The following is a 57,671-nucleotide window of genomic DNA, read 5'->3' as shown; positions in this document are numbered from 1 at the left end:
ACGTGCGCCAGCAGTTCGCGTTCATCGTGCGCATGCATCTGCGGCTGATGCTCGTGAATGGCACCGATCTGTGCGCGCTGGTGCTGTCCGAAGGGCGCGCGCGGCATCACGAACTGAGCGAAGCGCTGACCGAACTGCAGCGCCGCTACACCGCGCCGTTGATGCGCGTGCTCGCGCAAGGCCAGCAAAGCGGCGAGATTCGCTCCGACATGCCGCTGCGCCTGTTGCGCTCGATGGTGTTCGGCCCGATGGAGCATGTGCTGTGGGACGCGACGCTGACGAACCGGCAGATCGATATCGACGCCACCGCCGATCAGCTGATCGACGTGCTGTGGGTCGCGCTGACGCCGCCCGACCTCGCGCTCGGCGCGTTGCAGCGCTTTCGCGTGGAAGTGGCTGCAGCGAGCCGTCGTTTCGACGAAGCCAGCGTCGCGGCCGGCGAAGACAAGGCCGAGGCCCCCGGCCCGGCAAGCGCCGCGCGCCGCGAGAAAAGCGGCTAATCTACGAGCTTTCCCGCCGCAGCCCGAAGGAGAGCCCAAGTGCCCGCAGCGACAAGCGCGAAGGAAAGCAACAAGCGAAGCGAGAAGTCTGGCGAAGAACGCGGCGACAAACCGAAAGCCGCAAAGAAAGCGCCAACGAAAAAATCAACCGAAACGTCGTCCGGATCCACGTCCGCCGCACGCATTCGCATCGGCATCGGCGGCTGGACCTATGCGCCGTGGCGCGGGCCGTTTTATCCGGAAGACCTGACGCAAAGCCGCGAACTCGAATATGCGAGCCGGCATCTGACGTCGATCGAAATCAACGGCACTGATGTAGAATGGTGTTCAGTAATGTAAAGAGCAGTCTACTCTCTAGAATTTACAAAATAAAATCAGTAACTTGGTGTCTACATAGGTTCAGACATGACCGATAGCATCAAGCGTGATCCGGGTAGCTAATCGGGTAGCCTAAAGCACGGGTGGGTAGCTACAATGGGCATGTCCCTCCACAGGAGCTACCCTATGCCCAAACAGGTTCACGTTCTGGACGACATCCAGCTTCGCGCCTGGGTCGCGAAAGGCGAGCCGGTTGCCAGGTCGGACGGTGACGGCCTGACCTTTACGCTTTCCAAGGCCGGCACTGCGAGCTGGATTCTCCGCTACCGTCTCGGCGGCACTACCCGGCGCGAGATGACGCTTGGCAACTACCCGGACATGTCCCTCGCCGCGGCGCGCAAGCTGGCCCGGCAGCACCGGGTCGGAATCGATGGCGGCGGCGACCCTGCTCGCGAAAAACGCATCAAGAAGGCGCGGGCCGCGGCGGACTGGACCGTCACCCTCCTGATCGACGACTACAACGAAAAGATCATGCCCTCACTGGCCAAGGGGAGTGCCGGTGCTCGCAAGCGGCACTTCAAGAACGTGATCCGACCCACGCTTGGCCCTCTGTCCGTGTCCACCGTCACTGCTGCGGATATCGTGCTCATGGTCGAACGAGTCAGGAGCTGGTCGATGGCAGAACAGATCCTGTGCTCCGCGTCGCGCCTGTTTTATCACGCGGTCGGCCGACGTCTCATCAATGCGAACCCCTGTGCTGGCATCTCGCTTGACGCGATCAAGGGGGCCAAGCCTGCCCCGAGAAAACGGGTCATGCTTACACCCGGGGAGTTGCACGAGATCCTGTCGAAAGTGGATACCGCCGGTCGGAAATACGGTCTGATCCTTCGCTGCTTGTTCGGGACTTGCGTCCGGACCGCCGAGTTCGTCAAGTCACGAAAGGAGCACTTCGATCTCGATAACGGGACATGGTGGGTCGTGCCTGAGAACGTCAAGACACGCCACGGAATGCTCGTCCCCCTCAGTCCGGCCGTAACGGAATGGATTCAGGAGCTGATGGACATGTCCGGGGATTCGGAGTACCTGCTGCCGGGGATGTACACGCGCGACGGGAGTCATATGGGCGTGACCACCCTGTGGGATGTTTTGTCGGCGCTTCAAGAGGACAAGGCGTTCAACACCCGCTACTTCACGCCGCACGACACTCGCAGCACAGCGAAAGGCCATATGCGCAACCTCGGGGTGTCGAACGAGATTAGCGAACTGGCCCTGAACCATAAACGCAGGGGCATTGAAGGGATCTACGATGTGCGGGAAGAGGTTCCTGAATTGCGCGTCGCGCTCGAATTGTGGTCCGACTTTCTCATACGTTGCGAGCGAGGGATTACGAATGTTGTGCCGATCGCTGCCGCGAGAGCGTGAAACGAAGGTGCGATGCTTAACGTAATGGCCTCCTGCATGACTTTTCGCACTCACGTCGCTTTGAGGTATTCACGTCGAAGTAATGAAGAGGCCTTTCCTGACGAGCCTCCGCGCAGAAACCTACGCCAAAACCTACGCAGCGCTCTAGCAACTTCTTGGAAATTAGTGTCGCATTTAGGCAACAGAGGAATTGAAGGTGCTGGACTTGCCCGTGCGTGACCGGACAAGTGGTGACTGAGGAGCGCGTTCGATCAAGATCCAACACCCACTCGATCCTAAATCCGTCCGTTGAAGCCAATGCCAGCGGGCGGTTGGGACGATCCATGCGAACATGATACCGTAAAGCGTACCGTTGTACGCCTTCCTCTAGCGGCTTACAGTATGGAAGCCGTATACGCGCCGAAAAATTCTCTCGGCGCGGCCCATGTGTCCAAGACGGTCCGTCGGCGTCCAGGCATTGACCAATGAACCATGTGTCGAGCCAAACTGCACCAACAAAACCCCTGCCGCTATCGTGAATGACGGTATCGCGAACGGCAAAATGCCCCAAGACGTCGATACCGTCACCTGATACCGTCAGAATCGGCCTTAGGGTGCAACGATGTGGACTGCTTCATCGACGTTGTTGGAGTACATCGCGTGGTCCAACGAAACCGCCAACGAGACCAACGCAACCGTTTAGGCTGTAGGCCAGTCGTCGGGCACCAGCTTCAGGCCGTCTCACCACCGTTCACGCAAGGCCGCCTGGAATCGTGCATCGTCGCTAAAGTCCGGGTGATCAGTGATGATCACCTGGAACTTACCTTTAAGGCTCTCCACGACGTCAAAAACCTGGCCGTACAATCGCTTCACCGCCAGACGATCCGAGTCGATCTTTTCCTGCGTCAACCCATCGCCCGGCACCGGATCGGGCGAAAAATGCGCTTGCGACAATGATCCAGCCATATCCCGTACCTTATCGCTCGGCCACAACGCGGATATAAACGCGAATGTCCTCTGTAGCCCGCCATTGACTCTTTGGCATCGCTTTCACAGCGTCGTCGGGGTTGGGCAGCCAGCCAACGAGGCACGCACGCGTATTGAGAACCCGACACTGCGGTTAGAGTGCGTCATTTTGTGTCGAATGCTACAACTTCATGGTCCAACGATCACGGACAGGCGCCCCACTTACGATGGTTCAAGACGAGAGCTGTCAAAGATGTGCACACCGTGAAACTCAAGGCTGTAGTCCCCACACTCGATGAACAGATGGGGCACATGCCGAACCGCCGTGGCTTTCACACCAAAGATTTGTTCCGCCGTAAACATGCCTGTGTGGCGCGCGTTGTGCCAGTCCTTTTGCTTTTGCCAGAAGTGGTCTGCAAATGCGATCTGGCGACCCGGGCCCTCCAGAAAGCAGGCGAAAGCACCCAAGCCCTTCCGTGACGATAGTGCGCGAAATGTCGCTGACGGCACCTCGAAGAATTCTGCTGTCCTGGCTACCCGTGCGAGGTGTTTCTCGTCGATCTGCGCGTACCGGCGAAGAAGGCACCTGGGGTTACTCAGCCCCTCAAGGAACTCAGCTTTCGACAGACCGAAATCGAGATACGCCCAGTAAGTCAACAACAGCTCGATGCGGCTGACGAGCGTGCCTATCTGGTCAAGGTCACCATCTTCGAGCCGAATATCTTCTCCGTGAGCACCCTTGTCGCGAACTCTCTTGATCAACCGGAAGTCTCGCTCCCGAATATTGACTATCTTCACGATATCCCCGTCTGTAGCAGCAATTGCTGCCTGGTACTTCTCGGGAAACCGCGGCTCCCTGCTAAACGAAAATGTCCGGCTAATCACATCAAGTATCTTGTCGCGCGCCACTTGATCGAGCCTGGAACTCAAACGGCCAAGCTCGTCCCGAATCCTGCTCATTTTCTCCTGACTGGGCGGTGTCAGTGACCCGCCGCCCCGACCCGCGTGATGGCTAACATAGCTGTCGAGCAGGCTGATATAGCCGAGTACCTTGTACTCCCAGAAACCATCGTATCACTGCATCCCGGCCAGGCGGGTCCACCGTATCGCGCGATGTGGAGAACGATAGTAATTTTGAATGATTACCTGCCAATGCCCATCGAGTAAATGCTTCTGCGTAAAGCAGCTGTGCACGAATTCGCTGTCTGACGTATCTCGGGGGACCGGCTGGAACGTGGGGAAATACAGCCGATGGAATCGCTTCGTGTCAGCAATCTCTACGTGCATGTTCACGATCGACACCGGGTGGGCAATCAAGATTGAAAGCAGGCAGGCAATTTCCATTGCCTTGTTCCGCGCATCATCCAGCGTGAGGGCGCCACCTGTCTGCGTGAGCGCGAACTCGATGTGTTCGTGAATCACGTGATCTTCACCACTTGATGTAACATCGCCCTCGTATTCTGTGGTCAGGTTGAATTCCCGCCGACCCTCCATGAACATCACAGATATTTGCTGTGGCAAATCGGTCCAAGTCAGCTCTTCGCCGACGTTTCCCTTGATGCGGCGCCACTGCAGAAACCATTCGGATATGTCGCAGTAGCGGATGCTCACGCTCTGGAACTGGGGATCAGAGACCTTCCCGGCTATTAGGTAGTCGGCATAGATCGTAAGGCCGTACGCTTTGCACCCGTGAAGGGTATATGTTTTCCCGTTGTCCGCTATTGCGTGCACCACGCCAAGTGAATACGCGGTATCCGAATGAGGAATCGGACTCGTAAGCGGCAATTGACCGCTTACTTGCCGACCACCTCCAAACGACAACTTCCCCTCGCCTAAGCTGCCCAGTTCATCGTGATGAAACTCCACCGCGTGTTTGTGTTCTTCAGTGAACATCACGTGCTCTCCACTCTGTTTTAATACACCAAGGTACGCATCCGGCTTCGCGGCGTCAGGAATCAGGAAGCCTGCGCAGCTAAAGAGAGGAGGATGTAAGGCCACCCATTTCCGACTCGCCCTGAAAGCGATGAGTGCCCACATCGGACCACTGCGGAACGAATCTACCGCTGTCCGCCACTCAGCAACACTTCCAGCCGACTCGCCTCCGGCACGCCAAGGCTAATCATCTCTGCCACGATGCTCTCAATATCAGCATGAACTGCAGCATTGCCCGCGAAAGACTGGGCGTCCACGGCATAGATCCGCTCTGCAATCTGGCACCATCGTTTGCCGAAACCATGATCGTTCCAGAACGACCGGGAATCAGGATATGCACCAAGCCAAACTTTGGCCGCGCGAACAAGTAACCCGAGTTGGTCCGTTCGCGGCGAAACTCCCAGCAGATTCAGCAGTACAAGCGCAACAAACGGCGAGGGCGCAGACTGAACTAGCAGATCAAGTACCGGGAAATATGAAGCGACGCGATCGATACCCTTCTCATGGAGATAGCATTTTGTGCTCTGAACGAAGTGGTGATCGTTACAGAATAACGTGGCAATTGCCGGTCCGATATGGATCTCAATGGAAGCATCCATCTTTCCGCTCAGGCGCCTCCATCCACTACTTGCCATCATCCGATCTGCAAGCGCCGACCGGACACCTACAGCGACAGACTCCTGCAAATCGTCGCCACCGAAATAAACTGCGTCAAGGCTGCGCAGGAAGTCTGCAAGAACGTCGAAAAAATTTCTGTCTGGCAGACCTGTAATCGGCTTGACGATCAGATCATCCGCCTCGGCGAACGTCAATCCGACTACACATCGCGCGACCAGGTCGAAGAACACATTGTTCCAATCCGAAGGTTCATTCTCTGCTTCTTCGCCGCCATCCAGCTCGCCGCCATTAGCTTGAATCGTCCATGGCATATAGGCCCTGGCGATATCGCGCAGCCACCGATGTGAATTGGCATTGCCGATCCCGCGCACCTGCCGTAGCCAGAGCGCAGCTGCCTGATGATTCACGTGCTCTTCGTGCGAAATTTCATCCCTATCAGGTACCGCTTCATCGTCATCTTCTTCAAGATGTTCATCGCGCAATCGAATTCCGTACCTCGGACGCACCCGTTCGGGCGGAAAGGTAGGCCAGGCCGGTTCAGATTCAACTCCGGCCAGCCACTTCATTTCCGCGTCAACGGTGCTCTTGGCTGCTGCGTTGCGTCGCGCAGCAAGCGCAGCAATTTCTTCGTCAGACAGGTCCCAGCGGCGGTCGGGCACAACGCATGAATGGAGCGCGCATCGCAGCAGTGCGCGCAACAATCTTTCGTCAACCGACTCCAGTACCGTCACCGCCGCGCCCAACCCGTGAGCGGCGGCATGACGCGGGCAGGCAGCGACCTCCAGCAACGCACGGACATGATCCGGCGAATTGCTGTGCCGCAGCGCATGTATCAATCCGACGTAGGCTATGGCAATCGGATTGAAACGAAGGCCGCTCCGGATCTGAAGCACAGGGTCGTCATCGCCGGACTTGAACGCCTGTTCGAGCTGATCGCGTGCCCACGCGCCATACTCGGCCCGCAAACTGTCGTCCCCGTCGCGCATGACCATCATGGCTGCAACAAGTACCGCCTCCTGTCGCGCACGATGCGAGGCATCTTCGCTATCGTCTCCCGTTTGCTCTGATGCCTTCGGAACCACACGGCTCGCCCAAGCGACCGCAGTCAATCGCTGCTCCAGCGAGAGGCGCGAGGGATTGTCGATTGCCATGCTGATCGCGGTCTGCATGGCGAAGTCCGAGGACTCCTCCTCCGCAGCACCTCTCAACACCGCCAGGTGGCGCTGCTCTGCGTCCGGTGATACATACTGGCGTCCTCTCACCGTGGAGCCATCTGCTAGCGTCACCTCGCCTTCGTGCCAGTTAGATGGATCGGCAAGGTTCAGCGCATGCAGAACCATGAACTCCGGATCACCGAGGTTGGCTTGAGGGCCAGCGGGTCCAAGCCGCTGCGCCGCCCCCCGCAATAGCAACGTCAGTTTGGTCAATTGATCGGGTATGACCGTCAGAGCGTAATTCCCGATCAGACTGTCGAGACTGTTGCGCCTCGAGACCTTCTGCTGGAGTTCGGCCGCACTTGCCCTGCCGCGCGGCTCGGCGCCAGGCCCGCCCATGGCAAGAAAATCCGACGTCCCGATCTGGTCATGCACCAGTCGCGTGTTATCAAGGCACAACAACTCCGGGCATGAGAGAAACGCTGCGGCTACCCCGGCGGATTTCGGCCAGTGCGAAATTATGAGATCCGTTGCGACAAGCAGGTAGGCGGCACACGACCCCGGGGGGCCCAGCACGTCTGTAAGGACGGACTCGAAAGGCTCGCCAGCGTCAAGGCGAAGATGCGCCCAGGCTTCGAGCGCCATCAGCGCTGAGGTCACGCAATTGGAGCGGCCGTTCCGCGACCACAGGTAGCTCTGTGTCCACGGAAAGGTTCGTAGACCATCGGGAAGCGCAATGTTGATCACGTCTGTACCTGCGTCACGGCCCCTGCTTCCATGCGCCACTGCGTGGCTCACCAGATTGCGGACGAGCATAAGACCGTCTTGCGGTGAGTTCACCAGCAGTTCGAGAAACGGGCCTTGCGCAGGGGAAGCGGGCAAAAATTCGTGGTCGAGAAACGTAAACGGCTCTTCGCGTTCGCGACCCGAGTAACGATCACGGCGTCGCTGTTTGCTGATCAACGCCTGCGCGGTCAGTTTGGCCAAATCGGTTGGCGCGGCTTGCGCCAGAGAGCCATGGATCTTCAGGATGCTTCGCACAAGCCTTTCGTTATGTTCGGTCTGCGCCACCGCCTGCAGGTATTCGGCCGCGAGTTCCGGCGTTGTCCGTGCGAACATGACGAATCCCATGCGCAAATCGTCCGGCAGGGACTGCGCCTGCCATGGTTCAAATTGCCCACCGGATATGGAGCCAGCATCTGGGTTGGTCGGAGTGTTCAGCGGCTCCATCTGCCTGAGCCAGACATAGAGCTGTCGCGTGATTAGCGGCGTAATAGCCGTCGCACCAAGTGTACCGGCAGAGAAGCCTGTGTACAGGTCCACAACCTCGGGGATAGCTTCGCCGGGAATCGCATTGCCCACGCTCAGAAGCCATAGGACCAGATTAACCCACACGCGCCCGTGCGGTACGTTGAGGCCGGCCGGGATGAGAGCAGGATCGATACCAGCGGCAGCAAACACTTTTGACGCTGGAACGACTTCGACGGCCAGGACCGTTCGGACAAGCTCACGAAGTAGCCGGGCGTGATCGCCAAGCAACACTGTTTGAGCCCGCAGCAGTATCGCGCCGGCGGCTTCTGAACGCACGAGCGCGAGGAGCACTGCGCGCCGCCATGATTTGTGGGCGGATCCACGACTCAAGCGTTCAAGAAGAGCATGCCACGCAGTGCCATCCGTGTCCCGCTCAATCGCCATTCTGGCAGCGAGTTCGACTCCCCGTGCGAGCGTCGCTGATGCAGGCCGCTCGAGGTTCAATGTGTCGATTAGCGAAATATCCGCCTGGAGTGCATTTGCAATCGCCCATTCGCATAGCACGTCGTGACGGAAGGCTACCTGGTCGGCTCCGAGATTGCGCAGGGTACCACTATCGACCAATGCATCGATTGGCGAAGCGGCTAACGAACGGACATCAAGAGCATCGCGGTGTGATAAAGCCTGCCGGGCCATGTCATGGAGTAGCCGCGAACGGTCACGCCAACCACTGTCTCGCTTGCCATCTGCGGTGCTCCACCACTGCTCGGCCATGTCGATCTCGGTACGAGGCAGCGGTTCCGTCAAAGGCCGACTTGCGAGCCGCGCGAGCCGGAACAGGTTTCTGGTGACCTGTCGCGCGGGGTGATTGTCACTGAGGAGCGGAGCAAGCGCTGGTTCGCTGGCTGTGAGTTGCCCGATTTCGGCTTTGCTCAACTCGTCGATTGCCACCGGCTCAGCCCGCGTCAGTTGATCCAGAGCATCACTGGGTAGCCAGCTCGGCTCGTCGATGCCGAAATCGGGTCTTGCGGTTGCGAGAACCGCCACGCCTGGAACCCGTGCGGCTTCCCGGATGATATCGATGACCGTGCGACGTTCTTCTTCGTTGAAGGAATCGAGATTATCCAGGAAAACAACAACGCCCCCATCGTTTGCCAGTTCGACCAGCAAATCGCGAAGTGTGCCCTCAAAGTCAAGCTGTGCGCGCATCGCGGACCAGCCTCGCGGGACACATCGCCCCGGGCTGAGAACCATAATCTGCGCCTCATTCTGCAGCGACTCTGCAATCTGACGTAGAACACCTGACTTGCCGACGCCTGCGTCTCCGCGAATCTCCACATAGTGTCCACGGTCAAACGCCTCGTGCACCGCCGCAACCCGTTCATGCCTTGTTAGCACTACCTTGCCGACCTTGTTGCCAATGTCCGCAAGAGCCAGGCGTGCATCTTCCGCAAGGGCGACGCGGGCCTTTGCATGCCGACGGTCTCCGACAAATCGGAACCCGAGTGGCACTAACGATTCCAGCAGGGTACCCCTGGTTCTATCTCCACCGTTCTTGCCCACGTTGATGGCCAATTCGATGAGGTTGCCCCATAGAGCATCGGCGCGCGCTGCATCGTCTGCGTGCAACGTACGGACTACACGCTCGCGCGCCAGCTCCTCGGACACAGAACCTGGTGCCGCAAAGTCGAAAGTGAGAATTTGAAGGCGGCGCAAAAGCTGCCAGATTGTGACGTCATCATACGGCGCCCCTTCATCCTTCAAATGACTCTGGAACGTCTTGACGAGCGTGCGCATGTCATCGTTTGCGGCGCCTGCGAGTTTGATCTGCGCAGCGAATGTGTGTCCGTCACCTGTCTGCCGCGCGAGTGCAAGCACATCCTGATAAGGGCCATCGATCTTGCGTGATCCCCTACACGTCGCTATGGCCATCTCGACGCGCTGAGACCAAAAGGCCGGCCGGCGCGAAGTCTCGACGATTTGCGCAACGACCTTCCGGAATACGGCGTCGCTGGCAGCGAACGTAATTGTGCGCTTGACCTGAATTTCGAGCGTTGCTGCGCTCCCGGAGGCATCGAGTGCATGGATGATGACATCGTCGAGCGGAAAACCGGCATTGGCTTGCTGCAACGCGACGCGCTCAGTCGTGGTGCCGGGCAGACCCCGTGGCGGCGCGCCGCTGAGCATCGCAAGGAGGTAGAACGCCGCCACCTGACCTTCGAAGTGGGCACCGGCAGGCCCGCTGGAAGCCGTGCTGACTCCTGATACACCCCCTGAGAATGCGGATGAGTCGTCGGTCGATTTTGGGTCACCCATTTCTTATGCCCCGCATTTGTTTCACGTTGCCGGTTTCGCCAAAAGTCTGACTTAGCAGTGGTGCTAGCCATTGCTTTCCCTTGGGGTGGATAATGGCCGCACTACGCCATACAGTCGTTCGGATGTACCATCGCGACCGATAAATTATGAGGCTATCGTTCGGCAGCTGAAGCAATTTCGGCGCGTAAATGTTCGGCGATATGTTGGCCAACACCCGGCACTCGCAGGTGCACCCCGATCTCTCCCAAGTTGCTGCTATGAGTTTGGTCTGCCGAAAGCCAGTTTAATGACGTGATCACGGCGTTATCATCATCCCACACGAGTAGTTTTGCGTGAACTCTCGGCGAATGGACAGGCTTCAAGGACACACCCAACGAAGTCGCTTCCTGTGTCAACCGTCGCTCGTCAGAGCCTCGAACAGGTGCGGTCCTGCGGCAATAAAAAACCTCGACCGAAAGCTGTGCACTTTCGGCCGCGGCGCGCTGCAGAGGCGCTAGGATGCCAGGGCCTGCTGCTACGCCCAAACGATGGCTTGCGAGAATAATGAACTTCTTCGCGTCATCCCTAGCACGCAAAACTAACTCGTTGTGCTGTGCGCCTGCAATGATGCTGCCTTCTCCGGTCGGCGTAGCGGTCTGAGCCGATTGCAAGCGTTGCGAAATGAGCACGAAATCTCCAGCCAATTCCGACCAGAGTCCGTCGTGCATGCAAACCAGACGCCCAAAGCAGCGCACCACTTCGTCCACGATCTTGGGATCGCGCAAGACCACCGATGCCTCATAAGACGCGAATCCGCTTGTGAGCCAGTTGCAGGACCCCACGACGGCAACATATTCACCTGAGGGACCCGCGTCGGCCAAAAGCAGCTTGGAATGCGAGCCCGTGGAAGACGACTGGAAGGTTAAGCGCTCCGCCAAGGCCTGAATTTGAAGGTTTTTGCGCAACTCGGCAATCGCACTCCTGGTCGAGGCGAGGTCATCCGGATCTTCGTTCTGCCCCCAGAATATGCGGATATGAACGCCTCTTTCGACTGCCTTGTTGATCGCCGGAAGCAGATCCAGCACACGCGAGGCGCTTATGAAGGTTGAATGGATAAATACGTGAGTTTTTGCCGTTTCGAGCAAGCGAAGCAGAGCCTCCTGATGCGCTTTACCGCCCAACACCAGATCCTGAAGTTTGAAGTCGATGCTGTGCACTGCGGCTTTTGGCGGCTGCATCCGTTCAAGCTCGTACGCATAGTTCGGTTCGAATGTGAAATCCGATTTGCTGTCTGCTTCTTCGGCGGTGGCCAGCACGACTTGACGTAGCTTGTCCAACGATCGCGTCTCCGGCAAGCCAGAGACAATACGGCCTCCGCGGACCACTACTGTGACCCAACGCCGATAGATGCCTCCTGGTTGGCCGCTGACGAAGGTCTCATCGGGATCCAAAAGAACCTGAAGCGCTTCATTGACTTCCACTTGACTGTGCCAGGACAGTGGCTTCACCCAGACACTTGATTGCCCTTCCAAAGACTTACGAATTTCTTGTTCCGACTGCGTCATCAAATCCTTATTTCTAAAGATTTCCCCGCAAACCATATCAAGGACGTAATTGGTGGGACGTTTCTGAAGATCCGGGAGTTTAGGTAGTTCCGAGTGGGAAACGGCGACTTTTCCGATCTCGGTTGCTCGGAAATTGACTTCAACCGCGACGCTCAATTCGACCCAGCCGGCACGCATCAATCGAACGAGTGCTTCAATCACGACTCGGCGTGGCAGTCCGCCGTGCTCCGCGAGTCCATTGGTAGACCATTCGCGTTTGACTAATGCATCAAGTAGCAAGTGCTCCACTATGCTCCAATGACGCCCCTTGTCTACCACGAATGATATCTTTCCTTTGAGAACCGGAAGAAAGACCTTGGTCGACTTCATTACTTGACTCCCAACGCGTCTGCAGAAATAACTGAGATTCCTTCTCGTTGCCTTCTACCGTCGAAGAATTCCAACACACGGTCAATAAATCCGATATCTTCTTTGCCATCCTGGGCATTGCGAGCGATGCTTCCTAGGAAGTCGAGACTACCGATAATAACCATGCGATAGCGGGCCCTGCTCAGTAACACGTTCATTCTTCGCTCGTCTGCGAGAAAGCCGAGCGCGGCCCGAATTCCTCCGAATCCGTTGTTCCGCACCAGCGAAACGATCACGAAGTCGGCCTCACTGCCTTGAAAGGAGTCGACCGTGTTGCAGTAACTCTTGTGTCCAGGTGGCAAGTTGAATTTCGATAGAGGTGAGCGCGCGATACCCTGTTCCAAGGTATCCGCCAAAGCTCGCACCTGACGGCTGTACGGTGAAAGCACGGCAAGCGTCGGCAATGGGTCAGACCGGGGTTCCGAGAGTTCGAGGATCTTTTTGCTGACACGCAACTCAAGGTCATTTTTGAAACGGGGGAGTGCTTCCCCTTTCCTCATATGCCTCGTGTCCTGCACCCACGGGGTATCAATCCAAATAATTGGCGTCTCCGGTAGCGCATGCAACGCACCCCATCCGATTGTGTTGGGATGCAGCCTAAATCGATTGGCAGTGGCTTCGTCGGTGAGAAGTTTGTCGTCATAGAAAGCGTGGGACACAACCTCCGCAATGTCGGGATGCATGCGGTGCTGGTTAGTGAGTGCGGCGGCGATAGGTCGGCCTTTGGGATTCTTCTCTAGCCTGACGTATTCCTTCTGAACGTTTGAGCTGAATAACGAGAAAAGGCTAGCGGAATCCTCGCACAGTTTCACCAGTTCGTTATGGCCAGTCTCACCTCCTTCCGCTCTGAGCTCGTTAAAGACCTCATCGACGATGCTGCCGCGCAATGCGAGCCCTACCATTGGGTCTACCAATTCGAGCGCCCGCTTAACCGCTAAAGGTCTATTCAGGAGCGATAGTGTGCGCTCTTCACCAAACGGGGGGAGCTGCTTATGGTCCCCGATCATCAAGCGGCGTGGCGAGAGGATCATGGGTGCAATCAACTCACCACCGGTTGCCTTGCCCGCTTCTTCCACGACAGTCCAGTCGAATTGAGAACGGTCATCAATCAGCGTTTGGATGTCACCTGAGTTTGCGGTTGCGAAAAGTAAATTCGCCGACTGGAGCATCAGGTTCTCCAACGCGCGCCGGGCATTCGGTGGTGCTGCTTGCGATCCGGCGGTGCCGTCGAGTTCGAAAGTCGTGCAAAGGGCATCGACCTTCGTTTTCAGAACTGGAGACGCCTCACGGCATAGTCTGCTGCCACGGAGGTGGGTAAGAAGTTGCTTCGCTTGATTGGTAACGTGATATTTGCTTTGAGCGTCTTTACGATCGGGGGTTGCGCACCGGATTACAACGGAGTCTTCAAGCACATCCGCTCCCAAGGCGTTGACGATCTCGTGAAGAAGGTGGTCGACCGCATGGTTGCTCTGCGCCGATAACAGCATGCGAGTGGTCTTATCCGACGCCAGTCTCTGCCGGACAAGTTCGCGGATTAACCGCGTTTTACCAACACCTGGCGGCCCTTGCAGCATAAAAAGGGGCAACGTCTCCACGATCTTGGCGAGCGCGGCCTGTTTAGATGTGTCGAGATCCTCGTAGCCAGCGTCCTTGATCGGTGTTTCGTTGCTATCGAGCACCCTTCGACGAGGGTCGATAAGCATCCGAGTCAACTCTCTATGTTCACTTAACGCGGCCAAACTCTTGATTCGTCGCTCAAGTTGGGAATCTCTCCCCGCCGAGTCGCTTGGGATAAGAAATAGATTTTCGTTCAGCGCAGGAAGACTATCACCCGAAAAAATGTATTGAGGGGCACCATTTTGCGCGCCTTCTTCACGCAAGAATTGCCATTCGCTCGGTCGCGTATTGCGCTCTCCGATTGTGGGACTTGGGCTCAACCACCAGTTTGTTTGTCTATCATCCGCGGACCTATCGCCCATCAGCATTTCGCGCAAGCGCGTCGCCGGCGGATCCCTTAACTCAAGCGCGTCGGAAAGTCGAGTCTTATCTTCATCGGCGCGAGCTTCAACTTGAATCCTATACCGACCTTCATCGTTGTCGATTTCTGTATGATTTATCAGCTTAACTGGAAACACATCACTCGCGGCGAACGCGTAATCTACCATCTGCGCTAATGCCAAAGCCTTGTACAGCCGCGATTCCCGTCTATCGTTTTCTCGGATAGGTTTAAGTTGAGCTCGCAGAGTCTTCCAGGACGTTCCGCGAGGACGGCTTCGGAACATTGTTGAACTCTTGGAAAGCGCAGTTAGCTGAATGGCGTTTCCGACAACGGACAGCGAATTAACTGGGTTGGCACTGGAGTTTCTCGTTATACCCACAGAAGCACAGTAGGCGACTTCCCAGTCGGACGGAATCAAGTCGCGGGTTCTTTTAAAGTCTTCCAAGTAATAGGTTAACAATTCCCCCCGAATGGCCAGCCGGTCTTCGGACAACAAAAGAATCGTCGGATTAGCCAAATCACTCTCGACGAATTGATGCTGAGCGTTTTCGTCGTCGGCTTCTATTTCGTAATCCGACGCTTCACGGATTGCATCCACAACGGCAGAATTCCTAACCAAAGGAAGAACAAGATGATAAACCAGGTCTTCTTTCTGAATAGCCGCCTGCAGCGAAAGTAGAATTTTTTCGATACCGGTAATGACCGTGTTACCGTCCAAGCGTTCGCATGGCAAAATTTGCATGAGTTGTCGAATCAGCCTTGCTTCTGCGGCGGTTAAATTTTCAGCAACTTCATGACTTGCGATAGAAATATTCGCGAGACGTTTTGGATTGATCCCAAAGAGCTGGACTGCCAGCTCCCCGAGGCCGTACCAGTCACGAATAAATGAATAGAGATTGCTCTCCGCGCTACGCGTGAGATGCTTTGCCGACGAGTCCATGCCCACGATACGCATGGACCACTCAAACCCGGTCAGTTGAAAGTCAGGCTCAATGGAGTCCGCCGTCAGTACCGCCCAAGTGTTCAAATTTCTGTGCAATAACCCTTGTAAATGCAGCAGGTCCAAGGCCTTGGCCAAGCGCAGCAAGTTTCCCCATAGTAGATGTCGGCCATTGACGTTGTTTCGAATAGCATGCCTGAGGCTGCCGTTTCTTGCTAGCAGGGTCGCGAGGGGTTCGCGCTGTTCGGAGCGAATGGCCAAATGGTAGCCCTGCTCATCAACATGTGAGTCCTCCAACTCGGCGATGATGTCACCGACTCCTCTTGTTCCAAGTATGCGGTTGAGTTGGCGAATCTCGTGATGCCAGATTTCGCGAAGGTCCGAGTCTTCCGCACCGGCGATCCGAGGCCAGGTTTTGATGAGCAGCCGAGTGCCCTGTGCGTCGGTGCCTGCACGCAACGCGGGGGTTCCCCGTGCTCTGTCAGCCGTCTTCAATTGCTTACTTGCGAGGTTAAATCGGCCCAAAAATCCTTTATTGGCTTTCGGCTTCAACGTTAACTTCGAGCACATCCTCGGTCTCTCCAAGTCTTGATTTTCAGCATCTATACGAGACAATCGTTAGATCCATTCCTCTGGACCGCCTTGACCCGGCCGCCGAAGGCCGTACGCATGGGCGTGGGGCCGAGCGGCAGAGAGCGCGATGCTCACGCAACAACAGAACCAGTTGTTCCAACGATTTTAGCAATTCCGCTTATACGGACGTGTACGGTCAAGTTCAAATGTCCTCGATTGCGAGCGCGGTCGGAACGGTAGATCTCGCATGTTTGAGGAGCTCGAGTGCTTGCCTTCAATCGAAAGGCTGCGGCGCTTTTCCTATCGAGTTTTGTCAGTCACAGCAATCCGGCCGGGTCGCAACATCACGAGTCGCACGAGCCAGCGCCTCGACCACCGCCCGCACCGTTAGCTGCGCGATTTGCGCTGCGTGCGTGTCGAGTTCGCTTCGCTCCTGGATGTGCTTGGCAGGATGGATCAGATTGCGCGTACCGCGAAGGCCCTGAGCGTACCTTTCGATGCCGTTGCCGAGCAGGCCGAATTCGGCGGCGACGTCGATCAACTTCTCGGCTGACCATTTCCCAAGGGGCGGGACTATGCCAGTCTGCGGGTGCTTGGGCGCTCGCCTTGCCGACCTTGCCCTCGCCTCGTCACGGGACAACCAGTCGCCGAGGAGGAGTTCGAGCATTGAGCCGTACAGCACGGCTGACGCGAGCCACGCACATGCACGCATGCAGCGCTGCGCCTCCTCCCAGCGAAAGGCCAAATTCTCGGCGGCTAGCGACTCGAGCCCGAGCTCGTGAAACGGCAGGCCTTCCACGTGATCGCGCGACAGAAGAGTCGCCGGCGGACACAGACCGAGGCGCGGCACGACAGCGCGAGCGTACGCTTTGTCGCCCTCTCGCGTGCTGAAGAGAGCGCTTTCCCCCGGATTGTCCATGTCGGGGCCTCGCGCAACTAGGTCTGCGGCCAGAAGTGCGTCGACGGCCTGCTCCCGCAGCGCCGGGTTGATGTGGGCAAGATAGACGGCCAGAACGCGCTCGGGCAGTCGGAGCGTGCCGGTTAGCAATTCCGGTGGCTCGGCCGCTTCGCTGTGCAGGAGGGCGAGAATAAGGTCCTCGACGGTTGAACGGGCATCCCCCAAGGCGGGGTGCCGGCGTCCTAGCGCCTGCCAACGCTGCTCGCGTGCAATCTGGCCGATCTCTGTCGCATACCAATAGCCAATAGAGTTACAGTCGATCCACCTCAGCGACCGCATGCGGGCGAGCTCCTCCTCGAGTTCAGTCTGGGTGAAATCCCACGTCGCTTCATGTTGCCCGATAGCGTGCACGTGTACATGCGGGAGCTGAAGCGCGCCCGCAGTGAAAATCTCATGTTCAAAAAGTGCGTCGCGTAACGCCGTCGGCCCTGAATCCTGGCTCATGCTATTTCTTCCTGCTTTCGGCTACTTGAGGCTATGAAGCAAACAATCGGTGTTTTGCTCTATCGTGCCGTTGTCGCAAAGACAGGCCGCGATATTGCTGCAAGACTTCCGCGCCGTCGCGGGTTCACCGGCAAGTAACGAAATGCGGATCGCGCTGAGCTTCAAATTTCCTGTACTCACTGATGGTCTCCAACGTCTTCCGCGATCTTCAGTCTGGAATGTTGGGCTCTTTGCCCCAAACGGCGGACCCCGCTCGATGTGCCCTTGCTGAGCCTGCGCGGTGCGCGAACGTAGCGAAGTTTCCTCTCCGGCACATCGAGCCGAACGTCCAGGTGAGGGAGAACTGCATTCCAGTCGAATGGCTGATCAGCCTCTTCGCCCTCCGAAGCCTCCCATTGTTGCCCGAGCGCGTCGAGTTTGGCCCAATTTGATAGGGTGAAGTCATTGATCGAAAAATCAATGCGTCCAACGAGGAAATGGCGGAGCGCGACCATCGCGGACGTCTTTCCACTGTTGTTGGCGCCAACGAAGACGGTCGTGTTCTCCGCAAGATCGACCCTCACCTTCTGCAGCTTGCGGAAGTTCGCGATCTCGACGAAATTGATGTCCATGCTGTTTCCCCGTAGGTCTCTCTTCCCGCCGCGACCTGAGCCTTAAGATTCGAAATCGCCGGGCTGATTGATACACGGCAGCCAGCGGGATTCCATCGAATCCGCCGTCAGCAAGCTCACGGCATTCTGCTCACCCGCGATACTGGAGTGAAGTGCTGGCCCTGTGACGGAGTTGCCAGAGACCACGACCTCAGAATCAGGTCAACCGGCGCAGCCGCAAGCGTGCTCAAGGCGGATTATTGTAACCAAGAGTAACGGTGAGAGTCACTTTAGTTTTAGCCTCGGTGGCGAATCTTCACGTCGCCTCACGACACCTCATGATCGTTCTGACGAGTGTCCATTGAAGGCTGAAACGACGAGGGGATAATCAAAGCTGAACAAAAAGCAGGAGGATATGCGCCATGGATCAGGTAATGCGCATGAAGGATGTTGTAAAGAAAATTGGCCTCTGCCGCGCCACCATTTATGCAATGATCAGCCGTGGGGAGTTCCCGCGCCCCATACGCATCGGAGAACGTGCGACCGGCTGGCGCGAATCCGAACTGGAAGCGTGGCTCGCGAACCGCACAGCCGCGCGAGAGAGGTCGGCGTCAGCGCTACCATCGGGCCGCTGATTCTCCACTGGTACCATCACCGCACAGGCGCGGCCAGCATCGTACCCCGGCATCCCGTCGAACTGCACCGGCAGGCATAGCTGAGCTTGGCTTCTTCGTCCATCGGATCGTCGACGGCCAGTTGGTAATCCAGGAAGAGTTCCTCGCCGGGTGCAATTGCCGACGACGCATGAATGAAGACGCGGTCTTCGATCTCGACCGCCTCGCAGTTCGCGCTGCATGAGTGATTCAACCAGCGCGCGCTGTTTCCCCGACGCCCGCCGTCAATCACGCGTCCGTCAGACAGGCCGAAGTAATATGTGTGGCCCGAAGCACCGTTGTTCCGGTGCTGCCTGATGGCGGTCCTCCAGGTGATAACGTCGCCCTTATACTCCAGCAACCGTTCGCCGGCTTCGAGTGCCTGCAATGCAAACACCCCACGACCATGCACGGGCGACCGTCGAACAACCACACGTCGTTGGATGACTTTTCTTTCGTGCCTTTTCATGACCGAAGTATACGGCGACAAATTGTGATCTACGTGTACTTCTTGAAGTACTTCGCCATGTTCCATACCGCAATCACGATCATGACCGACACTGGCCAGAAAAGCAGCCAGACCGGTAGCCGTACTGGCGCAATGAGCCAGACGACCGCTGTCAACGGGATCAAGCCAAACGTCAGGAAGCGCTTCGCGTGATGGTAACGGGTCGCCGACTCGTGCCCGCCCTGCGCGCGCCTTACGTGTCGCGCGACCAGACCGTCGGCCACGGCAACTGCAATCGCGAGCACGAACTGCGGAACCGTCATCACGAGCATCGCGATGCGAACGCCGAAGAGCTTGACACCGTACATCGCCACCACGAGCGCCTCGCGCGTCGCCCCCGAAAACGCCGGCCGCAGGTAAGAGCCGAGACCATGTGACGGCAGGACGCCCGCCTCCCAAGCCCTCGCCGACGCATCAATACCGGTCCAGCCAAACCAGCCCCAGTACGCAGTGTCCGCCGCCCGCGCAGCCAGTTCGGGATCGGATGTCTCGTTCAGGTAATAGCGCAGGAGCTGCTGTATCCCGCTCACGGGATCGTCGCGACACAACAAGTGGGCCGCAGCGAGATCGGCCAGCACCGCGAGAACACTGGCGAGCAGCAGCCAGAGGACAACGTGGATCGCCAGATCGACGATCCAGAAGAAAGACTTGACGCCATCGGCATTGCCGTCCCGCGATTTCGCGACCATGCTCGCCTTTCTCGTCAGAACCCGGCGCTCTTGCCTTGCACGGCCCACGGGCCGGAGGTCGAGGCCACCGCCTCCTCATTCGCATCGAACGGCATGAAGCTGCCCACCGCGCCACCAATGGCATCGGGCGACACGCCGCCCGCATCGTCGAATGGCGAGACGGCCTGGACATACGACGCGTAGCGCGAGCGCATGTCTGCCACCATGTCGTCCAGACCCGGCAACATGATCGGATCATGCGCCTGAAGCAGCGGCAGCCGCACCTTCACAAGCTGGCCGCCATCGATGAGCGCGAAGGCCTGGCCCTTCGGCAACTGCGTCAGGTCAGACGCCTGCAGCATCGGTACCTGCCGCACCGAGATCTGGTCGTGCGTCTGCGCCGTAAAGTGCACGCCCTCGCCGCGCCGTACCGCGTCCGTCGCCGATGAGGCGAGCGTGAGCGATTTCACGTCGATCATCGGAAGCTGGTCGGTCAGGATCTTCGCGGTCGCCACATACTTCACGCGCAGCATCACGAGCGTATTGAAGTTGCCGAAGATCTGTTCGGCCTTCGCGCGCGAGCCGATCTTCGCTTCCAGGTCAGCGCTCGTCTGCGTGTAGGCCGTAACCTGATAACCGGCACCGCCCGCCTTGTTGACCATCGGCACGAACTCGTCGCCGACCAGTTCGTTGAACTCGTCCGCGTGGATCGAGACGCGGCGTCGGCCGCCGCCAGTGCTCTGCCCATAACCGTGCCCATACTTGTAAATGCGGCCTGCGGTCGACGTCAGATCGGCGAACATGGCGTTGCCGACCACACCGGCCACCTCGAAGTCCGACAAAGCATCGAGGCCGACATAGACAATCCCGCCGCGGTCCATCACCCGGTTCCAGTCGAACACAGGACGCGGATCATGAGGGTCGTTATAGTCGGGTGATAGTAGTTCCGATGTCCGGCCTGTGGTGAGCTTTTCCAGGAGCGGATACAGCGATGACACGAGCTTGTCGAAATACGAGCGCTCGTTGCTGATGACCGACAGCAGGCCGTTGGCGATCGGATCGGTCCAGCCCCGCCGCCGGATCAGATTCGCCACCTGCAGCACCTCCTGATTGCGCTGCAGCCGCATCGCCTGCTTCGCCTCTTCCTTGTCGAGCGGCTCCAGCCCGTCCTCCCAGCCGGGGTGATCGCGATTGAGCCAGAAACGGAAGTACCGTAACGCCAGCCCGTCGATATTCACGGCGTTCTGGTAGATCATCTCGTAGGTTGGACGGATGCCGAGCGCGCTCATGGCCCGCGCCATCACGTTTACGAAGCGCCAGACGAAGTCGCGAAACGCGGCCGACTGGCCCTCTTTCGGCAGGTTGCCGGCGATACGCGTCGCCACCTCGGTAATCCGCGAGTACGTGCCGATTGGACTGTAGCGCGCAGACTTGTCGGGATAGCCCAGGTGGAAGAACGTGAACTCCCCCTCCCGCCCGCAGCGCTTTGCCTCAGCATACATTCGCAGCAGCAGCTCGACGTCGCCCTTGGGATCGAACACGATCACGATGTCACCGCGGCGAATGTCCTGGGCAACCAGTACCTCACACAACCTTGTCTTACCCACGCGCGTGGTGCCGAGCACAGCCATGTGTCCGACGCGCTCGCCGAGATCGAACCAGATATCGCTCTCGTCCGGTTCGACGCCATGCAGTGCCGGATCGCCACCGACTTGCGGCAATGGCGCGACCGGATTCCACCATGCTCTGCAACGCGTCACACCCGCGATCGGGCTATCGGGATACCGACGCTCATGATCGCGCGCCCGGTCGTACAGGTCATTGCGGGCAAGCAGCCGGCGGTTTTCGGGAAAGCGGGCCTGATACAGGCGCTGCGTGTGCATGACGCTCCAGCGAAAGCCCCGCCCGAGAAATACCTCCTTGCTGGAGCACGGGATAGCGCCCGCAGGGATCACATACTGCGGTAGGCGTCGGAGATTGCGCTGGAAGCGGATCAGCCGCCATGCCTGTCGCACGCGGACGCAGGCCAGTGACAGCAGCGCAACGGTCGTGACGCCGCCCGTGGCGGGCGTGATGAGGAAGAGTGCGGGGTGGGACCAGAGGACGCCGGTCGCAGCAAGCGCAGCCACGGAGGACAGCAGTTCAACGGGCCTGCGAAAGAAGCTCTCGACCGGATACGCCATCGCCGTTGTCCCGATGCCCCCGATCACACCTCAGACGACTGAGGCAAATCCGCCTCTTCCGCTGCGGCCGCTTTCTGCTTCGACTGGATCATCGCGTTCGCCGGCGGCACGGGATTGAAGAACCGCTCCGGCTCGGGAACCAGCATGACGGATAGCTGCCGGCCGCCGGCGCCCTTGATGGTGTAGTGGAGCAGATAGGACCGGCCTGCGCCGCCGGCATCGGCTGTCACCGGATAGCCGGATTTCTGGAAATCGCGCTGGACTTGCTTCCACGGCTCCGGGGTCCGTCCATCTTCGGTGGGCGTCTGCTCGATCGCGTCGGGATGCGCCTGCGCGAAATCCCGGAAGATCGCCGGCGTCACAAGCAGCATGCCTTCCGGCACAAAATGCACACGGGCCATCGATTCGTTGTACGGCAACCCGCCCGTAGCAACTCCCTCCTGCACCCAGGCCATGAATCGTTCCGCATTCGGCCGCAGCTGCCGGGCACCCGCCCGAGCGGCAATGGATCGCGACGGAACCCGCCCCTTCTCGCGCGGGCGAACCGGCGCACTCACCTGATCCCGTATGGGTGCATCGTCGTTGCCCATGCCGTGCGCCACGACCGCTTCGTCATTGAGCACGGCAGCGCTCTCTGCGTCCGGCAGATACGCCGGCTCGCCGTCGTTCATGGACGAAGCACCGGCATCCGAAGCGGCCCGCTCCTGCGACGCAGGCGAGTCATCGTCCGCTTTATGCCGATCCCGCCGATCGGGTTCTTCGCGCGCGGTTAACGCCGCGGCGTCTGGCGCGTCGACGCTTTGATCTACCGCCTTCGTCACCGGGTCCCCGACTGGGGACGGCCGTTCCCGATCACGCTCTGCGCGCGCGGCCAATACACCGTCATCAGCGCGGTCGACACATTCAGCCGCCGGGGTCGGCTCGGCGCCCACTTCGATGGTCTGAACCGAGCCCGCAGGCAGAGCGCGGGGGTAGTGAGCAGATTCGGCGTAGAGCCGATCAAGCGGAAAACGCAGAACCGTGAAGGTTTGCTTCCATGCGCCTATCGCGACTGCGATCGTCCAGATGGCACCGCCTTCCGGCGTCGGCACAAGCGCACCGTATTCCTGCCAGGTGTCGAAGAGCCGGTTGTTATCCGACGGGATGCCCGCCGCCCCGCTACGCTGCTCTTCGTGTGAAGCGACGTAAGTGCGGACGGCCTCGGCCAGGGTTTTCGCCACGCACCAGAGCGATTCGCCGTCGCAATAGCCGGTGGCTCCCGCACGGTTGAGCGGCATACCGCCCTCGGCCAGAAGCCGTCGCAGCCCCTCCATCAGCCGCTCGATCAGCGGCACCGCGCGCGCCGAAGCGAACCGCGTACGGGGACCGGCCAGCAGGTTTTCCGCGACCGAGCGGCGATCCGCGTCACCCACGATCTTCGCGAGCGCGCTGTCTTTCGAGCTGGCCTCTCCGGACAGGAATGCAGCCAGTTCCTGCAGCACGGGCGGATACTGGGCCAGCCAGCTCAACGACGCCGGTGGCACGAGGCGCTGCAGCAGCACGATGGCGAGACGGGAATGGGCACCGTAATCGCGCTCTCCGCGCGCTGGGAAATCCACGCAATACCACGCGCCACCCTGCTCGTTCATGCTGCCGGCCATCGGCACCCAGGGACGGACGTCATGTCCGGTGGCCAGTTCGACCTTCAGGTCCGCGAGCGGCTTGCCGATGTCGTGCAGCAGCGCGCCGACCAGAACCCCATAACTGCACCGCGCCTGATGCTGCATCTGGTCTTCGGGACTCGCCCCGAGCGGCAGCCGGTACCCTTCACGGAAATGCAGCGCATAGCGCGCCACCTCGAGCAGATGGATCAGCAGGCCGCCCGGTTGCGCGTGATGATGCGACTCGGATGCGGGCAGGAGCTGCACGAATTCCGCCAGCCGCTGCAGCAACGGTTCGAAGTCGCGCTGCTCGCTCTCAGAGGACAGCCCGAGACTGCTGGCGATACGCCGGACTGTCCCCTCCACACCCGTTCGCTGAATCAGCTCACGGTATCCCAGTACCGGCAGATACTTTGGCGAAGGCGGCACGCTGTGCCTGGCAGGCGGCGCAGCCGGCGGCGCCGGTGGCGTCGCCTGCACCATCGACGATCGTGGCAACTTCAACCAGTTAAGGGCATTGACAAAAGCCATGTGGGGTTCCCGGCAGAACGGGAGAACGGGACTGACCTCGTCATGAGGCGCGCGACTCAACGCGTCGCATGGTTCAACCGTACGCACTGTCCCGCAGCGCCTGCCGCAAATCGCTGCACGAGAACGTGCCGCGCCGCGCAGTCATGCTGCCGGACAGATGGCCGCGATTACGCGCCGGCACCTGTCCTTTCCCGGGCTTCTGCGGCAAAGACCTATGCGTTTTTGTCCGTTGCTGCAGCTCCCCTTTTTTGCCCTTCGCCATTTGCGCGTTTGAGCGGGTGATGCGATGCATCCCAGCTTCACCCGCGGCCTTTGGATTGGGCCCTTCCCTTTGAGCCGTCCTTTGTTTCCCTTGCCTTTGCAGCCTTCTGCAGACGCCTTTGCGTTGCGCTGGACGGGTGGCCCCACGCCAAACGGGCCGATATGCGGTCCCCGAAAAAACCTGCTCGCCCAACTGCGCATCTGGGCAGGCATCCGGCCCAGTCGCGCACCTTCGCTACCTACAGTGAACCCGTCCGTCGGTCCTTCCCCCTGGGCCGACGCGCGCTGTTGGCCTGCCGGAGTGCTCCCCGCGCCCGGCAGGTCCTTTTTCCCTGATGGCTGGCGCGGCCAGGTCGTGATCACCGGATCACGGCCACGAACAGACGAGGTCAAGATGAAGCGTGCAGGGATCGTTCTTGCTAGCGCTGTGCTCTGCGGCTCGGCCGCTACTGCCCGGGCCGACTGCATCGCCGACGCCGCGCGGTTTCATCACGTGAACGCACGGCTCGTGCGCGCGATTGCCACCATCGAATCCGGACAGCACGCGAATGTCGTCCACCTGAACGCAGACGGCACGACCGACATCGGCCTCATGCAGATCAACAGCCGGTGGCTCGCTACGCTCTTGCGCTTCGGGATCTCGCGTGCGGACCTCCATGACCGCTGTACCAACGCCTATGTCGGCGCGTGGGTCCTGTCGCAGAACCTCCGCCATCTTGGCCTGACGTGGGATGCGGTGGGCGCCTATAACGCCGGCACACACGTGAAGCGCATTGCCTACGCGCGCCGCGTCTATCGCGCACTCAACGCGGCCCCGCCCCCGCCGTCCGCGCCGGCCACTCCGCTCGCGGTGCGGGACCCGGGGCTGATCGCGAAGCTGTTCCGGCCGATCACGTGGCACACGACATGGGGAGCTGGACGATGAGCCGGCTCACGTACGAATACGCGATCGAGGTACTGAACGACTACCTCGGCCCGCTTCAACCGATGCTCGCCGATCCGGACGTGCAGGAGATCATGATCAACCGCGCCGATGCGATCTTCGTCGAGCGCAACGGGACAGTAACGTACTTCCCCGGCTGCGACCTGGATCCGGACGCACTGGATCGCGCCATCACGATTCTCGCGAACGTGAATGCCAAGGAGCAGACGCCGCTGCTCGATGCCCGACTGCCGGGTCTGCGCATTGCCGCCGCCCGGCATCCTGTGGCCGTCCACGGCGACATGATGTCGATCCGCAAGCACACGCGCCGCCGCATCGGACTCGCCGACTACGAGCACAGCGGGGCATTCGACGTGCTGCCAGGTGCGAAGTCGCCCGCCGCGCGCCGCCGGAATGCCGCGCTACTGGGCCGTCTTGCATCGGGCGGCGCCGCGCTGCGCGAGTTCTTTGAATGGGTTATGCGCGAGCGGATCAACGTCGCATTCTCCGGTGGCACCTCATCTGGCAAGACCACGATGCTCAACGCGATGATCGATGCGATGCCGCAGGAGGACCGCGTTATCACGATCGAGGACACGGCCGAACTGCAGGTGCACGCGCCCAATCACGTCGCGTTCGAGACCAATCTCGGCATCACCATCCGCGACCTTGTGCGCTTTTCGCTGCGCGTGCGCCCTGACCGCATCATCGTCGGCGAGGTCCGTGGCGCCGAAGCGTTCGACCTGATGGAAGCACTCAACACCGGGCACCCCGGCTCGATCGTCTCGTTCCATGCCGACTCGTCCGACACCGCCCCCGCGCGGCTGGAGTCGCTCATCCGCATGAGCGACGAAGGGCGGCTCCTGTCGATTGACGACCTACGCCAGAAGATCGCCTCCACGTTCCGGTTCTTCGTGCATGCAGAACGCCAGGGCGCGGTGCGCGGCCCGGTCGAAATCCGCGAGGTGCTCCGTGCAGGGGACGGCCGCTATCAGACCCGGTGCCTCTTTTCCCGCTTCGCCTCCGACGAGGAGCTGGCCCATGCATGAATCACGTCAACAGGGCCGGTGGCTCCGTGCCGCCCGTCTCTTCATCACCGCGCTTCGCCACCGTTGTGCGGATCTGCGCGACGCGTGGCGAAACATTGTGACCCGTCATCACCGTGCACTGCGCCTGTTCTTCACGGGCTTCTGCCTCGCCTCAATTCCGACCATCGCGCACGCGGGCATCTGGAACGGCGGGCTATGCACCGTGTACCAGGACGTGCTCGATAACGAGCTGCTTGAGGTCGTGTCGCTCTCCGCACTGGTCGGCTCGATCGTGCTGTGGCTGCTCGACGATGGTCGCAGCAACATCAAGACGCATGTGCTGCGCGGCGTGCTCGGCACGCTCGCGATCCTGAACATGCCGCTGCTGTGGGCCCAGGTGTTCAACCACGGCGCTGCCTGCACGGGCACCATCTGACGAGGTCCGGCATGGATACGCATCGCCCCGACGCACGTGACGCAGCCGTCGGCTCCGTCGATCCGCTGGATCCACCTGACCCACTCGCCGCGCGCGTTCGAAAGACCATGCTCGAACAGTTCCTGCTGCTCGGCATCGACCGCAAATGGTGCATCGCGCAGGGTGCCATCGTCATCACGTTCGCCGCAGGCCTGCGCAACGGCTGGATACTGCTCGCGGTGCTGGTCACGCATCCCGTATTGTGGCTCGCCGTGCGGCGCGATCCCGACCAGATCCGCTGCTACGCGAAATACAGCCGGCAGGGCGACTACTACGAGCCGCGTCAGCTGCTGCGCCAGAAGATCAATGCCCGCCCGAAAGGCTTCGCCCGGGGGATGCCGTGCTGAAGCCCATCCCCTCGCCGTTTGACGCCGAGTCGCTCGCACAGGTCGCGCAGCGCACCAATGGCGATCGCCGTTCCACCGCCGAGATGGTGCCGTGGCTCTTTCGCTTCAGCGACACGCTCATTGTCAACAAGGACTCGTCTGTGATGGCGAGCTATGAGTTCTCCGGACCGGATGCCGATGCGTTGTCGACCGGCCATGTCCTCGAACTGATGGAGAACCTGATCACGTCACTGCGTGACATCGCCCGCCGGCCCGTCACGATGTGGTGGACAATTCACCGCCGCCGAAGCGCGCGCTATCTCACCGTACCGATGCCAGACCCGGTAGCGCAACGGGTCGACGATGCCCAGCGCGAAACGTTCGAGCGCGGCGCCAACTATACGAACCGTCATTTCGTGACATTCACGCTGGCCCCGGACGTCGGCATCGACCGGTTCGCCGGCAAGATCACGCACGGCATGACACATGACGGGCTGTCGATCGCGAAGGCACTGATGCAGGCCGTGCGAGGAACGTTCTCCGACCAGTATCTGTTCGCGTATACGGCGTCAGAGCTGGCCGCCGTCGTCGAGACCTTCGAAAACATCCTGTTCGGCTTCGTCGCGAGCAACCCGCGCCTGGCCTGCCGACGCCTGAGTGGTCCGGCACTCGGTGCGTTCATGCACGCGTGCTGCTCCCCGCCGAACGATCACGTATCGGCCGTGCCGATACCGGACATCCCCGCACTTGACCTCGCGATGTGCGATACGGAAGTCCGGCCAGGTCACGACTACCTGCACTTCTATTCGCATGGCCGCCAACGCTTCGCTATCGCGGCAGGTATTCCTGCCCGCCGCGACTTCTGGCCAGACACGGTGTTGCCCACGAGCCTGGACGGCCTGCTGAAGGTGCCCGGGGAACTCACGGTCAGCCACTGCTTCCGTCTCACCACGCCCAACGCCGCGATGCGTTTCATCGACAGCGTGCGCCGCTATCATGAGGGCCGCCGGCTCGACACGCGTTCGCTGCTCGCCGCTACGCTGCGCGGTGGCGACACATCCGGCGCGCGCCAGAACCAGTCCCGCTCTGCCGCCGCAGCCGACGCGAACCGGCGCGTGGGCAAGGTCGAGATGGCCGAGGAGATGTACGGGTACTACAACCTGTCCGCGCTTTCCTTTTCGCCCGTTTTCGAGACGGCGCCGTTCGATGACGGCACGGCCGTCGAAGCCGCGTGGGCGCAGGTGGTCATGACCCACCGCGCCGTCGAGGAAGCGCTGCGAGCCGCGCACTTCGCGCCCGTGCGCGAAACGCTTCACGCGTTCTCGGCCTTCGCGACGAGCATCCCCGGGATGTGGCGCGAATGCGCGCGCTGGTCGTTCATCGATACCGCCGCGCTTGCCCGCCTGCTGCCGCTGCGCGGTGTCTCCGAAGGGCACCCGATCAACGCCCACCTGACGAAGGAAACCGGCACGCGCTGCCCGGCGCTCGCCGCGTTTCCGACCGAGTTCGGCACGCCCTACTGGTTCACCGCCTTCCTCGCCGATGTCGGGCACATGCTGGTCTGTGGCCGCACCGGATTCGGCAAGACGATCTTCATGCTGCTGTGCGCGACGCTCTTTCGCAAGTACCCGAACGCCCGGCTGTACGGATTCGACAAGGACCTGTCGATGCGCATCCCGACCATCCTGCAGGGCGGCCGCTACCTGCAGTTCGATCATGGCGCAGCCGGCGCTTCGGCAGACGAGCAGGCGCAAATGAACCCGCTCGTGCTGCTCGCGGAACTGCGCCACATGGAATTCCTCGCCGAATGGATCGTGATGCTGGCGCAGCAGCGCGGGACCTACTGCGTGACCGCGGGCGACCGCCGCGAACTGGAGAAGGCGCTCGCCGCAATACACAGCCGGAGCGACCGGCGCCTGTGGCGGCTGCGTACGATCCACGCGTCGCTACCTGCGGGGCCGCTTGCCGACGAGCTGGCCCTGTGGGTGGGCTCCGCCGTACACGCGCATTACTTCGATAACCTTAACGACAGTTTCGACGACACGCGATGGGTGTCGATGGCAACTGACCGGATTCTCGCGAACCCTGTGATCGCGCGTCCGTTCCTGTCGTATGTGACGTACCGCATCCAGGATTCGATGGAACAGCGGCGTGCCAGGGGCGTGATCGGCCCGACGCTCGTGATGCTGCCCGAGATCTGGAACCTGTTGGATGACGACGCGTTCGCAGCGCAGATCGGCAACTGGATCGTCACGATGCGCAAGAAGCTCGGCTGCGTCTGGATGGATGCGCAGTCACCCGAACAGGTCTCGACCTCGAAAATCTGGCCGCAGATCCGGGACAACGTGCTCGTACGCGTATTCGTGCCGGTCGAGAATTTCACGCCGTCCGCGAAAACCGCCTATCAGCGCGATTTCGGTCTTTCCGACGGACAGATCCGCACCATCCAGCGGCTCATCGCGAAGCGCGACTACTTCATTACCGAACAGGGCGGTGCATCGCGCCGAATTTCGGTGCCGCTTGATCCGGCATCGATCGCCATCCTCCGGTCGGAGTTGAGCGCGCAGCTGATATTCGACCGGCACCTGCATTCCGGTCATCCGGACTGGAGGGCACGGTACATCGAGGAGGCCATGGCACCCAGCATGGACACGGCGACATTGGCCGAACCGGAGGCCCATCATGCATGAGCCCGCACTTCGTCGAGCCGGCGTGGCCGCTGCCCTCGCCCTGGTCCTTCACACGGGCACCGTCCACGCCGGCGGCGGGATGACGGGCGGCGCGACCGAAATCACGCAGTTATTGAACCACGCCGAGCTCGCTTCGTCGGTCGCTCAGCAGGCGCAGATGGTGGAGCAGAACGTTCAGGCGCAGCTCACCCGCCTGCAGCAGTACGTCACGATGGTCCAGAACCTGAAGCAGGTTCCGGCGTCGCTGATCGACCAGACCCTCGCCCCCTACCGCACGCAGATCACGAACTTCCAGTCGCTCTCCACGACCATCACGCAGCTCGAGCAGGCGGCGAGCGCCACGAACAGCCTGTTCGGCCGCAGCCTCACCGAGATGAATACGACGGGCATGTCGCCAGCGCAGTGGCTGTCGGCTTACACGTCGCTGGCGTCGACGCGCGGCGGCATCTACCAGCAGCAACTGACGCAGGACATGCAGAACCTGAACACGCTCGCCGAACGCGCGCAGAACCTGCAACAGATCCAGTCGCAGATTCCGAACGTCACGGGCGCCGTGCAGGGCCTGCAGATGCTGAACCAGCAGTCGAACGTGCTCGCTGGCGAGATGGTCGACCTGCATGCGCTCATGCAGCGGCAGGTCGCGCAGCAGATGCAGGACCACATCGCACAATCGCAGGCCCAGGGTAACGCGGCCAAGCTCGCCGCCGCGCGCGCCGCGGCGCTCGGCCAGGTCAACCAGCAGGAGCAGCAGACGACACAGGGCGCGCCCGACTTCGACCTGTTGCGGGACCAGTAGGGAATGGACCGTGCTGTTGCGCTGGCTGATCCGCCACCTTTGTATGACCTCCGCCGAGCTACGTGTGGTGCTGCACGCCATCCGCGAATACCGGCTTCGCAGCGCTATTCCGTTCGATCAGCGCGATCCGGGCTGGACGTTCGACCGGCGCATTACCCGCAGCGTCCGGCTGTCGCTGCTCGTCGGACTGCTGGTGATGCACGCGGAAAATCCGCAGGTTTTCGCGGCGGCCTGGATCGCCCTGCCGCTCGCCCTGCTGCTCGGGCTGCTGCGCCTTGCCGGCGGTCTGCGGTAGGCGCGCCCCATATTCGACTGGATCAGGTCATGAACGACGTCATCTCCGTGCTCAACGCACTCTTCGCGACGATGCAGGCGAAGGGCACGAGCCTGCAGATGCTGTTCCTGTCTGACGGCATCGACCTGCTCGCCGCGCTGGGCCTCGTCATGGCGACATGGCACGTGTTCCTGTGGCTGCTCGAAGGTGACTTCCCCGGCTTCTTCGCGAACCTCTTCCGCCACCTGATCAAATGCGCCGTCATCCTCGTGATGCTCACGGCCTGGTCCGGCACGGTGCATAGCTACTTCGTCGACAACATGCAGACCATGGCCTCGCGCGTGTCCGGTGGCGAAGGCAACCCCGGTGACCTGCTGCGAGCGCTGGTCAACGCCGCCTCGACCATCATGCAGGGCGTGCGGACGGAAGCCGCCCAGGTCTGCGAGCAGGTACCGGACGTGACGCCCGATGGCGTGGTGATCCCGAACACGGAGCATCAGGAATGTGGGACCGCGAGCGATGCCGGGGCGAATTCGGCGGGCCTGAGTTCGATCTGGACGCTCATCAAGAACCTACCGCTCGTCCTGCTCGCATTCCTTGCCAAAGCGCTCGCGGTCATTGCGATCACGCTCATGACGATGATCTTCGTGGTAGTTGTGCAATTCGGCTCGTTTCTGCTCGACATCGCCTTCTGCCTCGGGCCCGTACTCATCCCATGGTACGTCCTGCCCGCCGGCGAATTCCTCTTCGATGGCTGGCTGCGCTTCACGATTTCCGCAGGGCTCTTCAAGGTCGTCGCGTGGCTGATGATGGCGATCGTCTATAGCGGCGTGTTGCCGGGCATCCAGAGTCTCGTACAACAGAGCGCGACGCAGAACGGCACGAATAGCGACGCGTACTACGCGACAAACTACCTCGCGATGCTGGCGCTCGCGCTCGTCTGTGGAGTGGGGGCTTTCATGATGTGGCAGGTGCCCGAGATTGCGAGAGCGCTTGTTACCGGGGGTGGCGGAGGTGCAGTAAAGGGCTTTGGGAAGGGCGCGATCGGTCGCCAGATCACACCGGGGATCTTCAAATGAGGTCAGTGATGACGATCTTGCTGGTGCGACGCGTAGTACGACGCCCATTCCTGATCCTGCTGGTACTGCACCTCTCGATCGATGCGCTGCGCCTCCGCACGCTCCTTCGGTGTGGTCCTGATCCACGACCAGGCGATGAATGCGGCCGCTCCCACAAGCATCATTGCCACGCCGAAATGCTGCGCGCCGACCTGATACAGGACGAACGCCGCGAACAGCAGAATCGGCAATATGAAGTACAGCAGGAGGATCTTGAGCTTGGCCATGGCTGCACCCTCGCAGCAGGTGAACTGGAGCCCAGTGTAGCACCGCGGGCGTGCTTCTGCCGGAAGGGTTGAGTCATGCGCCTACGCCTGCCCTTTAGCGTCTCATCCGCCATCCAGACACCCGCCGCCGACCTTCCGTCGCCACCGCATACCGGCGAAGCAGTCACGGCCTGGTTTGCCGCCTTCCAGCGCCCCCTCTGGGAAAAGCGGCTCGCAATCAAGGTGGCCGCCGCGTTCGCGCTGATCGCTGCCGGTGAATGCGCTGCACTGATCGTGCAGAGCGCGCACAGCGGCCCGCGTCCGTATTTTGTCGAACACGACGAGAAGAGTGGCGCCGTATGGGTCTCGGACCGATACGCCGAAACCTATTCGGTCACCGCGGCGAACAAGCGCTATTTCCTCGTGAAATGGGCGTCACGTGTCTTCACGATCGAAGCCGACAGCCAGGACACGCTCACGCGCCAGATCCCGGCCGCATTCGGCTGGACGTCGGGCGCCGCCACGCAAGAGCTGGAAACGTACATTACCGCGACCGATCCGGTCGCGCAGCGCGTCGTGCAGACGCCCGGCCTCACCCGCGAATTCATCGAAAACTCCACCTCGTTCTCACCCGATGGACAGGTCGCCTACCTGATCTTCACGTTGATTGAGAGCGTGAACGGCAAGCCGTCCCGCCCGAAACAGATGCTGCTCACGGTCAGCTTCCTTCTCGCGCCTGAAACGCTGAAATCCGGCGAAGAGAAGGACAATCCGATCGGGTTTCGTATCACCCACTTCAGCCTTACACCCTATCTGGGTGTCAATCCCGGAGCCACGCAATGAAGCTTCTTCTTTCGACTGCGTGCGTCACGGTGCTCCTTGCGATGTGCGCCGCGACGGCCCGGGCCCAGGCCGCAGTACCGCCACCTGCGCCGTCCACGCCGCTGCCCGCAAGTATGGTAACGACAGTCCCGACGCAGCTCGCGGAGAATGCCGTTCGCACGCCAACGCCGCGGCCTCGCGCCCGATACGCGCCCGCGTCCCGTGCGCACATCAACGGTCCATATCCGGCGCCCGACGATTCGTCGCTTGTCGTCTACGACTATGACCCGGACTACCTCTATCCCGTACTTGTGCGCACCAACGAGGAAACGCACCTGGTGTTCGGCCCCGACGAGGAAGTCACCGGTGTCTACCTGTCCGATACGGGCAAGCGCTGGCTCGAGCATACGGCGCTCACCAGGCGCGACTTGTTCATCGAGGCGCGCCTGCCCGGGCTCGACAATGCCGCGACGATCATCACGTCGCGCCGGCGCTACGAACTGGACCTGCGCTCATCGGACAATGGGACGGTCTATCACCGCGTCTCTTGGCACTACCTCGATACCGATGCGCAAATGACAGCGGGACAGGTCTCGCCCTTCGGCATCGAGTACCCGGGCAACGCTCCTGCGCTAAGCACGGGCGAACAGGCGAACGGAAGCGCGCAGGCGGAGTCGCCTGGCGATGCACGCTCAGGCGGCCCGCGCATCGCACTCGACCAGGCGAACTTCGACTATCGCCTGGAGGGCGATGCACCCTTCACGCCAGTGACCGTTTTTGACGATGGAAGGTTCACGTATCTGCAGTTTCCCCACCACGCCGAACTGCCCGCCATCCTGCTGATGGACGACAAGGGCCATGCCGAGATCGCCAGCTTCGTGCCGCTCGGCAACGACCTGTTCGAGGTGCAGCAGATCGCCCCATACGGCCTGCTGCTCAAACGCGGCAAAGAGGAAGTGCGGGTCTTTAACGGTCGGGGCAAAGGCTGCGGACTGTTCGGCTGTGATTCGGCCCGCATGAAGAACATCTACGGGAAACCGTGAACATGGCCGCCCCGGAAAAAACCGGCACCCTGCTCACGCCTGAGCCAGCCAGGCTCACACGCATCCGCCGGAATCTCGCGAAAACGCTGCTCATCGCGCTGTGCTCCGCACTGCTCGCGATCGTCCTGGTGCATGCGCTGTCCCATCCGCACGAGACCGCGGCCGAGCGGCGCGAGCGCGAGCAGATCGCGGCGGATGCGCGGCAACCGAAGGCCTCACCGGATGCGATCCGCAAGCGCCTCGAAGACCAGCGGAACCTGGCGCTGGCACGTGCGGGCGATGCCGCGCCGGCAGTCAGCGCCCCGCTCGGCGGCACACCGCTCGATGGCATCCCCAAAGGCGTGCCAGGAGACGATGCCGGCCCGCTGCCCCGAAACTACCGGACGTCTGGCCCAGGCGCCCCCGATCGCGACGCCGATCGACTCGCGCTCCAGCTGCAGATCGACGCCATGCAGAGCCAGTCGCTCGTCGCTTACGAGGACACGGGTGGAGGCAACGGCAACCCCTCCGCAGAGAATGGGCTGTCGCCCGATCGCATCGCGGGCAGCCTGGCGCACCTTTCCGGCTTGCAGGCAGCGCCAGGCGATCCGTCACCGGGTGGTTCCTCGGAGACGACCGCGTCAGGTCTCACGCCCGCCAACGTGTCGAGCGCCACCGACCGGCGCAACGCCGACTGGGTCAGACAACAGGGCGACGCGACTGACGATGCGAAGCCGCTGGTTCCGGTCCCCATCACTTCGCCGTACATGGTGATGGGCGGCACACCGATTCCCGCGGTGATCCTGCAGGGCGCGAAAAGCGACATGCCGGGTGCCTTCCGTGCGATGGTCGACCGCGACATCTACGACAGTATCGACGGGAGCTGCAAGCTGATCCCGAAGGGCACGCGGATTCTCGGTCGGACAAACAACGATGTCGCAATCGGCCAGGACCTGATGCTCATGGCTGCCACCCGGATGATCTTCCGGCACGCGACCATGCGTCTCGATGGACTGACCGGCAACGATCCCGACGGCGAGGCGGGCGTCACCGCCGAGGTCAACAACCACTTCTTCAAAATTTTCGGGTCGACCTTCCTGATCGCCGGCGTCGCTGCCTGGATCGGCCACAACCAGAGTCAACAGAGTGGCACCACGATCAACATCAACGGAGGCGCGTCGACCGGTCTGTCGGAAGCGGCAGCACAGTCACTGTCGCAAACGACCCAGACCATTCTCCAGCGCAACATGAACATCCAGCCGACCCTGAAGCTGGAGCCCGGTCAACGCATCACATTCATCACACAGCGGGACATGATGCTGCCGCCCAACGTCACTGACGGGAGCTGCAACCGATGAAACACTCAATCACCGCGCTTTCTGCATCTGCATCTATTTCCTGCTGTAGAAGTAGCGTTAGGTGTACGGCTGGCAATCCGCTTCAAGCTTCTGGCGATGTCGTGATAGGAATTCAGTACGACGAGCGCCGAAAATCGCGCAATCTTATCGACTCGGTCATTCGAGACGATGTGGTGGAACGGCAGCACTCATTCTCCGGAATACCCGAGTCCTTGTGGTCCTTCTTCATTCGCATCCTCGTATTGGATTCGGATTATCGCCGCAAGCAGCCGAAGAGGCATGCACCTGTCGTCCGAAGGAGCCGCGCTTTCGAGACGCCGGGCGACTACGCGTGCTGATCGAAACACTCGATCAGCATGTCGGTCAGGACCCGAATTTTCGCCAAGGGATTCTGACCGGGCGGGCGCACGACGTATATACCCGCCGTCGGGGGCGGAAAACGACACATGACCGGCACGAGCGCTCCAGACGCAACATATTGCTCTGTCACGCCGTCAGGGAGCCATGCGAGGCCGAGCCCCGCTACCGCGGCGGCGGCGATAGCGATGGCGTTGTCAGCCTTGAAACGCCCCTGCGGATGAACGGTTATGGCCTTGTCGCCATCCATAAACCGCCAGCTTTCCGTTCCCTGCATCAGAGCCTGGTGACCGAGAAGTTCGTCCGGTGTGTCAGGCGCGCCGTGCGCTTCGACATAGCCAGGGCTTGCGACGAGCTTTCCGTAGATAGGTCCAACGCGCTTCGCGATGAGATTCGAATCCTGAAGGTAGCCGATCCGAATCGCGCAGTCATATCCCTCGCCAACCAGGTCGACAATGCGGTCGCTGTAGCAGGTGTGGATGTGCAGCAGCGGGTGAAGTCGCGCCATTTCTGCCAGAACCGGTGATAGATGAGTCGGGCCGAACGTGAGCGGCGCTGCGATTCGCAAGCGGCCGCGCAGGTCTCCGGCTGGTGAAATCGTCTCCCTGGCTGCGTCGATCTCGGCAACGACGCGGGCGGCGTAGTCGCGAAAGGCGGTGCCCGCTTCAGTCAGAGCAGCACCACGGGTTGTCCTCGCAAGGAGCTGGACGCCAAGCTCTGATTCAAGCCGCAGAAGTCTCCTGCTAACGATGGATTTTGAGACGCCTAAACGGCGAGCAGCGGGCGAAACGCCGCCGGAGTCCGCGACCTCAACAAACGTCCGAAGCTCTTCGATATCCAATTCGGCGTTCCTCTTTCCGCGACACAGCGTGGCAAAACTCTAGTCTACCGTCGCGGAACAGCGAATGACAACATTCGTTTGCCGGCCGCTTGTCGGCGCGTCTCCAAGTAATCCCCCCATCGTTTCCCATAAACGCAGAGGATTTTTATGACATTTCGCAATGGCCTCAATTCACTCCTCCGCCCGGAAGATTCGGTCCTTGTCTTGATCGACCACCAGCCGTACCAACTCGCCAACCTGAACAGCCACGATCCTCAGGCCGTGGTCAACGCCTCGACTGCTTTGGCAAAGTCGGCCAGGCTCTTTGGCGTTCCGACCATCCTCACGAGCGTGGTAGCCGCGCGAGGTGGCTTGCTCTTCCCGCAGATCACCGACGTTTTCCCCGGCCAGGAAGTGATTGACCGCACCTTCATCAACACCTGGGAAGACAAGAAAGTCGTGGACGCCGTTAAAGCGACGGGCCGCAAACAACTGGTCATCGCTGGTTTGTGGACCGAAATTTGTGTGGCGATGCCTGTGATCCAGGCGCTCGGGGAAGGCTGGGATACTACGGTCATCACAGACGCATCGGGTGGTACATCCGTGGAGGCGCACCAAGTCGCTATCCAGCGCATGATCGCAGCTGGCGCGAACATGATGACCTGGTTGGCGCTGGCAGCCGAGTGGCAACGCGACTGGGCTCGTCCCGAAACTGCGGGCGCGATGACTGAAGTATTGGGGCAGCACGCTGCGGGTAGCGGCATTGCCTATTTCTGGGAGCAGCAGCTTCTCAACACGCCAGTTCCCGCCTGACTCTAATCTCCGAGGGAATGACACAGTGCGCGCGCTTGACTACCTATGCAGTCGGTCGGCCGTGGCGCGTCATTCCCTTCTTACTTTTTTATCACATTCGCCGCCCAGGAACACACCACAACCGAAGCCATTTCTGACTGACCGTGCCATACCTCGCTGAAGGAATGATGAACATGACGATGAGAGGTTTCCCCGTCGGACAGGAGATGGAAGTTACCTATCCACCCTTCAAGGTGTACTTGACGATCCAGTCGGCGACCGAGCTAACCTTCGCGATCAAGGAAGGCAAGTTTGCCCGGACCGAGACCGTCGCAATTCAGGTCGTACCGCTTGGCAACAGCGTTTTCGCTGTAAGTTGGAAAGAGTCGAACGGTGCGACGGTAATGAACATCCAGGACTATGATCGCGGTGTATTCCTCTCGTTCGTGACGCTGGCCAGCGGCGAGTTCTGGCGCATGACTGGCCTGATGGTAGCCACTCGACCCGCGAAAAAGGTCTCGGATGATCGTCCAGAGCGCTACAAGGCGCTTGTGGTCGAGGCAATGATCGCGTTGTTCCAGCGTCGCGATGCTTCGGCCGTCGAGCGGTTCTACGCGCCTGATTACGTTCAGCACAATCCGCACGTCCCCCCAGGCCGCGACGCACTTCAGACGCTCGTCGCCAATCTATCGTCCGACGTCTTTTACGAGCCAGGTTTGATGGTCGCCGAGGGCAATTTCGTCGCCATCCACGGGCGCATGCGCACCTTGGCGTCCACGCCGCAGATCGTCGTTGATCTTTTCCGTGTCGAAGACGGCAAGTTGGTCGAGCACTGGGACGTTTTGCAGGACGAGGTGCCGGTTACGGCCGCTCTGGGTGGCACACCGATGTTCGACCCAGAGGAACGCGTGCGCCAAACGAAGCCCCGAGCCTAGACCTTCGCGGCCGCTGTCGCCGCGCAGGCCGCCAAACAACACCGCGTCTAAGGCCTTCCATGAAATTCCGGCCCGACCGTTTCGCCGCCGTCCTGCCCGATCCGGTGAGTGCGAAACTTCTATCCGCGACTGACCAAATGGCCAACCTCCTCTGACGAAGTGGAGGTTGCCAACCAAGCCCGGCTCGACGTCGTTGGCATCAGCGAGCACCACCGCATTCTTCGACTCTTCATCCGCGATCATCCTTGCTGCGGCAACAGCCCGCACCGACAGTATCCGCTTGACCAGTGACGTGACCGTTCTGAGCGCAGCCAACCTCATCCGTGTGTTTCAGGCATTTGCGAGGACTGACCTGATTTCTAAAGGTCGCGCCGCAGTCGCGTCGTAACGCGCGGGTGGTTTGCGGGAAGAAAGTGCGTTTTCGCGCACCTACAGCAAAGCGCGGCGAGCAATCCGGGCCATTACTCGTAAACACCGTCAGCCTAGTGAATATAGCCTCATCTCATCGGTCGCCTTCGTCGTCAGTCGAGTCCTACCACATCGGACAGCGGTCGGCCAGCTTCGGTAATTCGAACGAGGTTTAGAATTAGCGTAGTTGGGGTTTCCACACCGACTCTGCGTAATCACTGAAAGGCCTGCGATGACGAAAGAAATACAACGGATCAACATCGATGCTGGTTTTCCTGGGACCCGGCGTCAGATTACCGTGCATCGATATGGGACTCGCGGCGCTCGACCAAAGATCTATATTCAGGCTGGCTTACATGCCGAGGAGATTCCAGGCATGCTGACGATTGCACATTTAGCGAGGCGTCTTGACGATGCTGATTCGCGCGGAGAAATCCTTGGGGAAGTCGTGCTCGTTCCGTTCGTTAACCCCATCGGCGCGGCCACGTGGATTAATGGCGTACTTGTCGGCAGGAATGATCTTGGCGGAGAAGGCAACTTCAATCGGCACTGGCCGTCAGTCGGAAAGAGCGTCGCAGCGAAAGCACGGCACAGGCTTGGTGACGACGAAGCCGAAAACCTACAATTACTTCGTCGTATCCTTGAACGGCATGCGGACGACCTGCCCGATGAGAGCGAAGTTCAGAAGATAAAAAAAACGGCGTTCCAACTTGCCTTTGATGCTGATGTTGTCATCGACGTGCATTGCGATCGTGATGCAATCATTCACGCGTACACGTATAAATCGACTTGGCCGCATGTCGCTGATCTATGCGCGCAGACTGCATGCGAAGCGGTTTTCCTCGAAGATGGGTTAGAAAACGCAGGTACTTCGACCGACCTCTTCACGGGCACGTGGGAGATTGTTCGGAAAGAGCTGAGGCACCTATTTCCCATTCCGATTGGCTGCCATTCAGTGACATTGGAACTGCGCGGACAAGCTGATGTCTGCGACGAGTTCGCGTCTGCTGACGCGGACGCACTACTTAAATTCCTGCAACGTCGAGAAGTTGTCGCTGGTGATCCCGGACCGCTTCCCGAGCCACTATGCAAGCCCACAAGCCTGGACGCGACCGACCTCCTTACCGCGCCGGGTGGTGGGATTGTCACCTATAAGGTGCCGCTTGGCGCAAGAGTCTCGCGGGGTGAGGTGATCGCGGAAATCGTTGATCCGAGCGCAGACGACCCGCTCGGATCTGCTATCGCAGTGCGCACCAGAACGGACGGGATCGTAGCGACTCGGACGTTGATTCGATTCGTCCCGCGCGGAGAGGTCATTGGCAAAGTGGTGGGGGCAGTCCGGCTTAGGTCGGGACCATTGCTTGAACGTTAGGCTGCGCCGAGCTCCGTGGCTATTTACCAAAGCCGCCTGAATGGCCGCTTCCGAGAAAAATCCTTGGCCGTTGTGGGGCGATCAGCGATCGTTCGCTCACACTTCCGGCTAGCTCGGCCATCGGAGCAAACGCCGGTTACTTCAGCCCAGGCGGTAAAAAGCGCCCCTGCCTGCAGCGTCAATCCTCGTGACGAGCCATCCCAGTAGAAAGAGCCTCTCGTCCAAGAATCGTTACTGTCCACGTTACGTGGACAACGTTATTTTTCGGACAAAGCCCGTCGCATCCAAAACATCAGACCGTCCACGTCACGTGTACAATGAAAAAACTTGGACAACCGCGATCTTGCCATGCATCTGGCCGACCACGATCTGTTTCCTCTACTGGAAGCTGCCGCCACCGCGTTCGGCGATGCGACCGGCGTTCCTGTCCGCCTGCGCAAGGCGCCGCCCCGGTCCGGCGCGGATGCAGTACTGGAGTTCCATGTCGGCACCCGCCGCTACAAACGCCTTGCGCATGTCAAGCGGACGATCGACCGCTACGGCACCTTGGCCGCTCTCCGCGCGCAGGCCGCGCCGGGCGACGGAGACCGGCTCCTGCTCGTGACATCGTATTTATCCCCTACTATGATCAATGCGTGCCGCGACATGCAGGTCGATGCGCTTGATCTGGCCGGCAACGCCAGTCTCCTTCTCGACGATAGCGTCATTCTCGTGTCTGGACGCCCGCGCCCGGATAGCAGCACGCAGGCACGCGGCCGCACCTGGACCAAGTCGGCACTGCGCGTCGCGCTCGCCCTGCTTGCCGTCCCTTCGCTGCTGGAAAAAACCTATCGCGATATCGCACAGGTTGCCGGCGTCAGCCATGGCACGGTCCAGAATGCCATTCACGGCATGCTGGCCCGGCGCGACCTCATCGAGCAGCCCGGCGGACACGGCATGCAGTTCGCCGACGTAGGCCGGCTCATCGATGAATGGACCACGTTGTACCCGACACTGTTGCGTGGATCACTTCAGCTCGGCCACTTCCGCACCGACATCCCCGACTGGTGGAGAAGCGTTCCCGAGCTTCCCGGCCGGTGCCAGTTTGGTGGAGAGCCGGCAGCAGCCATCCTTACGGAATACCTGAAACCAGCGACATTCACCATATACTGTGCCAGCGAGGTCCCGAGGGAGTGGATCGCGAAGGCTCGCCTGCGGCCTGATCGCGATGGCAACATTGAATTCCTGAGGTCCCCGATCCAGCTCCAGCCTGCGGCTGGACTTCCGCACAACATCGCGCCGCCCCTGCTCGTTTACGCTGATCTCGTAGCGAGTGGCGACTCGCGCAATCTCGAAACGGCCCGGTTAGTGCGTGAACAATATCTCCCCGCTTGAGCCTCGCCCCCATCGCCCTTTTCCACCCGAAATGGTAGCCCTTTTGCGTGAAGTAGCTGCCGCTGCTTCCGAAAAGAGCATCGAGTGGTTTGTCGGTGGGGCGAGCGCACGTGACATCGTGCTAACGCACGTCTACGATATCGAACCGACACGGGCCACTGCAGACGTTGACATCGGCATTTCCATCGAAAGCTGGGCCGGCCATGAAACACTGAGAACGGCGCTGCTCACATCCGGCCACTTCGAGCAGCGAGGCAGTGCAACCCACCGGCTGCACTATCAAGCCCCTGAGACCGGCGCGAGAACCTGGCTCGATATCGTACCGTTCGGGGGCATCGCAGACCATGGCGGCGAAATTGCCTGGCCGCCCGATCAGGTTATCCGCATGAACGTCGCCGGCTTCGAACAGGCGCTGCAGGTCGCTGTGCCAGTACGCATGGATGCCGATCTCGTGGTGCCTGTCGCTTCCCTTCCGGCGCAGGCAATGCTCAAGATCATCGCCTGGAAAGATCGTCACGCGGTCGATCGCAAGGACGCAACCGATCTGCTTTTCCTGCTGGCATGGTACGGCGAGGCAGGAAATCGCGAGAGGCTGTATGCCGACGACGCCTTCGACTTGATCGAACGGCACGTAACGCCGGAAGTGCGCGACCAGATCCTCGCGGTCGTTGCGCCGGACGATCCGTCGCCCCTGATACTCACGCACATGATGGCAAGCCGCGCACGAATTTTCGGCGGCGATACGGCTGAACGGATCAGTCAGCTCTTTGACGCGTTTCGCCAGGAATTTGTCGCGGCGGTTTAGCGAGGAAGCGGGACTTGACCGACACGGGCAGGAAGCATTACCGGCGGATGTCCGGCTACCCCGGGACGCCTTGCCCTGCCCGCACCTGGAGGTCCGTCAACTGAGCAAGCGCATCCCGCGCGCGCTCAACGGGCACAAAAATGTGATCGTGAAATGCGGCTGCAACGACGTTGCAACTGATGCGGGCCCTAGTCAGCGCGTCAGCTACTGCAGCTGTGAGTCCCACAGCCTCCAGGTCGGAATGGACGTTCAACGTAATCCAGGCTGCCCGGAAAAGCACCGGTAACCCTTCTCGCAGCGCCGTCGGTTCATCGATGATAACGGTTAGCCCCTCGCGCTCACGAAACGTCGCCAGGGGAGCGAGCTGCGACACGTCCCGGTCTGCCCGCACGGACGAAAAAACATAGGCGCCTTCATTCAGCTCTGGCTGCATGGACGCCAGCAACTGTGCGAGATCCGAGACGGGTTGGCTCACTGCGCTCCCTATACAAGAAGAGGGTCAATCGGGCAGGTTCACCGGCCGCGGCATCGCGAGCCGTACCCACGTCGAATATCAAAACTATTGCAGCCGACGTGCAAAATTGTCACTCATAGTGCGTGTCATGATAGAGCGTGGCCTCAAACAGGTCAAATACGTACGCTTCGATATCTTTCCGATCGAGATATCGATGCAGTACGACCCCCTTGCCCTGTTTGGGAAACGCCTGGTCGAGCTTCGCAAGGCGCGCGGCTGGTCACAGGAGCGCCTTGCGCTCGAAAGTGGGCTAGCCCGGTCGTACGTTGGTGGCATCGAAAGGGGCCAGCGCAACATTGCCCTCTATAACATCTGTGTGCTGGCCTCCACACTCGGCGTTTCTCCCGCTTCCATGCTGGATTTTGATGAGCTCACGTGACATTGCGTGATTGGCCTGCTATGCAATCCCACCCGCTTTCTGCAATCAGAGCGCCGGCCTGTCCGTCGACCTGCCGGGTCTTCGCTTGTGAGACATCGTGACGCATCGGGAGATTAAGTTCAATCCCCCTCAAATTCATTTGAATAGCGAACAGAAATGATCGGGCAAACCGCCTTGATTTTTCGGTAACGCCGACTATGATTCGCGATTGAAGTTGCCCGCTGGAGCGCATCCAGCATCCTTCGCAGTACCGTCGCCCATGCGACACCTTTCGCGGTTCGCTTCGTCCCACTGTCTGGACCACCGCAGGTCTTTTGACCGGAAGCTTTCTTTTCTTGCCCGTCTGGGGAATTGTCATTCCCCGACACGGGCCCTGGCGATTCCCCTTTTTCGTTCTGGAGAATCGTCATGAATCAGTCTGTCGAACCCCGCAAGTATTTCGACCTTCATCTGCGCGGCCTCGGGTATCTGTCCCGTGTCCGCGATGTTACGGCCAAAGGCAATGGCCGCAGCAAGGCCAGGCCCTTCCTCGCCTGCGCCATCTCCGCGTTTCACGGCGATCCGAACGTCGAGAATGGTGTCGTGTATCTTCCGCTGGACCTGATCGTCTCGGGCGAGAGGGCGAAGGAAGCTGTGCGCGCCGTGATGAACGACGCCAACGATCCGGACGTCAAAGTCCTCGTCTCCTTCCGCGCGGGCGATCATTACATCCGTACGTTCGAGCGTACCGGCAACCGCGCGGGCGAGACCGGCGCTGTCCTCAAGGGGCGTCTGCTCAAGCTTTTCTGGATCAAGGTCGACGGCCAGGAAGTCTACCGTGACGAAAGCGACCGCGAAGACGACGACGCTGAAGCAGGCGCCGACACTTCCGCGGAGACCATCAACGGGCATGAACCGTCGACGAGCGATCGCGATCGCCGCGATACGCCTTCTGCGGACGAACCGGCCAACAGCCGCGACATCGGAGCGTCAAGCAACGATGCAGCAGCGGCCGACCGCACGGCCGAACGCACCCACGCGCGCAGCAACCCCTATCCGCCGCTGCGCCGTCATGCGAACGGGAGCGCCCGTCGCCCGTCCGCCAACGCCGAATGACCGGCGCCCCTCGGTCCCCGCCTCGCGCGGGGGCTTCCTCTCGCGCATGACCGGACTGCCGGTTTTCCAGGGCGACACTCCCCGAGCCCGCTCCGGAAAGCCGGTACCGTCCCGCAGATCGTCGACCGGGTCCACGGCGGCCCCACTACGCCGTGCCGTTTGCGCCGGATCGATCGTTCCGGCCCAGACACGCGCCTGGCAGGCGTTAACTGCCAGGCGTTATGCCTCATTCGCCCTCACTGCCAATCAACGCCAATGAGGGCCAATGAGGCATAACGTGTTCACTGCCGACCTGCCAGTTGCAGGTCCGTCTGTCGCCGCGTCAGGCGACACCTTCACAGCCCTCTTCCGGTGCCATTGTCTGCACGGCTGTACCCGCGTAACCATGATGCCGGGTCCGGAATAGCTCGCTTCCCCGCTCTCAGGTAGTTCCTTTGTTCAACCCTCGCGGGGAATGCGCCTCCCCCGCCCGGGCAGCCATCCTCCGCTCCATTCCCGGAGGATGTCATGAACCAGACCACTGAAACGCACGGCATCGTGGCCACCATCGTGCCCGAGGATCGTCGTATGGAAATCCTGCCGCGATACTGCGGCAAGCATATGATCCGCGCCGAATTCGCTGTTTACGCCGCAATGTCGTCGTTGTGCCCAACCTACCACGGCGGATTCTGGGACTACGTCGAGCTGTCCAACGGCGCGTTCTACATGACGCCTCGTCTGGATGGCCCGCTACCCATCACCTGCGACGGCAACAGATACGACGGCGAAATGAGCAGTGACGCCGCCGGTATTGTTGCCAGCCTCTTCGCACTAAACGCCATGGCGTGGTCGACAGAAGACGCGCATTTCACGGAGCTCTATCACAGGCTGCTCGCCTTCGTTCCATCTCACCCTGAGGCGCGCGAGATCTTCGCGGCTATCGATTGATGGACTGACACCCGGTCCACCCCCTTCACGTCTTGCGGAACGCAGCCCGCAGGGCGCGTCTCCGCACACTCCCGGAGACAACGATGTCAATCTGCACTTCCATCACCGCTTCCCGCCCCGCCATCAGCGGCTTTGATACGAGTACGCGCCAAGGGTCACTGGCACGCGAGAGCCGCTTCCAGCACAAACCAGCATCACAGCTTCATGCCGCCGACCAGCCCGATGATGACGACGAGCCGTCGCAGCAGGTTTTTCAGTGCCGCGACGGGCGCACATTGCCGCGCTATACGGTGCAGAGCGTCGATCTTCCAGACGGCCTCTACCTCGGGCTCTTCAACGGACGCGACGATCCGCTTGGGTCCCCGCTCGTTACAGGGTTTGATGGACCGCTGATCGGCCGGCTGCGTTATTGCCACACCGTCGAGGCCCGCGACCTCAAGCTCGAATTCCTCGATCCGTTCGAGGGTTATCGGTTCTTCCCCGACATGGAGCACGTGGCCGGACGCGACGGGCAGACGCCTACCGGCAGGATCACGATGCCGATCCAGCTCGTGCTGAACGGGGGCGCGATCGTTTTCGACGGACGGTATTTTGCCGACTGGACAGTCTTCGTTATCAGCTCGGTGCGTACCGTCATCGGTCGCGACCTTCGCTCACAACGGCGCGTGTGACCAGAGACTTGTCACCGCATCACCTCATTCTTCCAACTGCACCAGATCAGCGGTGCATTCCGCGCGGGGCATCACACCCGCTTTGGGAGCAATGCCTCGCACTGTGCGAGGTACACCATGGGATGGCTCTTTAGTCATGGACAGACGCGTGCGCAACTGATTGCACGCCTAACACGCAATGAGGAGCACGATGACTATGCACGTCGCTGCTTGCGCCACTGTAGCAGTGGCAACGTGCTCTGGACGGTTTGGGAAATTGAACGCCCCGGCGACACTCCGTTGCGTTACATCGGCTGCGACCTGCTCGCCTGGGACAGAGGCTGCGCCGGCTGGGGCTACAAGGACCTGTGCGAGGAAATGGAGCCGTTCTACTACTCGTGCCCGCTCGCGTATCTCGAGATGGTCCCGCCCGCTTCACCGGCATGGCGCGAAAAGGTCCGCGTGTGGCATGCGGCGCGCTCGCGTGTGTTGAGGCCCGGCGACATGCTAACGCTCAAAGGGCTGTCGATCACCGAGGCCGTCGTCGTCAGCCGGCATCATCGCACGTGGATCGTCGAAAGTGGCGGTCAGCTGTTCCGCTTTCCGCCCCGGCTCTTTCATCACATCGTCCAGCAACGACGCTCCAGCGAACCTGCCCGGCAACCCACTAGCTAGGTTCGTTCATGCCGCATAGGCGCGTGGCCTGGTTGCCAGGTCATCTCTGAAGCGCCGCACCGGTGGCGCTTCGGTGAAGACCCATTGCTCTCGATCCGTTCGATGCGGATCCGTGCGTCGCCGCTTCATGTGAAAGCTACAGCCTCTTCCGGCGCGCTCATCGGTTACCTGCCCGTCACGCTGGCAGACAGAATCGATCCGTATCTCTTCAACCCATCCCGCGGGACGCCATGCCCGCGAAGGTGCGTCCCGCCTCACCTTCTGGAGGCATCGTGATCTCTCTTTCCGGCACGCTCGACGTGCGCACCATCAAGGGCAGCAACGGCCCGTTCCAGGTCGGCGAACTAACCACGTCTGTCGGCGAATTCAAGGTCAAGGACAAAGTGCTCGAGCAGTTCGAGCCCGGCGCCTATACCGGTACGTTCCTGATCGACAAGATCTATCCGCACAGCTACGTGTGGTACGGCAAGGTCACCGTCGAGATCCGCGCGAGGCTCGCCGATGTGCAGCTCGACAACGATGAGCCATTCAGCGAGACCGGTCAGGCACCGTCCTCGACCGAGCCGGATCCGGCCGACGAGGAACGCATACCCAGTGGCGCAGCCACCGCCCATGCTGACCAAGGGCCGTCCCCCGCGCAAACCGAAGGCGATTCTGGCGAGCTGTATCTGCCCGACCTGTTCGGAACCGAGCTGGCCGATGCGATTGTCGCCAGCCAGCCAGTGAAGCTCGACCCAACCGTTGACCGCGGCGTGTTCCGTCAGCAACGCGACCAGCTTCGCGCATTCGGTTACGCCTTCCAGGCCTCCAGCCAGACCTGGCTGAAAGCCTGATTCCTTCCACTTGCGGCGTGCCGGGCCTTCCGGCGAACGGCACGCCACGATTCGTTGGAGATCGACATGGCCCTGATCTTTCCCCGTCTCGCCCGAAATTTCGTGAAAAACGGCTACTTCCCGACCGATGCCGTCACGCTCGGACGGATCATCCCGGCGCTCGCGCTGGCCGATCCAGACCGCCCCGTACGGCTGCTCGATCCATGTTGCGGCGAAGGCGTCGCGCTGCACGAGCTAAAGGACGCACTGGGAAGGCAGTCCGCAACACCTGATGCGATCCGCGCATTTGGCGTCGAGTATGACCGCGAGCGTGCATGGCACGCGAAGGATGTCCTGGAGACCGTGGCACACACCGACATCCAGGACATGTTCATCACCGCCCGCAGCATGGGGCTGCTGTTCCTGAACCCGCCGTATGGCGACGTCGTATCGGACAAGGCCCAGACTGGCGAGCGGCAGCCGGACCGTCTGGAGAAGCTCTTCTATCTGAAGGCGGTTCCCTGGCTCGCGTTCGGTGGCGTGCTCGTGCTGATCGTGCCGTACTACGTGATGGACCGCGAGTTCGCCACGATGATCGCCCGGAACTTCACACGCGTCGAAGTGTTTCTCGCCCCCGACCAGACGTTCAAACAGCTCGTCCTCTTCGGCGTCAAGCGTCGGGCGGATGGTGTCGACACTGCACTCGCCGCACGTCTCGCCCGCATCAGCGACGGCGAACTGCCACCTGAACAGCCAGAGACCTGGACGGCACAGCCGTACTGCATTCCATTGGCCGCCGGTGAACAGGTCTTCATGTCCACACGGATCGATGCGCCGCAGCTCGAGCACGAACTGCAACGCCTGCAGCACGCCACGCTCTGGCCGCAGTTCGCTGCGATGTTCGCAGCAAAGGCGGTCACGCCTCGCCGTCCCCTGCGCGACCTGTCCGACTGGCACCTCGCCCTCGCGCTTGCGGCCGGCCAGATTACCGGTGTGGTCACCGGCGTTGATGGCACACGTCTGCTCATCCGCGGCGACACCATCAAGCAGAAAGAGCAGGAAGTCCAGATCGAGCAAACGGACAAAGGCGATATCCGGACCACGATCCTGATGCGCGACCGGTTCGTTCCCACGATCGCGGGCATTGACTTCACGCCCGGCCCGAATCTCGGCCGCGTTGTCACGATCCGCTAATGCGGGTCACTTCTTCAACCCTGCGGGGCCTGGCCCCGCAGGGGGCGGGTTCCGCCTGCAAGGACACCCGAATCATGACTGATACAAGCCCCACGAACCAGCCACTGCCTGCTTACCTGGTCGGCTATAGCCTCGACCACACGCACCGGGTCGTCGTCGGCATCCGTGCCGCCAGCGCCGAGGCGGCCTGCGCCATTGCGCGTGCGGCATTCGACGCCGGTACGTTGTGGGATGACGCACCGAACATGCCGCTGCTCTACGACGACTATGAGGAACTCGACGGACAGGTCCTCAGTTTCGATGCGACGGGCGTCACGGCATGGCCGGCCGCCGACGTCTCGGTCCGTGCTGTGCGACTGCACGCAGCCGCACACCAACTCCTCGCGTTCGCACGACTCGTCGACGAACGATTGCCTCAAGCAGCAGCGATCGAGACCTGGCATCCCGAAGCCTTGATGTCGACGACCCTCACGGCCGGACAGGTCCGTGAACTTCGCGCCTTGCTCGAAACGCTGACTGGCTGCTGACCGCGGCCTTTCGTTCTACACCTCTGTGCGCCCTGTCTCCAGGGCGCTTTCCCCGACCGTTCACCAGGACACTCAAGGAAAGCGCTTCGCGCTGCACGTTTTCCCGCTGGTCTGCCGGTAGCAGACCCGTTGTCGCCCGTGACGCGACACCTTCAGCCGTACCCCAGCTGCTCTTTTCCGGCGCCTTCGTCTGCGCAGCGGCGGCTCCCTCGCGGACGCCCCGGAATTTTCCTTAACCCGCCCGGGTCAGCGCCCGGTGGGTGCGCCGGGCATTCACGCTGGAGCACCCCATGCTATATCCCATCAAGGAACTGCAGGACATCTTCATCGATGCCTGCGTGCGTGCACCCGACGGCGAGCTCGCCTTCGTGTCCGTATTCGGTCGCGATGGCGCCGTTCAGCAGCTTTACGCCTCGCTACATCTGGGCGTCCAGGAGGGCGGCATCCGTCAGATCACCCTGCTTGACCCCGACAGCAGCCAGCCGCTCGTCACCGTACCTATCGGCGATCCGCGGCGGCTGGACAAATACAGCGGTCGTCTGCCGAAGGACAACCTCTTCGGCAACCTCGTGCATACGTGGATCTACGACGACTCGCTGCTGACACCGTCAAAAGCCACCGGCTCGGCATGGCTGCTGGTTGACCGTGAGACGCAGGCGCACGACGAGGCGTCGCTGGAAGCACGCGTGTGGTCGCTGATTGAACAGCTCAGTCCGATACCGCTGCTGCCGCACTGGCGCTCCCTGGTCCTCGCCAGCCTCGGAGCGCAAATGGTCAGCAGGCTCGACGAGACACCTTACTCACCCGTCGGACGCATCCACGCTTTCCGGATCGCACTCCCTGGCTCCTTCACCCAGGCGATTTCCAGCTTGGTCCGCAGCGGCGCGCTCGCAATCGACTAACCCCTCCGCCGGTCTTGCCGCCCCTGGATGCGCTGGCGGCCCTCTCTTTATTTTCCTAATCTGCGGGACCTGCGCCCCGTCCCGGGGGCACGTGGCCCGCATCTTCTGGAGACGCATCATGGAAGATCTGCAATCCGCCGTCGTCGACGGCGATGCCGAACATGACGACATCACAGCCGACGACAACGCCGGCGACGTGATCGCCCTGCCGGACTTCATCTCGAACTTTGGCGCCGGACTGCTCGATGCCGTCCGCCAACAAAACCCGTCGATCTACGATGGGCAACGCCCCTCACGATGGGACGCACTGCTCGACGAACTGTCGCGACAACCGTTCCCGGCGCAACGGGAAGTCATTCACGCGATCACGACACTGTTGACGCAACACGCACCGGGCGGTGTCATCAATGCCGAAATGGGTACCGGTAAGACGCTGATGGGCATCGGCGTTGCCGTCCTTCTCCACCATTGCGGCTATCCGCGCACGCTCGTCATCGCACCGCCGCATCTCGTCTACAAGTGGCGTCGCGAAATCAGAACGACGGTGCCGGGTGCACGCGTCTGGATCCTCAATGGCCCGGACACACTGCGCAAGCTCCTACAGCTTCGTATCATGCGTTCGAGGCCAACGGTACCCGAGTTTTTCATTCTCGGCCGCGTGCGCATGCGCATGGGATTCGACTGGAAGCCTGCCTTCGCGCGCCGCGTCGCAACGCTCGATATGGAGACTGACGCAATCACGCGCGTATTTGCCTGCTGCCCTGCCTGCGGCGAGTTCGTGTGCGACGAAGACGGCAATCCGCTGACACCTACCCAGGCTCGGCCGGCGCTCAACGAGAAGCGTCGCGCGTGCGGTTGCGGCGAACGCCTGTGGACTCTGGCACCGAAAGGCCAGGGCACGCGGTCGATGCGTGAGCTCGTGAAGGGAGCGCTGCTACAGATGCCGACCGTCGGCGAGAAAACCGCCGAACGCCTGCTCTCCCGCTTCGGCGAATCGATGCTCGCGGACATGCTGCAGGACAACGTGTTCGAGTTCATCAACCTGATGGACGACAGCGGCGAACTCGTGTTCTCGGACCGGCAGGCGAAGCGCATGGAGCGCGCCCTCGCCCATACCGAAATCTCGTTCGGACAGGGCGGCTATCAAGCCTCAGAGTTCGTTAAGCGGTATCTGCCACAGGGCTACTTCGGTTTGCTCATCGCCGATGAAGGCCACGAATACAAGAACGAAAACTCCGCCCAGGGCCAGGCAATGGGCGTACTCGCCCGGAAGGCGTCGAAAACGTTGCTGCTCACCGGGACGTTGATGGGCGGCTACGCCGACGACCTCTATCACCTGCTCTATCGCCTGAACCCGACCATGCTGATCGACGACGGGTTTAACTACAACAGCAACGGCTCAATGGCGGCCGCAACAATGGCGTTCATGCGCGAGCATGGCGTGCTCATCGACATCCACAAGCAGGTCGACGAAGGCTCGCACCGCACCGCGAAAGGCGACCGCAAGAGCGTCTCGACGGTGAAAGGTCCGGGCTTCGGCCCCAAGGGCATCATGCGGTACGTCGTGCCGTATACAGCCTTCCTGAAGCTCTCGCAAATTGGCCAGAACGTCCTGCCGCCCTATGACGAATCCCTGCTGCCAGTCGCGCTGACTGAGGAAATGGCGGCAGCGTATCGCTCGCTCGAATCGACACTGACATCAGAATTGCGCGCGGCGTTACGCTGCGGCGACAAGAGTCTGCTCGGCGTGGTGCTCAATGCGCTGCTCGCGTGGCCGGAATGTTGTTTCCGGCCCGAAATCGTGCGGCACCCTCGCACGAAGCGGATCCTGGCCAGCGTGCCTGCATTACTGCGCGACGATCAACCCGGTCCCAAGGAAGAAACGCTGCTGCGACTCGTGCGCGGCGAACTGCTGAACCGCCGGCGCACGCTCGTCTATACGACGTATACCGGCACGCGCGACACGTCGGTGCGACTGAAGAATCTTCTCGATGCGGTCGGTGTCAGGGCATCCGTGCTTCGTGCGAGTGTGCCTGCGGAAAAGCGTGAGGACTGGGTCGCCGACCAGCTGGAGCGTGGCGCCGAAGTCATCATCACGAACCCCGAACTGGTCAAAACTGGCCTCGATCTTCTTGAATTCCCGACGATTGCATTTCTTCAGTCCGGCTTTAATACCTACACGCTTCAACAGGCTGCACGCCGGAGCTGGCGTATCGGTCAGACGCATGACGTCACCGTGCGATTTCTCGCTTACGAGGCCACAACGCAGATGCGGTGTCTGAAGCTGATGGGACAGAAGATTGCCGTCTCGCAGTCCACCTCCGGCGACATGCCCGAGTCCGGTCTCGACATCCTCAATCAGGGCGGAGAGAGCATCGAAGTTGCGCTCGCGCGGCAACTGGTGAGTCAGGAATAACCGGAACCTCATCTCCTAACCCATCCCCTCATGGAGGAATTCATCATGATCCACCTCATTGCAGCGGATCTGCGCCCCGTCATCTGCGAAGCCCGCAAACAGCAATGTCGAATCGTGCTGGTCAAGGATCACGGCGTCTACATGCTCGCGGAGAGAGGCGAAATCGACAACGGCCGGCGCAGCATCATCGCGTGGGCTGTCGAATGCAATCCCGATACGGTGCCATTCGACGACTGGTGGGAGCGCGCCCGGGCAGAATTCGGCGGCGATGATTTCGTCGAGTATCTCGATTGCAACGATGCGGTCTTCGACCTCGTGATCGTCGCAGGCTTCGATCTCCAGATCGAAGCCGATACCGGCTACGTCTACCTCAACGCTGTCGCCCCGCAGTCCTGAAGGTCGCGCTCCTTTTCGCTCCCATTCAAAGCGCCTGATCCCTTCCGGGACCGGGCGCATTTTTTTCCGGTTCATCGCGGATTTCCGTGGATGCCGCTGATCGCCCCCTGCGGCCCGTCGACCCGGCGCGACATATAGGGCGGCTTCCAAGGTGCAACGGACGTTCGTTGACTCGCATTGCGAGACTGGAATTCGGCCAAAGCCGCCGTTCGTCCATTGACCTTGCTATGTCCGCTATCCGCTTCAGACCAGCCGATCGCCGACGGCAGCGGTGAACATGTGCGTCCGATTTCGACGAATGCGTACTTTCGGTATCCAGATGTGGGCGCGACACGTGCCGCCGGTCGCGCGTTATGCGGCGTGCCAGCATATGTAATCCTTTACGATCTGTTTTTTTTCATCTAGCATGTTCCCACACACCCGTATTCAAAGGTCATAACCCCAATACACAGCGCATTCAGGCGGTCTTTTTGGCCGCTTTTTTGGATATGATTTGTAATCGATTACCAAGCTGGGCGAATGAGTGGAGGCTCATGGATGTCGCGCCCGCGAGGCTTCTATCCTTTCCGGATGCAGCGCCGCCAAACCAATGTCTGTCTGTCCACATACCTTGGAACCTGTGACTATCATGAACACCATCCGCACCACCGGGGCTCGGCAGATCCCCGTCAGCAAAGCGCTGCGCACGATGCTGAAGTTGATCCTGCTGGGCGCCTGCGTCGCCACCGGCATCAACAGCGCCATCTCGCCTGCCAGTGCCCAGGAGCCCGCCTTCGCGTCGATCCGCAAGGCCGGCGAGCTACGCTGCGGCGCAGCGCTTGCGCCTCCCTTTGTAGTGCGTGATCCCAAGACCGGCGCTTACAGCGGGGCGTTCAGCGACCTCTGCCGGAAGTTCGGCGAGGACGTTCTGAAGGTGAAGGTCAGGTTCGTTGACACGACATGGGACGACATGGTGGCCGGACTCCAGACCGACAAATGGGATCTGGCCATGTCGATCAACCGGACGCCGGCGCGGGAACAGGTCATCAATTTCTCGACCGCAGTACTGCGCAACGATACGGATTTCGTCTACAGCCGCTCCGACCCGAAGCTGCCCGCACAGATCAGATCGGTGGCTGACATCGACAAGCCTGGCGTCGTCATCGCGGTGGTCCAGGGCACCACCGATGACAGGGCCATCACACCGGCGATCAGGCAGGCACAGATTCTTCGCCTGCCTGACGCTGACAGCACCCGCCTGGCCGTGATTTCCCATCGGGCCGATCTGCTTGCCGACCAGTCCGAACCGAACCTGATCTTTCAGGCCGCGCATCCAGACTGGGCAGCAATCTTCCGGCCTGACCCGCCCTTCAACCTGCAGGATGTTGCCTTCGGCCTGAACAAGAGCTACACGCCGGCTGACCTGAACCTGCTCAATCAGTTTATCGAGCAGCAGACGAAATCGGGCTTCGTGCAAACGCGCGTGGACGCTGCGGTGAAGCAGGCGGCGCAATCGGTCAGGCAGTAACCATTCTGGCTGCACCCGTTGGCGAGGAAGGAAATGGAACAAGTGATGAAAGTTGGCCGGCAGACGATGGACGACAGCAGCGCAGCACCATAAGGCGTCCGCATTCGGCTTCACCAGGCCGAATGCGCGCAGCAACGCCGCGCTCACACCGAACAGGGCATTGAAGTTGAGGCCGCCAAGCGTCATCGACCTCACCTGCCGATCATCGCATTGTCCCCTTCCAACGGCTTATTTTTCGACATCTCCTTAAAGAGAATGAATTCATGGAAGATTTGAAAGGCAAGGCAATATTGATAACCGGCGCCTCTACGGGCATCGGTGCGGCATGCGCGAAAGCGTTTGGCGCATTAGGCTGCAGGGTGGCCGTGCACTACAACACGTCACGCGAAGCCGCGGAGGCAGTCGCCGTGGAGGCGGATCGTCTGGGCGGCGATACCATCGTGGTTCAAGGCGATTTACGGCACACTACGGACTGCGAACGAGTCATCAAGGAAACCGTAGAACGCTTCAAAGGCATCGACGTCTTGATCAACAACGCAGGCGGCTTGGTCAAGCGCACGTTGGTCGCCGAAATCACCGATGAGACGTTCGATGATGTGATCGACGTCAACATCCGCTCGATGATCATGTGCACCAAGTTCGCCGTGCCGCACATGAAAAAGGGGGCTGCCGTCATCAATGCCACCAGCATTGCTGCGCGAACCGGCGGCGGCCCAGGCTCGAGCCTGTACGGCGGATCAAAAGGGTTCGTCAGTACCGCGACCCGCAATCTGGCTAAAGAACTGGTCGGTCAGGGCATTCGCGTCAACGCCGTGTCACCCGGCGTGATCACCACACCCTTTCATGAGAAGTTTTCCTCTCCCGCGCTACTTGAGGCGATGCGTCAAACCATCCCTATGGGTCGCGTTGGCACCGCTGACGAGTGCGTCGGCGCGTTTATCTACCTGGCCTCCGAAACATTGTCCGGCTATGTGACGGGACAGGTAATCGAAGTCAACGGCGGCCAGTACATGGCTTGACAAGGGGGTACTGTCAAGTTGTCGAGCGGTACGCGCTCGAACCCACCGTATGTAAGCATGCGTAATTTAAACGGCAAGTCGCTCCAGCATGGGGCGCCATACTTTTCGCGCAAAATCTGGCGCTTTGATCCTGAAAAATCATATTGATCAAGTACTCGCGACATCGCTGATTGCGCGAAAGCGACCGAACGGCCGAGGCTTGCTGCAAGCGGCTCTGCGCGCTGCTATCGCCATATTCTGCACGGAAAGTACGACAACCCCTCATCGTGGATGCGAATTCCGCCTTGCACCTTCACTCCCTTTGCCTTTACAAAACGAACAGGAGTTTCCCAAATGATGAATCGAGACAACCCCGTCTGGCTGATTACTGGTTGTTCCACAGGCTTCGGCCGCGAACTGGCGAAACTGGTGCTGGCACGCGGCTGGCGCGCAGTCGTTACTGCACGGGACCCAGCGAAAGTGGCGGACATTGCCGAGGGCCACGCTGAGCGGGCACTCGTGCTGCCGCTCGACGTCACCCAGCGCGCGCAGATCGACGAGGCCGTTAAAGCGACGCAGCAGCGCTTCGGACGCATCGACGTGCTCGTCAATAACGCCGGCTACGGTTATCTCGCCGCTATCGAGGAAGGCGAAGACGAAGCGGTGCGCGACATGTTCGAGGCTAACGTGTTCGGCCTCGTCGATATGACCAAGGCCGTGCTGCCGGTGATGCGCAAGCAACGTAGCGGCTTGATCGTCAACGTCTCGTCGATCGGCGGTCTAACCAGCTTTGCCGCTACCGGTTATTACCATGGCACCAAGTACGCGGTGGAAGGCATTTCCGAATCGCTGGCGACCGAGGTCAAGTCGCTTGGGATCGACGTACTGATCGTCGAACCCGGCCCGTTCCGCACCAACTGGGCAGGCTCGTCGATCAAGCAATCGGCGACCCAGATCGAGGATTACGCCCCCACCGCGGGCGAGCGTCGCAAGCAGACCGTCGCGCGCAGCGCGCAACCAGGCGGGCGATCCGGTGCGCGCCGCACAGGCCATCATCGACGCCGCACTGTCAGACACGCCGCCGTTGCGTCTGCTGCTCGGCAAGCCCGCGCTCGAACTGGCGCGCAAGAAGCTCGATCTGCTGCGCAAGGACTTCGACGCATGGGAAGCGACGACCGTGGGCGCGGATTTCCCGGAGGGGACGAGGTGACGTCAACGTGTTCTCAGATCAGCCGCCAGCGCCGACGCTTTCAAGGTCGCCCTTGGGACAACCCCTGATCTGAGTGTGTAATCATTTACGATCTGTTTTTTTCATCTAGGGCTAAGCTGAACAAGCCACTAAATCGGCGACGTGTCAGCGACTTGAACGTCGCCAACTCATGAGGCCGAGCTTAAGCCATTGCTTTTCGGCCCTCGCAGGCCTGTTGGGCGGGCACTTTGCCCGCCTTTCGCCCACTATGGGCGTACCGGTGCCATCAGTTTCTTGCGCGACAGGTAGACGTTCGCCAGCGCGATCGCGACGAACGCCCGGTTGGCGTTGGCGGATTCAACCGGTCGATGCAACACAATGAACGTCGCATGAGCGGCGGGGGTGTTGCAAATGAAACAGAGGCGCCGGATCTATTACAGCGAAAGCCAGCAGGCATTGATGTGGGAACGCTGGCGTAAAGGCGAGTCGTTGCAGCACATCGCCCAGCTATTTGACCGCAATCACTCGTCAGTACAGGGAATTCTGGCGCAAACTGGAGGAATCCAGCCGGCACCCCGCCAGCGATCCAGGCTGGCGCTGACGCTTGCCGAACGCGAGGAGATTTCGCGAGGTCTCGTCGCGGGCGATTCGATTTGCGCGATGGTACATACGACGGTGTATACGGAAGCCGATGGGGCCTGCGTGGGAGTGAAGCTCTCGGCGGCGGTCTCAGCGCGATCTTCAAACTGGAGAACGGTTTCAGCCTCGAAAACGGTCAACTCAGGCAAGGTGGCCTTGAATTTGGGCGGCAAGCGTATGTCGGATTGTCTGACGCGAAGTTGGGCACAGTGACGCTCGGCCGGCAGTACGATTCTGTTATCGACTACTTGCAACCGGTGACGGCGCCGGGTCAATTCGGGGGTCTCTCGAGCATTGGAGCGCCCGTCACGCTTTCCCAAGCCTCGAGGGCCAGGGCGTGAAACGCCCACTCCTGCTTTGCGTGCGCGTGATAACGGCAATCCATGAACAGATAGCTGACGTGATCATGGACGAAAGCAAAACGTTGCAGGTGACGCGCTAATTTGGAGCGGCGCATCACCTGCAACCCCCCAACAAGGTGACAATACCCGTGCGACCCTCGTTTGCTATCGTGCGGTGTAGCCGCCGTCCACCGTGAAAATCGCTCCTGTCGCGAACGAAGACTCTTCCGACGCGAGAAACAGAGCCATCGTCG

General features: G+C 60.7%; 49 protein-coding genes and 4 pseudogenes (2 of these 53 running past the window's edge). 37 read left to right on the top strand and 16 right to left on the bottom strand.

Features of this window, described 5'->3' with window-relative positions; genetic code table 11:
- The 3 genes and pseudogenes from OKW35_RS25885 to OKW35_RS25875 all read left to right on the top strand — a co-directional run.
- Positions 1–500, top strand: partial view of a TetR/AcrR family transcriptional regulator gene (locus OKW35_RS25885; RefSeq protein ID WP_184064702.1) — the 3' portion only. Its footprint begins 283 nt before the window's first position; only the last 500 of its 783 coding nucleotides appear in the window; its start codon lies beyond the left edge, outside the window; it ends in the stop codon at positions 498–500.
- 39 nt (positions 501–539) lie between these two features.
- Positions 540–812: pseudogene (locus OKW35_RS25880) on the top strand (DUF72 domain-containing protein); the annotation flags it as partial.
- Positions 813–1,004: 192 nt separating this feature from the next.
- A complete protein-coding gene (locus OKW35_RS25875) occupies positions 1,005–2,240 on the top strand; it encodes a tyrosine-type recombinase/integrase (protein ID WP_429553540.1) in 1,236 nt (411 codons plus the stop codon).
- Between the two features lie 720 nt (positions 2,241–2,960).
- On the opposite strand, the gene OKW35_RS25870 is transcribed toward OKW35_RS25875, so the two are convergent.
- From OKW35_RS25870 to OKW35_RS25835, 8 genes are all read right to left on the bottom strand, one after another.
- Positions 2,961–3,185: a DUF3732 domain-containing protein gene (locus OKW35_RS25870; protein WP_429553539.1), complete on the bottom strand. Its 225-nt coding sequence runs from the start codon at positions 3,183–3,185 to the stop codon at positions 2,961–2,963.
- A gap of 222 nt (positions 3,186–3,407) precedes the next feature.
- A complete protein-coding gene (locus OKW35_RS25865) occupies positions 3,408–4,145 on the bottom strand; it encodes a hypothetical protein (protein ID WP_429553538.1) in 738 nt (245 codons plus the stop codon).
- A gap of 114 nt (positions 4,146–4,259) precedes the next feature.
- Positions 4,260–5,222, bottom strand: coding sequence for a hypothetical protein (locus tag OKW35_RS25860; RefSeq protein ID WP_429553537.1), 963 nt, complete (start codon positions 5,220–5,222; stop codon positions 4,260–4,262).
- Positions 5,223–5,242: 20 nt separating this feature from the next.
- Positions 5,243–10,351, bottom strand: coding sequence for an ATP-binding protein (locus OKW35_RS25855; protein WP_429553536.1), 5,109 nt, complete (start codon positions 10,349–10,351; stop codon positions 5,243–5,245).
- Between the two features lie 257 nt (positions 10,352–10,608).
- Positions 10,609–12,369, bottom strand: coding sequence for a phospholipase D-like domain-containing protein (locus tag OKW35_RS25850; protein ID WP_429553535.1), 1,761 nt, complete (start codon positions 12,367–12,369; stop codon positions 10,609–10,611).
- Positions 12,369–15,899: an AAA domain-containing protein gene (locus OKW35_RS25845; RefSeq protein WP_429553534.1), complete on the bottom strand. Its 3,531-nt coding sequence runs from the start codon at positions 15,897–15,899 to the stop codon at positions 12,369–12,371. The genes OKW35_RS25850 and OKW35_RS25845 overlap by 1 nt, the downstream gene beginning before the upstream one ends.
- 334 nt (positions 15,900–16,233) lie before the next feature.
- Entirely contained in the window at positions 16,234–17,322 is a 1,089-nt protein-coding gene (locus tag OKW35_RS25840; protein WP_429553533.1) for a hypothetical protein, read from the bottom strand.
- A gap of 176 nt (positions 17,323–17,498) precedes the next feature.
- Complete coding sequence (locus OKW35_RS25835; RefSeq protein ID WP_429553532.1) at positions 17,499–17,933, bottom strand: AAA family ATPase; 435 nt, start codon at positions 17,931–17,933, stop codon at positions 17,499–17,501.
- A 401-nt stretch (positions 17,934–18,334) separates the two neighbouring features.
- Here OKW35_RS25835 and OKW35_RS25830 point away from each other — a divergent pair, with 401 nt between their 5' ends.
- Positions 18,335–18,547 (top strand): helix-turn-helix transcriptional regulator, encoded by a 213-nt coding sequence (locus tag OKW35_RS25830; protein WP_027196483.1) that lies wholly within the window; start codon positions 18,335–18,337, stop codon positions 18,545–18,547.
- A gap of 16 nt (positions 18,548–18,563) precedes the next feature.
- Here OKW35_RS25830 and OKW35_RS25825 read toward each other — a convergent pair whose 3' ends face one another.
- The 4 genes from OKW35_RS25825 to mobH are packed head-to-tail and all read right to left on the bottom strand — an operon-like array spanning position 18,564 to position 24,095.
- Positions 18,564–19,034, bottom strand: a complete 471-nt coding sequence (locus tag OKW35_RS25825) for an SET domain-containing protein (protein ID WP_034478773.1) — start codon at positions 19,032–19,034, stop codon at positions 18,564–18,566.
- Between the two features lie 29 nt (positions 19,035–19,063).
- A complete protein-coding gene (locus OKW35_RS25820; protein ID WP_429553531.1) occupies positions 19,064–19,762 on the bottom strand; it encodes a DUF4400 domain-containing protein in 699 nt (232 codons plus the stop codon).
- 14 nt (positions 19,763–19,776) lie between these two features.
- Positions 19,777–21,924 (bottom strand): type IV conjugative transfer system coupling protein TraD, encoded by a 2,148-nt coding sequence (traD, locus tag OKW35_RS25815; protein ID WP_429553530.1) that lies wholly within the window; start codon positions 21,922–21,924, stop codon positions 19,777–19,779.
- 23 nt (positions 21,925–21,947) lie between these two features.
- The gene (mobH, locus tag OKW35_RS25810) at positions 21,948–24,095 is read right to left on the bottom strand and encodes a MobH family relaxase (protein ID WP_429553529.1); all 2,148 of its coding nucleotides are present in this window, start codon (positions 24,093–24,095) and stop codon (positions 21,948–21,950) included.
- Positions 24,096–24,750: 655 nt separating this feature from the next.
- Between mobH and OKW35_RS25805 the strand changes: the two genes are divergently transcribed.
- The 8 genes from OKW35_RS25805 to OKW35_RS25770 are packed head-to-tail and all read left to right on the top strand — an operon-like array spanning position 24,751 to position 31,946.
- A complete protein-coding gene (locus OKW35_RS25805; protein WP_429553528.1) occupies positions 24,751–25,281 on the top strand; it encodes a lytic transglycosylase domain-containing protein in 531 nt (176 codons plus the stop codon).
- Positions 25,278–26,327: a CpaF family protein gene (locus tag OKW35_RS25800; RefSeq protein ID WP_429553527.1), complete on the top strand. Its 1,050-nt coding sequence runs from the start codon at positions 25,278–25,280 to the stop codon at positions 26,325–26,327. Before OKW35_RS25805 ends, OKW35_RS25800 begins: the two co-directional genes overlap by 4 nt.
- Complete coding sequence (locus tag OKW35_RS25795; protein WP_429553526.1) at positions 26,320–26,742, top strand: hypothetical protein; 423 nt, start codon at positions 26,320–26,322, stop codon at positions 26,740–26,742. The genes OKW35_RS25800 and OKW35_RS25795 overlap by 8 nt, the downstream gene beginning before the upstream one ends.
- Before the next feature lie 11 nt (positions 26,743–26,753).
- The gene (locus tag OKW35_RS25790; protein ID WP_429553525.1) at positions 26,754–27,128 is read left to right on the top strand and encodes a VirB3 family type IV secretion system protein; all 375 of its coding nucleotides are present in this window, start codon (positions 26,754–26,756) and stop codon (positions 27,126–27,128) included.
- Positions 27,122–29,797, top strand: a complete 2,676-nt coding sequence (locus OKW35_RS25785) for a VirB4 family type IV secretion system protein (protein WP_429553524.1) — start codon at positions 27,122–27,124, stop codon at positions 29,795–29,797. The genes OKW35_RS25790 and OKW35_RS25785 overlap by 7 nt, the downstream gene beginning before the upstream one ends.
- Positions 29,790–30,593 carry a conjugal transfer protein TrbJ gene (locus OKW35_RS25780; protein ID WP_429553523.1) on the top strand — a complete coding sequence of 268 codons (804 nt, stop codon included), beginning with the start codon at positions 29,790–29,792 and terminating at the stop codon, positions 30,591–30,593. The genes OKW35_RS25785 and OKW35_RS25780 overlap by 8 nt, the downstream gene beginning before the upstream one ends.
- A gap of 10 nt (positions 30,594–30,603) precedes the next feature.
- Positions 30,604–30,888, top strand: coding sequence for a hypothetical protein (locus tag OKW35_RS25775; protein ID WP_429553522.1), 285 nt, complete (start codon positions 30,604–30,606; stop codon positions 30,886–30,888).
- Between the two features lie 29 nt (positions 30,889–30,917).
- Entirely contained in the window at positions 30,918–31,946 is a 1,029-nt protein-coding gene (locus tag OKW35_RS25770; protein WP_429553521.1) for a type IV secretion system protein, read from the top strand.
- 2 nt (positions 31,947–31,948) lie between these two features.
- On the opposite strand, the gene OKW35_RS25765 is transcribed toward OKW35_RS25770, so the two are convergent.
- Positions 31,949–32,212 (bottom strand): hypothetical protein, encoded by a 264-nt coding sequence (locus OKW35_RS25765; RefSeq protein WP_429553520.1) that lies wholly within the window; start codon positions 32,210–32,212, stop codon positions 31,949–31,951.
- 75 nt (positions 32,213–32,287) lie between these two features.
- Between OKW35_RS25765 and OKW35_RS25760 the strand changes: the two genes are divergently transcribed.
- The 3 genes from OKW35_RS25760 to OKW35_RS25750 are packed head-to-tail and all read left to right on the top strand — an operon-like array spanning position 32,288 to position 35,393.
- On the top strand, positions 32,288–33,034 hold the full coding sequence (locus OKW35_RS25760) for a VirB8/TrbF family protein (protein WP_429553519.1): 747 nt from the start codon (positions 32,288–32,290) through the stop codon (positions 33,032–33,034).
- Between the two features lie 41 nt (positions 33,035–33,075).
- Positions 33,076–34,056 (top strand): TrbG/VirB9 family P-type conjugative transfer protein, encoded by a 981-nt coding sequence (locus OKW35_RS25755; protein ID WP_429553518.1) that lies wholly within the window; start codon positions 33,076–33,078, stop codon positions 34,054–34,056.
- A gap of 2 nt (positions 34,057–34,058) precedes the next feature.
- Positions 34,059–35,393: a TrbI/VirB10 family protein gene (locus OKW35_RS25750; protein ID WP_429553517.1), complete on the top strand. Its 1,335-nt coding sequence runs from the start codon at positions 34,059–34,061 to the stop codon at positions 35,391–35,393.
- 325 nt (positions 35,394–35,718) lie between these two features.
- Here OKW35_RS25750 and OKW35_RS25745 read toward each other — a convergent pair whose 3' ends face one another.
- Positions 35,719–36,591 (bottom strand): LysR family transcriptional regulator, encoded by an 873-nt coding sequence (locus OKW35_RS25745; protein WP_429553516.1) that lies wholly within the window; start codon positions 36,589–36,591, stop codon positions 35,719–35,721.
- A gap of 147 nt (positions 36,592–36,738) precedes the next feature.
- On the opposite strand from OKW35_RS25745, the gene OKW35_RS25740 reads away from it, so the two are divergent.
- The 6 genes from OKW35_RS25740 (at position 36,739) to OKW35_RS25715 (ending at position 42,256) form a co-directional block, all read left to right on the top strand.
- Complete coding sequence (locus tag OKW35_RS25740) at positions 36,739–37,383, top strand: hydrolase (RefSeq protein ID WP_429553515.1); 645 nt, start codon at positions 36,739–36,741, stop codon at positions 37,381–37,383.
- Between the two features lie 206 nt (positions 37,384–37,589).
- Positions 37,590–38,297 (top strand): nuclear transport factor 2 family protein, encoded by a 708-nt coding sequence (locus OKW35_RS25735; RefSeq protein WP_429553514.1) that lies wholly within the window; start codon positions 37,590–37,592, stop codon positions 38,295–38,297.
- Between the two features lie 166 nt (positions 38,298–38,463).
- Positions 38,464–38,685, top strand: coding sequence for a hypothetical protein (locus OKW35_RS25730; RefSeq protein WP_429553513.1), 222 nt, complete (start codon positions 38,464–38,466; stop codon positions 38,683–38,685).
- A 252-nt stretch (positions 38,686–38,937) separates the two neighbouring features.
- Positions 38,938–40,077 carry a succinylglutamate desuccinylase/aspartoacylase family protein gene (locus OKW35_RS25725; protein WP_429553512.1) on the top strand — a complete coding sequence of 380 codons (1,140 nt, stop codon included), beginning with the start codon at positions 38,938–38,940 and terminating at the stop codon, positions 40,075–40,077.
- Between the two features lie 348 nt (positions 40,078–40,425).
- Positions 40,426–41,451 carry a type IV toxin-antitoxin system AbiEi family antitoxin gene (locus tag OKW35_RS25720; RefSeq protein WP_429553856.1) on the top strand — a complete coding sequence of 342 codons (1,026 nt, stop codon included), beginning with the start codon at positions 40,426–40,428 and terminating at the stop codon, positions 41,449–41,451.
- A gap of 31 nt (positions 41,452–41,482) precedes the next feature.
- A complete protein-coding gene (locus tag OKW35_RS25715; RefSeq protein ID WP_429553511.1) occupies positions 41,483–42,256 on the top strand; it encodes a nucleotidyl transferase AbiEii/AbiGii toxin family protein in 774 nt (257 codons plus the stop codon).
- Positions 42,257–42,311: 55 nt separating this feature from the next.
- Here OKW35_RS25715 and OKW35_RS25710 read toward each other — a convergent pair whose 3' ends face one another.
- Positions 42,312–42,731 (bottom strand): ACT domain-containing protein, encoded by a 420-nt coding sequence (locus OKW35_RS25710; protein ID WP_429553510.1) that lies wholly within the window; start codon positions 42,729–42,731, stop codon positions 42,312–42,314.
- Positions 42,732–42,924: 193 nt separating this feature from the next.
- Between OKW35_RS25710 and OKW35_RS25705 the strand changes: the two genes are divergently transcribed.
- The 16 genes and pseudogenes from OKW35_RS25705 to OKW35_RS25630 form a co-directional block, all read left to right on the top strand.
- Positions 42,925–43,149: a helix-turn-helix domain-containing protein gene (locus tag OKW35_RS25705; RefSeq protein WP_026226270.1), complete on the top strand. Its 225-nt coding sequence runs from the start codon at positions 42,925–42,927 to the stop codon at positions 43,147–43,149.
- A 408-nt stretch (positions 43,150–43,557) separates the two neighbouring features.
- Positions 43,558–44,244: a DUF3577 domain-containing protein gene (locus OKW35_RS25700; protein ID WP_429553509.1), complete on the top strand. Its 687-nt coding sequence runs from the start codon at positions 43,558–43,560 to the stop codon at positions 44,242–44,244.
- 507 nt (positions 44,245–44,751) lie between these two features.
- The gene (locus OKW35_RS25695) at positions 44,752–45,171 is read left to right on the top strand and encodes an antirestriction protein (protein ID WP_429553508.1); all 420 of its coding nucleotides are present in this window, start codon (positions 44,752–44,754) and stop codon (positions 45,169–45,171) included.
- Positions 45,172–45,254: 83 nt separating this feature from the next.
- Positions 45,255–45,842, top strand: coding sequence for a hypothetical protein (locus OKW35_RS25690; RefSeq protein ID WP_429553507.1), 588 nt, complete (start codon positions 45,255–45,257; stop codon positions 45,840–45,842).
- A gap of 234 nt (positions 45,843–46,076) precedes the next feature.
- On the top strand, positions 46,077–46,496 hold the full coding sequence (locus OKW35_RS25685; protein ID WP_429553506.1) for a hypothetical protein: 420 nt from the start codon (positions 46,077–46,079) through the stop codon (positions 46,494–46,496).
- A 272-nt stretch (positions 46,497–46,768) separates the two neighbouring features.
- Entirely contained in the window at positions 46,769–47,329 is a 561-nt protein-coding gene (locus OKW35_RS25680) for a DUF3275 family protein (RefSeq protein ID WP_429553505.1), read from the top strand.
- 66 nt (positions 47,330–47,395) lie between these two features.
- Positions 47,396–48,502: a DUF6094 domain-containing protein gene (locus OKW35_RS25675; RefSeq protein ID WP_429553504.1), complete on the top strand. Its 1,107-nt coding sequence runs from the start codon at positions 47,396–47,398 to the stop codon at positions 48,500–48,502.
- A gap of 74 nt (positions 48,503–48,576) precedes the next feature.
- Positions 48,577–49,029: a hypothetical protein gene (locus tag OKW35_RS25670; RefSeq protein ID WP_429553503.1), complete on the top strand. Its 453-nt coding sequence runs from the start codon at positions 48,577–48,579 to the stop codon at positions 49,027–49,029.
- Positions 49,030–49,319: 290 nt separating this feature from the next.
- Positions 49,320–49,931 carry a hypothetical protein gene (locus tag OKW35_RS25665; protein WP_429553502.1) on the top strand — a complete coding sequence of 204 codons (612 nt, stop codon included), beginning with the start codon at positions 49,320–49,322 and terminating at the stop codon, positions 49,929–49,931.
- 118 nt (positions 49,932–50,049) lie between these two features.
- Positions 50,050–52,347, top strand: coding sequence for an SNF2-related protein (locus tag OKW35_RS25660; RefSeq protein WP_429553501.1), 2,298 nt, complete (start codon positions 50,050–50,052; stop codon positions 52,345–52,347).
- Positions 52,348–52,392: 45 nt separating this feature from the next.
- Positions 52,393–52,743, top strand: coding sequence for a DUF3085 domain-containing protein (locus OKW35_RS25655; RefSeq protein ID WP_429553500.1), 351 nt, complete (start codon positions 52,393–52,395; stop codon positions 52,741–52,743).
- A gap of 628 nt (positions 52,744–53,371) precedes the next feature.
- Positions 53,372–54,250, top strand: coding sequence for a transporter substrate-binding domain-containing protein (locus OKW35_RS25650; protein ID WP_429553490.1), 879 nt, complete (start codon positions 53,372–53,374; stop codon positions 54,248–54,250).
- A gap of 263 nt (positions 54,251–54,513) precedes the next feature.
- On the top strand, positions 54,514–55,269 hold the full coding sequence (locus tag OKW35_RS25645) for an SDR family NAD(P)-dependent oxidoreductase (RefSeq protein ID WP_429553499.1): 756 nt from the start codon (positions 54,514–54,516) through the stop codon (positions 55,267–55,269).
- A gap of 333 nt (positions 55,270–55,602) precedes the next feature.
- Positions 55,603–56,458 (top strand): annotated as a pseudogene (locus tag OKW35_RS25640) (oxidoreductase).
- Between the two features lie 390 nt (positions 56,459–56,848).
- Positions 56,849–57,091 (top strand): annotated as a pseudogene (locus tag OKW35_RS25635) (IS30 family transposase); the annotation flags it as partial.
- A gap of 29 nt (positions 57,092–57,120) precedes the next feature.
- Positions 57,121–57,363: pseudogene (locus OKW35_RS25630) on the top strand (porin); the annotation flags it as partial.
- A gap of 219 nt (positions 57,364–57,582) precedes the next feature.
- Here OKW35_RS25630 and OKW35_RS25625 read toward each other — a convergent pair.
- Positions 57,583–57,671: the 3' end of an SDR family oxidoreductase gene (locus OKW35_RS25625; protein ID WP_429553498.1), read on the bottom strand. Its footprint extends 664 nt past the window's final position; only the last 89 of its 753 coding nucleotides appear in the window; its start codon lies beyond the right edge, outside the window; it ends in the stop codon at positions 57,583–57,585.

Origin of the sequence: Paraburkholderia sp. MM5477-R1, assembly GCF_050436385.1 — a bacterium.
Lineage (GTDB): Bacteria > Pseudomonadota > Gammaproteobacteria > Burkholderiales > Burkholderiaceae > Paraburkholderia > Paraburkholderia tuberum.
Note: the sequence above shows the minus strand (reverse complement) of the source record. Positions and strands in the feature narration are given on the sequence as shown.

What these genes read in the sequence shown, in the direction of transcription:
- OKW35_RS25875 (WP_429553540.1), top strand. Translation starts at nt 1,005, where the DNA reads ATGCCCAAACAGGTTCACGTTCTGGACGACATCCAGCTTCGCGCCTGG.
- OKW35_RS25870 (WP_429553539.1), bottom strand. Translation starts at nt 3,185, where the DNA reads ATGGCTGGATCATTGTCGCAAGCGCATTTTTCGCCCGATCCGGTGCCG.
- OKW35_RS25865 (WP_429553538.1), bottom strand. Translation starts at nt 4,145, where the DNA reads ATGAGCAGGATTCGGGACGAGCTTGGCCGTTTGAGTTCCAGGCTCGAT.
- OKW35_RS25860 (WP_429553537.1), bottom strand. Translation starts at nt 5,222, where the DNA reads ATGTGGGCACTCATCGCTTTCAGGGCGAGTCGGAAATGGGTGGCCTTA.
- OKW35_RS25850 (WP_429553535.1), bottom strand. Translation starts at nt 12,369, where the DNA reads ATGAAGTCGACCAAGGTCTTTCTTCCGGTTCTCAAAGGAAAGATATCA.
- OKW35_RS25840 (WP_429553533.1), bottom strand. Translation starts at nt 17,322, where the DNA reads ATGAGCCAGGATTCAGGGCCGACGGCGTTACGCGACGCACTTTTTGAA.
- OKW35_RS25835 (WP_429553532.1), bottom strand. Translation starts at nt 17,933, where the DNA reads ATGGACATCAATTTCGTCGAGATCGCGAACTTCCGCAAGCTGCAGAAG.
- OKW35_RS25830 (WP_027196483.1), top strand. Translation starts at nt 18,335, where the DNA reads ATGGATCAGGTAATGCGCATGAAGGATGTTGTAAAGAAAATTGGCCTC.
- OKW35_RS25825 (WP_034478773.1), bottom strand. Translation starts at nt 19,034, where the DNA reads ATGAAAAGGCACGAAAGAAAAGTCATCCAACGACGTGTGGTTGTTCGA.
- OKW35_RS25820 (WP_429553531.1), bottom strand. Translation starts at nt 19,762, where the DNA reads ATGGTCGCGAAATCGCGGGACGGCAATGCCGATGGCGTCAAGTCTTTC.
- traD (WP_429553530.1), bottom strand. Translation starts at nt 21,924, where the DNA reads ATGGCGTATCCGGTCGAGAGCTTCTTTCGCAGGCCCGTTGAACTGCTG.
- mobH (WP_429553529.1), bottom strand. Translation starts at nt 24,095, where the DNA reads ATGGCTTTTGTCAATGCCCTTAACTGGTTGAAGTTGCCACGATCGTCG.
- OKW35_RS25805 (WP_429553528.1), top strand. Translation starts at nt 24,751, where the DNA reads ATGAAGCGTGCAGGGATCGTTCTTGCTAGCGCTGTGCTCTGCGGCTCG.
- OKW35_RS25800 (WP_429553527.1), top strand. Translation starts at nt 25,278, where the DNA reads ATGAGCCGGCTCACGTACGAATACGCGATCGAGGTACTGAACGACTAC.
- OKW35_RS25795 (WP_429553526.1), top strand. Translation starts at nt 26,320, where the DNA reads ATGCATGAATCACGTCAACAGGGCCGGTGGCTCCGTGCCGCCCGTCTC.
- OKW35_RS25790 (WP_429553525.1), top strand. Translation starts at nt 26,754, where the DNA reads ATGGATACGCATCGCCCCGACGCACGTGACGCAGCCGTCGGCTCCGTC.
- OKW35_RS25780 (WP_429553523.1), top strand. Translation starts at nt 29,790, where the DNA reads ATGCATGAGCCCGCACTTCGTCGAGCCGGCGTGGCCGCTGCCCTCGCC.
- OKW35_RS25770 (WP_429553521.1), top strand. Translation starts at nt 30,918, where the DNA reads ATGAACGACGTCATCTCCGTGCTCAACGCACTCTTCGCGACGATGCAG.
- OKW35_RS25765 (WP_429553520.1), bottom strand. Translation starts at nt 32,212, where the DNA reads ATGGCCAAGCTCAAGATCCTCCTGCTGTACTTCATATTGCCGATTCTG.
- OKW35_RS25760 (WP_429553519.1), top strand. Translation starts at nt 32,288, where the DNA reads ATGCGCCTACGCCTGCCCTTTAGCGTCTCATCCGCCATCCAGACACCC.
- OKW35_RS25755 (WP_429553518.1), top strand. Translation starts at nt 33,076, where the DNA reads ATGTGCGCCGCGACGGCCCGGGCCCAGGCCGCAGTACCGCCACCTGCG.
- OKW35_RS25750 (WP_429553517.1), top strand. Translation starts at nt 34,059, where the DNA reads ATGGCCGCCCCGGAAAAAACCGGCACCCTGCTCACGCCTGAGCCAGCC.
- OKW35_RS25740 (WP_429553515.1), top strand. Translation starts at nt 36,739, where the DNA reads ATGACATTTCGCAATGGCCTCAATTCACTCCTCCGCCCGGAAGATTCG.
- OKW35_RS25735 (WP_429553514.1), top strand. Translation starts at nt 37,590, where the DNA reads ATGGAAGTTACCTATCCACCCTTCAAGGTGTACTTGACGATCCAGTCG.
- OKW35_RS25725 (WP_429553512.1), top strand. Translation starts at nt 38,938, where the DNA reads ATGACGAAAGAAATACAACGGATCAACATCGATGCTGGTTTTCCTGGG.
- OKW35_RS25720 (WP_429553856.1), top strand. Translation starts at nt 40,426, where the DNA reads ATGCATCTGGCCGACCACGATCTGTTTCCTCTACTGGAAGCTGCCGCC.
- OKW35_RS25715 (WP_429553511.1), top strand. Translation starts at nt 41,483, where the DNA reads ATGGTAGCCCTTTTGCGTGAAGTAGCTGCCGCTGCTTCCGAAAAGAGC.
- OKW35_RS25705 (WP_026226270.1), top strand. Translation starts at nt 42,925, where the DNA reads ATGCAGTACGACCCCCTTGCCCTGTTTGGGAAACGCCTGGTCGAGCTT.
- OKW35_RS25700 (WP_429553509.1), top strand. Translation starts at nt 43,558, where the DNA reads ATGAATCAGTCTGTCGAACCCCGCAAGTATTTCGACCTTCATCTGCGC.
- OKW35_RS25695 (WP_429553508.1), top strand. Translation starts at nt 44,752, where the DNA reads ATGAACCAGACCACTGAAACGCACGGCATCGTGGCCACCATCGTGCCC.
- OKW35_RS25690 (WP_429553507.1), top strand. Translation starts at nt 45,255, where the DNA reads ATGTCAATCTGCACTTCCATCACCGCTTCCCGCCCCGCCATCAGCGGC.
- OKW35_RS25675 (WP_429553504.1), top strand. Translation starts at nt 47,396, where the DNA reads ATGGCCCTGATCTTTCCCCGTCTCGCCCGAAATTTCGTGAAAAACGGC.
- OKW35_RS25670 (WP_429553503.1), top strand. Translation starts at nt 48,577, where the DNA reads ATGACTGATACAAGCCCCACGAACCAGCCACTGCCTGCTTACCTGGTC.
- OKW35_RS25665 (WP_429553502.1), top strand. Translation starts at nt 49,320, where the DNA reads ATGCTATATCCCATCAAGGAACTGCAGGACATCTTCATCGATGCCTGC.
- OKW35_RS25660 (WP_429553501.1), top strand. Translation starts at nt 50,050, where the DNA reads ATGGAAGATCTGCAATCCGCCGTCGTCGACGGCGATGCCGAACATGAC.
- OKW35_RS25655 (WP_429553500.1), top strand. Translation starts at nt 52,393, where the DNA reads ATGATCCACCTCATTGCAGCGGATCTGCGCCCCGTCATCTGCGAAGCC.
- OKW35_RS25650 (WP_429553490.1), top strand. Translation starts at nt 53,372, where the DNA reads ATGAACACCATCCGCACCACCGGGGCTCGGCAGATCCCCGTCAGCAAA.
- OKW35_RS25645 (WP_429553499.1), top strand. Translation starts at nt 54,514, where the DNA reads ATGGAAGATTTGAAAGGCAAGGCAATATTGATAACCGGCGCCTCTACG.